The sequence below is a fragment of the Agromyces sp. GQ35 genome, from assembly GCF_059758475.1.
Genome location: NZ_JCAXEO010000002.1, coordinates 338,151 through 395,821, shown reverse-complemented (window position 1 = coordinate 395,821; position 57,671 = coordinate 338,151). Strand labels below are relative to the sequence as shown.

Sequence of the window (57,671 nt, the reverse complement as noted above, 5' to 3'; positions counted from 1 at the left end):
TACACCGGGCGACCCTCGATCATCACCGAGGTGCCGCGCTTCGGCGCGCACGCCGGTGGCGCCAGGGTCATCCTGAAGCGTGAAGACCTGAACCACACGGGCTCGCACAAGATCAACAACGTGCTCGGCCAGGCGCTCCTCACGAAGCGCATCGGCAAGTCGCGGGTGATCGCCGAGACGGGCGCCGGCCAGCACGGCGTCGCGACGGCGACCGCTGCCGCACTCTTCGGGCTCGACTGCGTCATCTACATGGGCGAGGTCGACACCGAGCGGCAGGCCCTGAACGTCGCACGCATGCGGCTGCTCGGCGCAGAGGTCATCGCGGTGACCGCAGGTTCGCGCACGCTGAAAGACGCGATCAACGAGGCGATGCGCGACTGGGTCACCAACGTCGAGTCGACGAACTACATCTTCGGCACCGTCGCCGGACCGCACCCGTTCCCCGAGATGGTGCGCGACTTCCAGAAGATCATCGGCGAAGAGGCGCGCCAGCAGGTCATCGACCTCACGGGTGGGCTGCCGACGGCGGTCGCGGCGTGCGTCGGCGGTGGCTCCAACGCGATCGGCATCTTCCACGCCTTCCTCGACGACGTCGACGTCGCGCTCTACGGCTTCGAGGCGGGCGGCGACGGAGTCGAGACCGAGCGACACGCGGCGACCATCACCAAGGGTCGCCCCGGGGTGCTGCACGGCGCGCGCAGCTTCCTGCTGCAAGACGACGACGGGCAGACCATCGAGTCGCACTCGATCTCGGCCGGCCTCGACTACCCGGGTGTCGGCCCCGAGCACTCGTGGCTCGCCGCACTCGGCCGGGCGAACTACCGACCGGTCACCGACGCCGCGGCAATGGAGGCCCTGCGCCTGCTCACCCGCACCGAGGGCATCATTCCGGCGATCGAGTCCGCCCACGCCCTCGCCGGCACCATCGAGCTCGGTCGCGAGCTCGGGCCGGAGGCCACGATCCTCGTGAACCTCTCGGGTCGCGGCGACAAGGACATGGACACCGCCGCTCGCTACTTCGAGCTCTACGACCAGGAGAACGCCGAATGAACACGGCCGGTCCCGTCATCCGCCGTCGCAACGACGAGGCCGGGGGCGCGCTCATCGGCTACCTGCCGGTGGGCTTCCCGACGTTCGACGAGAGCGTCGAGGCGGCGGTGGCGATCGTCGAGCACGGCGTCGACATCATCGAACTCGGACTGCCGTACTCCGACCCCGTCATGGACGGCCCGGTCATCCAGGCGGCGACGCAGCAGGCGCTCGCGAACGGATTCCGGCTCGCCGACGGCTTCGAGGCACTTCGCCGCATCACCGCACGGGTGGATGCCCCGGTGCTGATCATGACCTACTGGAACCCCGTCGTGCAGTACGGCGTCGATCGCTTCGCCGACGACCTCGTCGCAGCCGGGGGAGCGGGTCTCATCACGCCCGACCTCATTCCCGACGAGGCGGCGGAGTGGATCGCGGCATCCGAGCGCACCGGTCTCGACCGGGTGTTCCTCGCGGCGCCGACCTCGAGCGATGTTCGCATCCAGCAGGCCATCGAAGCGAGCCGCGGGTTCGTCTACGCCGTCTCGACCATGGGCATCACCGGTGCCCGCAGCGACGTCGACCGTGCTGCTCGCAGGCTCGTCGACCGCTTGACCGCTGCCGGTGCGCTCGCGAGCTGCGTCGGCGTCGGCATCTCCACCGCAGCGCAGGTCGCAGAGGTACTCGAGTACGCCGAGGGCGCCATCGTCGGCTCGGCGCTCGTGAACGCGCTCGCGACCGGAGGCGTCGCCGCCGTCGGCGAGCTCGCCGCGGAGCTGGCGCGCGGCACCCGCGCGGAGTGAAGTACGCTCATTGAGGCCGTCAGCGGCCGACGCAACCGAGGAAAGGCATAAGCCGGCGTGATCGTACCGTTCAGCATTCCGAGCCCAGACCCCGCGTGGCGCACCCTCGAGATTCCGGTGCCGTGGGGTGTCCTGTCGATCCAGACCTACGCGCTCTGCATCCTCGTCGGCATCATCCTCGCCGTCATCATCACCTCGCGACGGCTCACGAAGCGTGGCGCCGAGCCCGGCATCGTGCTCGACATCGCGCTCTGGGCGGTGCCGCTCGGCATCATCGGCGCCCGGTTCTACCACGTCTTCACGCACCCGCTCGACTACTTCGCCGGCCAGGAGTGGTGGAAGGTCTTCGCGATCTGGGAAGGCGGCAACGCCATCTACGGCGCGCTCATCGGCGGTGCCGTCGGTGTGCTGATCGGCTGCAAGTTCACCGGCATCCGCTTCTGGTCGTTCGCCGACGCACTCGCTCCCGGCCTGCTCGTCGCGCAAGCGGTCGGCCGGCTCGGCAACTGGTTCAACCACGAGCTCTTCGGCTCGCCGACCGACCTGCCCTGGGGTCTCGAGATCGAGTACGACAACGTCGCGTGGCCGCAGGGCCTTGCGGAAGGCACGCTCTTCCACCCGACGTTCCTCTACGAGCTCCTCTGGAACCTCGCAGGCGCTGCCGTCATCATCCTGCTCGAGCGCAAGGTCAACCTGCGCTGGGGCAAGGCGTTCGGCATCTACCTCATCTGGTACGGCGCCGGCCGCTCGTTCTTCGAGTCGATCCGCGTCGACCCGAGCGAGATGTTCCTCGGCATCCGGGTCAACGTCTGGGCGTCGTTCGCGGCCATCGTGCTCGGCATCGTGCTGATCCTCGTGCAACGCCGTCGGCACACCGGCGACGAGCCGAGTCCGTACGTGGCGGGGCGTGAATGGAGTGCTCCCGATGCTGAGGTAGACTCCGAAGACACCGAGTCCGACTCCGACTCTCTCGACGATGGTGTCGAGGGCGAGAGCGAACCGGGCGTGACGGCGGCCACAAGCCCCAGCCGAACCCCCTCACCGTAGGCACGCCCCACCAACGCGTTCTCCGAAGCGACGCCGCACCACGCGCCGCGACATTCCCTTGATGGGCCGACGACGTCCCCCGCTGCACACTTAGTTGATGAGGACGGTTCACGTGTCGCTCACCCCACCCTTCTCGAGGTTCGGTACCGTTCCGGCTGCCCAGGGCATGTACGACCCTGCCGCCGAGAAAGATGCCTGCGGCCTCGCGATGGTCGCGACCCTGCGCGGCACTGCCGGGCACGACATCATCACCGCGGCGCTCGACGCCCTGCGCAACCTCGAGCACCGTGGAGCGGTCGGCTCCGACGCCGGCACCGGCGACGGCGCCGGCATCGTCACGCAGGTGCCCGACGAGTTCCTCCGCGCGGTGACGACGTTCCCGCTCCCGGCCGCCGGGTCGTACGCGGTCGGCAACGCCTTCCTGCCCGTCGACCCCACGGCGCGCAGTCGGGTCAAGCAGGGCCTGGTCGGGCTCGCGGCATCCGAAGGCCTCTCGGTCATCGGATGGCGCGAGGTGCCGGTGCGACCCGAAGAACTCGGCACGCTGGCGCGCGCGGCGATGCCGGTCGTGCAGCAGCTGTTCGTGCAGGCCGTCGCGAAGTCGTCGAACGGTGCAACGGTGTCGGGCATCGAGCTCGACCGCCTCACGTTCCGTTTGCGCAAGCGCGCCGAACGCGAGCTCGAGTTGTACTTCGCGTCGCTCTCGAGCCGCACGGTCGTCTACAAGGGCATGGTCACGACGCTGCAGCTCGAGCCGTTCTACCCCGATCTCTCCGATGAGCGCTTCGCGTCGAAGCTCGCACTCGTGCACTCGCGGTACTCGACGAACACCTTCCCGTCGTGGCCTCTCGCGCAGCCGTTCCGGATGATCGCCCACAATGGCGAGATCAACACGATCCAGGGCAACCGCAACTGGATGCGTGCGCGCCAGTCGCAGCTCGAGTCCGAGCTGCTCGGCGACCTCGCCCCGATCCTGCCCATCGTCACGCCAGGCGCGAGCGACTCCGCCTCGTTCGACGAGGTCGTCGAGCTGCTGACGCTCGCCGGCCGCAGCCTGCCGCACGCCGTCATGATGATGGTGCCCGAGGCGTGGGAGAACCAGACCGAGATCGACGCCGAGCGTCGCGCGTTCTACGAGTACCACTCGATGCTCATGGAACCGTGGGACGGCCCGGCTGCGATCGTGTTCACCGACGGCACGCTCGTCGGCGCGACACTCGATCGCAACGGACTCCGCCCGGGCCGGTACGTCGTGACCGACGACGGACTCGTCGTGCTCGCGAGCGAGATCGGCGTGCTCGACATCGAGCAGAGCCGCATCGTGCGCAAGGGGAGGCTGCAGCCGGGGCGCATGTTCCTCGTCGACACCGAGGCCGGCCGCCTGATCGAAGACGACGAGATCAAGGCCGAGCTGGCCGCCGCCGAACCGTGGGGCGACTGGCTCGAGCAGGGACGCATCCAGCTCGCCGACCTGCCCGAGCGGGAGCACATCGTGCACCCGCCGGCATCCGTCAATCGGCGCCAGCGCACTTTCGGCTACACCGAGGAAGAGGTGAAGATCCTGCTCGCGCCGATGGCGCGCACCGGACAGGAACCGCTCGGCGCGATGGGCTCGGACACGCCGATCGCCGTGCTCTCCGAGCGCCCGCGCCTGCTCTTCGACTACTTCACCCAGCAGTTCGCCCAGGTGACGAACCCGCCGCTCGACTCGATCCGCGAAGCGGTCGTCACCTCGCTCGGCACCTCCCTCGGCCCCGAGCGCAACCTGCTCGACGCCGGCCCTGAGCACGCGCGCCAGGTGTCGCTCACGTTCCCCGTGATCGACAACGACGAACTCGCGAAGATCGTGCACATCGACCCGACCCCCGGAGGTCGTACGACGGTCACCGTGCGCGGCCTCTACCGCTTCGACGACGGCGCCGACGCCATGCGCAACCGCCTCACGGCGATCTGCGCAGAGGTCGACGAGGCGATCGAGGCCGGCGCGGCGTTCATCGTCCTGAGCGATCGCGATTCCAACAAAGACCTGGCGCCGATCCCGTCGCTCCTGATGCTCTCCGCCGTGCACCACCACCTCATCCGCTCGCAGAATCGTATGAAGGTCGGTCTCGTCGTCGAGGCCGGCGATGTGCGTGAAGTGCATCACGTCGCCCTGCTCATCGGCTACGGGGCATCCGCGGTGAATCCCTACCTCGCGATGGAGACGTGCGAAGACCTCGTGCGCTCCGGCGTCATCACGGGCGTCACGCCCGAAGCTGCCGTGCGCAACGTCATCAAGGCGCTCGGCAAGGGCGTGCTGAAGATCATGTCGAAGATGGGCATCTCGACCATCTCGTCCTATGCCGGCGCGCAGGCGTTCGAGGCGATCGGCCTCGATCAGGAGTTCATCGCCGAGTTCTTCACCGGCACGACGTCGAAGCTCGGTGGTGTCGGCATCGATGCGATCGCGGCCGAGAACCTCGAGCGACACACCCAGGCGTACCCGCAGGATGTCGCGGTCCGCGCCCACGAGCGCCTGACGACCGGCGGCGAGTACCAGTGGCGTCGCGACGGTTCGCCCCACCTCTTCAACCCCGAGACGGTGTTCCGACTGCAGCACTCCACACGGAACCGGCGCTACGACGTGTTCCGCGAATACACCTCGCTGGTCGACTCGCAGGCCGAAGAGCTGATGACGCTGCGCGGCATGTTCGCGCTGCGTACAGGTACCCGCCCGGCCGTGCCGATCGACGAGGTGGAGTCCGTCGAGGCCATCGTCAAGCGCTTCTCGACCGGTGCGATGAGCTACGGCTCCATCTCGAAAGAGGCGCACGAATCGCTCGCGATCGCCATGAACCGGCTGGGCGCGAAGTCCAACACCGGCGAGGGCGGCGAAGACCTCGACCGTCTGCTCGACCCCGAGCGCCGCAGCGCGATCAAGCAGGTCGCCTCGGGCCGATTCGGGGTGACGAGCATGTACCTCACTCACGCCGACGACATCCAGATCAAGCTCGCGCAGGGGGCCAAGCCCGGCGAAGGCGGCCAGCTGCCGCCCACGAAGGTGTACCCGTGGGTCGCGCGCACCAGGCACGCGACCGCCGGTGTCGGCCTCATCTCGCCGCCGCCGCACCACGACATCTACTCGATCGAAGACCTCAAACAGCTGATCTTCGATCTGAAGCGCGCGAACCCGAAGGCTCGCGTGCACGTGAAGCTCGTGAGCCAGTCGGGCATCGGCGCCGTCGCGGCGGGAACCGCCAAGGCCCTCGCCGATGTCATCCTCGTCTCCGGGCACGACGGCGGCACCGGGGCGAGCCCGCTCAACTCGCTCAAGCACGCCGGCACACCGTGGGAGCTCGGCCTCGCCGAGACGCAGCAGACGCTCATGCTCAACGGCATGCGCGACCGAGTCGTCGTGCAGGTCGACGGGCAGCTGAAGACCGGGCGCGACGTCGTGATCGGCGCGCTCCTCGGTGCCGAGGAGTTCGGCTTCGCCACGGCGCCGCTCGTGGTGCAGGGCTGCGTCATGATGCGGGTCTGCCACCTCGACACCTGCCCCGTCGGCGTCGCCACCCAGAACCCCGAACTCCGCAAGCGCTTCACGGGCAAGCCCGAGTTCGTGGTCAACTTCTTCGAGTTCATCGCCCAAGAGGTGCGCGAGTACCTGGCCGAACTCGGCTATCGCTCGATCGACGAGATCATCGGCCGACGCGAACTGCTCGACGTCGACCGCGCGATCGGCCACTGGAAGGCCTCAGGTCTCGACTTGTCGCCTGTGCTCGTCGGGCCCGACTTCTCCGAATCCGAGTCGCGCCGGAACGTGCGCGGGCAGGACCACGAGCTCGACCAGCACTTCGACAACGAGCTCATCCGTCGCAGCAGACTCGTGCTCGAGCAGGGAGGCAGCATCGAGATCGAGCTGCCGATCCGCAACACCGAGCGCGCCGTCGGCACGATGCTCGGACACGAGGTCACGGTGCGTCGCGGCGAGCACGGCTTGCCGGCCGGCTCGATCGACGTCACCCTGACCGGCTCGGCCGGCCAGTCGTTCGGCGCGTTCCTGCCTGCCGGCATCACGTTGCGACTCGAAGGCGACTCGAACGACTACGTCGGCAAGGGCCTCTCGGGCGGGCAGATCGTGGTGCGGCCGTCGCGCGACAGCGGCTTCGTCGCCGAACGCAACGTGATCGCCGGAAACGTGATCGGCTACGGCGCCACGCAGGGCAGCATGTTCATCCGCGGCATCGTCGGCGAGCGGTTCCTCGTGCGCAATTCGGGTGCGACCGCGGTCGTCGAGGGCGTGGGCGACCACGCGCTCGAATACATGACCGGCGGCCTCGCGCTGATCCTCGGCGAGACCGGGCGCAACCTCGGCGCCGGCATGTCGGGCGGTACCGCCTACGTGCTGGGCCTGCACGAGGGGCAGGTCAACCGCGAGTCGCTCGCCAGCGGCGAGCTCGAACTCTCTCCGCTCGGCAGCGCCGACCGGGAGATCGTTCGCGACCTGCTCGAGCAGCATGTCGCCAACACCGACTCCGCGGTCGCGGCAGCACTCCTCGCTGCCGGGGATGTCGCGTTCGACCGATTCACCAAGGTGCTGCCGCGCGACTACGCCGCAGTGCTCCGCACCCGCCAGAGCGCGGTCGACGAGGGGCTCGACCCCGACGGTGACGTCGTCTGGACTCGAATCTTGGAAGTGACCAATGGCTGACCCGAAAGGCTTTCTGAAGGTCACCGAGCGCGAGCTGCCCAAGCGGCGGCCGGTTCCGGTGCGCATCATGGACTTCAAAGAGGTCTACGAGCAGGGCGACCCTGCACAGCTCCGCCGGCAGGCCGGTCGGTGCATGGACTGCGGCATCCCGTTCTGCCACCAGGGCTGCCCGCTCGGCAACCTCATTCCCGAATGGAACGACCTGATGTACCGGGGCGAGGGGCGTGCAGCGGCCGAGCGCCTGCATGCCACGAACAACTTCCCCGAGTTCACCGGCCGGCTCTGCCCGGCCCCGTGCGAGTCATCGTGCGTGCTCGGCATCAACCAGCCCGCCGTGACCATCAAGCAGGTCGAGGTCTCGATCATCGACGAGGCCTTCGGCAACGGTTGGGTGCAGCCGCAGCCGCCCGGGCGGCTCACCGGCAAGACGGTCGCCGTCGTCGGCTCAGGCCCGGCCGGGCTCGCAGCGGCCCAGCAGCTGACGCGTGCCGGTCACACGGTCGCCGTCTTCGAGCGTGACGACCGCATCGGCGGCCTGCTTCGCTACGGCATCCCCGATTTCAAGATGGAGAAGAAGCACCTCGACCAGCGCCTTGCGCAGATGACGGCCGAGGGCACCCGGTTCCGCGCCGGAGTCAACATCGGCGTCGACATCACGTGGTCGCAGCTCCGCGAGCGCTACGACGCCGTCGTGGTCGCCACGGGGGCGATCGTGCCGCGCGACCTTCCCGTCCCCGGGCGCGACCTTCCGGGCGTGCACTTCGCCATGGACTACCTGACGCAGTCGAACCGCCACCTGGCCGGTGACCAGGTCTTCGACCAGATCACAGCCGAGGGCAAGCACGTCGTCGTCCTCGGCGGTGGCGACACCGGTGCCGACTGCATCGGCACCGCCCACCGGCAGGGCGCCCTGTCGGTGACCAACCTCGCGATCGGCAAGGAGCCGAGCGCGAGCCGACCGGAACACCAGCCCTGGCCGCTGCACCCGACGGTGTTCGAGGTGCAGAGCGCGCACGAAGAGGGCGGCAACCGCCAGTTCCTCGCCTCGACGGTCGAGTTCCTCTCCAACGAGGTCGGCGAGGTGCGCGCGATCCGCGTTGCCGAGACCGAGTACCTCGACGGTCGTCGCGTGCCCAAGGCCGGCACGGAACGTGAGATCCCTGCTGATCTCGTGCTTCTCGCGCTCGGCTTCACCGGGCCCGAGACGGCTTCCCTCGATGAGCAGCTGCAGCTGCAGGTCAGCGATCGCGGCAATCTCGTTCGCGAGGCCGACTACGCGACAGCCCAGCCCGGCGTCTTCGTCGCGGGCGACGCCGGCCGCGGCCAATCGCTCATCGTCTGGGCGATCGCCGAGGGGAGGGCTGCGGCATCCGCCGTCGACCGCTACCTTGAAGGCGAGACCTTGCTGCCCGCTCCGATCCCCTCGACGGCGCAGGCGTTCTCCATCTGACCATCAACGTGCCGATCGGCACGCCCCGACCACACGCAAGCGCTGACGCGCGGAATACCAGGAGCACACACCACATGAGACGAGCGAAGATCGTCGCCACCCTCGGGCCGGCGACATCGAGCTATGAGCAGATCCGGGCGATCATCGATGCGGGCGTCGACGTCGCACGGATGAACCTCAGCCACGGCAGCTACGACGTGCACGAGGGCGTCTACCAGAACGTGCGCAAGGCGGCGAACGACTCCGGTCGCGCGATCGCCGTGCTCGTCGACCTCCAGGGGCCGAAGATCCGCCTCGGCAAGTTCGCCGACGGACCCCACGAGCTCGCCGAGGGCGACATCTTCAAGATCACGACCGAAGACGTCATCGGTACGAAGGAGCTCGTCAGCACGACGTTCAAGGGCCTGCCCGGCGACGTGAAGCCCGGCGACTTCCTGCTCATCGATGACGGCAAGGTGCGAGTCGAAGTCGTCGAGACCGACGGCGTGGTCGTCACCACCAAGGTGATCGTCGCCGGCCCCGTGTCGAACAACAAGGGCATCAACCTGCCCGGCGTGGCGGTGAACGTGCCGGCCCTCTCAGGGAAGGACGAAGCCGACCTCCGCTGGGGACTCGAGCTCGGCGCCGACCTCATCGCCCTCTCGTTCGTGCGCAACGCCTCCGACATCACGCGGGTGCACGAGATCATGGACGAGGTGGGCCGCCGAGTGCCCGTGGTCGCGAAGATCGAGAAGCCCCAGGCGGTCGACGCACTCGAGGAGATCACCGAGGCGTTCGACGCGATCATGGTGGCGCGTGGCGACCTCGGCGTCGAATTGCCGCTCGAGGCGGTGCCGATCGTGCAGAAGCGTGCGGTCGAGATCGCCCGTCGTCTGGCCAAGCCCGTCATCGTGGCGACGCAGATGCTCGAGTCGATGATCCACAGCCCGGTGCCGACCCGCGCTGAGACGTCGGATGTCGCGAACGCCGTGCTCGATGGTGCCGACGCCGTCATGCTCTCGGGCGAGACGAGCGTGGGGGAGTACCCCGTCGTCACGGTGCAGACGATGGCGCGAATCGTCGAGTCCACCGAGCAGCACGGACTCGATCGCATCGCGCCGCTCGGCACGAAGCCGCGCACACAGGCCGGTGCCATCACGGCCGCGGCGGTCGAGGTGGCCGACTTCGTCGAGGCGAAGTACCTGTGCGTGTTCACCGAGTCCGGGGAATCCGTTCGCCGCATGACCCGGCTGCGTTCGAAGATCCCCATCCTCGCCTTCACGCCCGACCCTGCGATCCGCCGTCGCATGGCGCTCAACTGGGGCGTCGAGTCCTACGTCGTCGCCCGGGTGACGCACACCGACCAGATGGTCGGGCAGGTCGACGAGGTGCTCGGCTCGACCGGCAAGGCCGTCAAGGGCGAGAAGGTCGTCATCATCTCGGGTTCCCCTCCCGGAATCCCGGGCACCACGAACGACGTGCGCGTGCACGTCGTCGGCGAGGTGCTCTAGCAGTCTTCACGTGAGGAGCCGGTCCCGTCGGGGCCGGCTCCTCACGCATGTCAGACTGCAGGAGTGGTCGTCGAGTTCGAGTGCCGTACCCGGTTGCCGGTGGGCATCGAAGTCGCGTTCGATCGGTCGCGCAGCATCGACGCGCACACCGCATCGATGGAATCATCCCGTGAGCGCGCCGTCGACGGCGTGACGTCCGGCCTGATCGGCCTCGGTGAAGAGGTGACCTGGAGTGCGCGGCACTTCGGTGTGCGGTTGCGCATGACGAGCAGGATCACCGAGATGCAGCGGCCGGAATACTTCGTCGACGAGCAGCTGAGCGGTCCGTTCTCGTGGTTCCGCCATGAGCATCGGTTCGAGTCGATCGGTGACGGCACCCTCATGACCGACCGGGTGGCCTTCGCCGCGCCGCTCGGTCCGCTCGGTCGCCTCGCCGAACTCGTCGTCGGCCCGTATCTCCGGCGCCTGATCGAGCGCCGCGGGGTGTTTCTCGCGTCATCGCCTCACGAGTGATCTCGCGGCATCGTTCGACTGGTGCCGGTGGTGGGGGTCGAACCCACACGCCCTTTCGGGCAAAGCATTTTGAGTGCTCCGCGTCTGCCATTCCGCCACACCGGCCAGAGGCCCTGCTCAGAATACCGTAGGCTTTCCTGCGTGACAGACACCGAATCAACCCAGCCGGCACCGCGCCGCGTCGTCGTTGCAGAAGATGAGTCCCTCATCCGCCTCGACATCGTCGAGATCCTGCGCGACAACGGCTTCGAGGTCGTCGGCGAAGCAGGTGACGGCGAGACCGCAGTGGCGCTCGCGACCGAGCTCCGGCCCGATCTCGTCATCATGGACGTCAAGATGCCACAGCTCGACGGAATCTCCGCGGCTGAACGGCTCTCGAAGGGCCACATCGCCCCGGTCGTGCTCCTGACGGCATTCAGCCAGAAAGAACTCGTCGAGCGTGCCAGCGAAGCGGGCGCCCTGGCGTACGTCGTCAAGCCGTTCACGCCCAACGACCTGCTTCCCGCCATCGAGATCGCCCTCGCCCGGCACGCGCAGATCATCGCGCTCGAGGCCGAGGTCGGCGATCTCGTCGAGCGCTTCGAGACCCGCAAGCTCGTCGACCGTGCCAAGGGCCTGCTCAACGAGAAGATGGGTCTCTCCGAGCCCGAGGCGTTCCGTTGGATCCAGAAGGCATCGATGGACCGGCGTCTCACCATGAAAGACGTCTCGCAGGCCATCATCGAACAACTCGCCGCGAAGAAGTAGGCGACAGCACTCCAAGACAGCGGATGCCGCGGCGACACCTGTCGCCGCGGCATCCGCTGTCTGCATGTCGGGGCGCCTTCGCGTCATCGGTCGACGACGGGCCGTGGTGCAGCGCCGTCGGGCAGTGTCGTCGGCCGCTTGTAGGCTTGCGGGGTGTCGGACGCAGATAAGCCCACCCTCCTCGTCATCGACGGTCACTCGCTGGCCTTCCGAGCCTTCTATGCACTCCCGGTCGACAGTTTCACCACGCGTGACGGCCAGCACACGAATGCGATCCACGGCTTCCTGTCGATGCTGTTGCTGCTCCTGCAGAATGAGAAGCCGACGCACCTCGCGGTCGCGTTCGACATCTCGCGATCCTCATTCCGAACGCGCGAGTACCCCGAGTACAAGGGCACCCGCGGTGAGACCCCCGTCGAGTTCAAGGGGCAGGTGCCGCTGTTGCAAGACGCGCTGAAGGCGATGGGCGTTCGCACCCTCGAGAAAGAGGACTTCGAGGCCGACGACATCCTCGCCACGCTCGCGGCCCGAGGCCGCGCTGAGGGATACCGCGTTCTGCTGGTCTCGGGCGATCGCGACACCATCCAGCTCGTCAACGACGATGTGACGTTGCTCTACCCCAACACGCAGGGCGTCTCGCAGTTGAAGCGCTACGACACCGATGCGGTCATCGAGCGTTACGGCATCCGCCCCGAGCAGTACCCCGATGTGGCGGCGCTCGTCGGCGAGTCGAGCGACAACCTGATCGGCATCACGAAGGTCGGCGAGAAGACCGCCGTCAAGTGGCTCGGGCTCTACGGCGACCTCGACGGCATCCTCGAGCACGCCGACGAGATCAAAGGCGTGGTGGGGCAGAACCTGCGAGACGAGAAAGAGAACGCGATTCGCAACCGGCGGCTCAACAGGCTCGTCGACGACGTGGAGCTCGAAGTGAAGCTCGATGAGCTCGTGACCAGGCCGATCGACATCGATGCGGTGCAGCCGCTCTTCGAACGGCTCGAGTTCCGCACGCTGTTCGAGCGGCTCAAGAAGATCGCCGGCGGCGAGGTGAACGGCGGCGCAGGGGCGAGCGGTGCGCCGGCGTCCGCAGCGGCGCCGGTCGAAGAGGCACAGGCTGCGCCCGCGGCACCGACTCCGCGGCGCCTGCTCGACGAGGAGCTCGCCGTCTGGCTCGAGCGCGCGAAGTCTGCGGAGCCGGCCGGTCTCGGTCTCAGCATCGAGGTGCTCGACGGCCGTGTTATCGGCGCCGGCATCGCGACTGCCGAAGAGACGGTGCAGCTGCCGTGGCAGCCAGGTCGCTCCGACTACGCCTCGTTCGAAGAGTGGCTCGCCAGCGATGCCCCGAAGATCATGACCGATGCGAAGTCGCAGCTGAAGGCGCTCACGCGCTCGGGTCTGGCGCTCGGCGGCCTCGTCGTCGACACGCTCGTCGCGGGTTGGCTCGTGCGACCGATCCTCGCTGAGAAGACCCTCGCCGACCTCGTCGAGCGGTACCTCGGCGAGACCGTGCCGCAAGCCGACCCCGCCCAGCTCATACCCGAAGAGGGGTCGGACGCAGGTGCGCCCGAGTACGCCTGGTACTCGTTGCGAGTCGCGCCGGTCGTGCTCAAGTCGCTTTCCGAGAGCTCCCGACAGCTGCTCGCCGATGTCGAGATGCCGCTCGTGCCGGTGCTCGCCTCGATGGAACTCCGCGGCGTGACCGTCGACCACGACGAACTCGCCGCGCTCTCCTCCGAACTCGGCACGCGCGCCGCAGGCCTTGCGGAGTCCGCATTCGCCGAGATCGGCCGCGAGGTCAACCTCGGATCGCCGAAGCAGCTGCAAGAGGTGCTGTTCGAACAGCTCGGCATGCCGAAGACCCGCGCGACGAAGACCGGCTACACGACCGATGCGAGCGCGCTGGCAGACCTGCAGGAGTCGAATCCGCATCCCTTCCTCGGCTACCTGCTCGAGCATCGCGATGCCACGAAGCTGCGGCAGATCGTCGAGTCGCTCGACAAGTCGATCGCCGATGACGGTCGCATCCACACGAGCTACGGGCAGGTCGGTGCTGCGACCGGTCGCATGTCGTCGAACGACCCGAACCTGCAGAACATCCCCATCCGCACCGAAGACGGCCGCCGCATTCGCAAGGCGTTCCGGCACGGATCCGAGTACACCGAGCTGCTCACGGCCGACTACTCCCAGATCGAGATGCGCATCATGGCGCACCTCTCTGGAGACCCCGGTCTCATCGAGGCGTTCAACGCGGGCGAAGACCTTCACCGATTCGTGGGTGCTCGTGTCTTCGCGGTCGACCCGGCCGACGTCACCCCGGTGATGCGCACGAAGGTGAAGGCCATGTCGTACGGCCTCGCCTACGGGCTCAGCGCGTTCGGCCTGTCGAAGCAGCTTCGCATCGACCGCGCCGAGGCGACCCAGCTGATGAAGGAGTACTTCGAGCGGTTCGGGGCGGTGCGCGACTACCTGCGCACCGTCGTCGAGCAAGCGAAGATCGACGGCTACACCGAGACGATCTTCGGTCGCCGGCGTCCGTTCCCCGACCTCAACAGCCCCAATCGCGTGCACCGCGAGAACGCCGAGCGGGCGGCACTCAATTCGCCGATCCAGGGCTCCGCGGCCGACATCATCAAGATCGCGATGGCGCGGGTCGAGGCCGACCTCCTCGAGCGAGGCCTTGCCAGTCGTATGCTCCTGACCGTGCACGATGAGCTCATCTTCGAGGTCGCCGACGGGGAGTCGGAGGTGCTCGAGACAGTCGTCCGCGATCGTATGGCGCACGCTGCCGAGTTGCTCGTGCCGCTCGATGTGCAGATCGGACGCGGGGCGAACTGGGAGGACGCCGCTCACTGATCGACGCGCGCACGATGTCGTCCGGCTGCCATAGGGTCGGAGCATGGCATCGAGTGAGCGCACCCCGACCGACATCGATCGCATCGCAGAGGGGTGGGTCGACACGCTCGTCGAGCTGAACCCCGGCGTGGGCACCTACATCGGGCGCACGACGCACGACGACCGACTCGCCGACTACTCACCCGCCGGCCACGATCGCAGCATTGCGGCAACCCGTGAGGTGCGTGCGGCGTTGCGTTCGGCCACGCCGGTCGACGAGATCGATCGAATCACGGTCGCCGACCTCGGCAGTGAACTCGACCTCGAGCTCGAGCGGCATGAAGCCGGATTGCACCTGCGCGACCTGAACGTCATCGCGAGCCCGGCGCAAGAGATCCGCGAGGTCTTCGACCTCATGCCGACCGATGCCCCCGAAGAGTGGGAGCGCATCGCTTCTCGGCTCGAGGCGGTCCCCGGCGCGATCGACGGCTACATCGAGACCCTTCGGGCCGGAGCCGAGCGGGGCATCGTCCCTGCCCGACGGCAGGTGCGAGAGGTCGCAGCCCAAGCGCGCCGCATTGCGAAGCCAGACGGGTTCTTCACGACGTTCACGGGTTCCGCCGAGACTGGTGGTGCCGCGCTTCCTGATGCGCTCACACGTCACCTGGGCGCCGGCGCGGGCGACGCGGCCGCCGCCTACGGCAGGCTCGCCGAGTTCCTCGAGACCGAACTCCAGCCGGTCGCCGGTGACCGCGACGCGGTGGGGCGCGAGCTCTACGCGCTGCAGTCGCGTCAATTCCTCGGCGCCGAGATCGACCTCGATGAGACCTACGAGTGGGGCATCGAAGAGCTCGCCCGCATGGTCGCCGAGCAGGAATCGATCGCGAGCGAGATCGTGCCCGGGGCATCCGTCGCCGAGGCCATCGCCTTCCTCGATGGCGACCCGTCGCGCAAGCTGCACGGCACCGATGCGTTGCAGCGGTGGATGCAGGAGACGAGCGACCGGGCCGTTGCCGAGCTCGCCGGCACGCAGTTCGACATCCCGGCCGAGATCCGCACGCTCGAGTGCATGATCGCGCCGACGCAAGAGGGCGGCATCTACTACACGGGTCCGAGCGACGATTTCTCGCGTGCCGGTCGCATGTGGTGGTCGGTGCCCGAGGGCGTGACCGAGTTCGACACGTGGCGCGAGCTGACCACCGTCTATCACGAGGGCGTTCCGGGTCACCACCTGCAGATCGGCCAGGCGGTCGTGAACCGCGGCCAACTCAACACCTGGCGTCGTCAGCTCGCGGGCACTTCGGGTCATGCCGAAGGTTGGGCGCTCTACGCCGAACGACTCATGCAGGGGCTCGGCTACCTCGACGACCCTGCCGATCGGCTCGGCATGCTCGATGGGCAGCGCATGCGTGCAGCTCGCGTCGTGCTCGACATCGGGGTGCACCTTGGCAAGCAGCGGCCCGACGGGGGCGGCATCTGGACCGGCGAGTACGCGTTCGAGTTCCTCGGCGAGAACGTCAACATGAACGACGGCTTCGTGCGGTTCGAGGTGAATCGATACCTCGGGTGGCCGGGCCAGGCACCCTCCTACAAGGTGGGCCAGCGCATCTGGGAGCAATTGCGCGACGAAGTGGCACGCCGCGAGGGTGCCGCGTTCGACATCCGTGAGTTCCATCGCCGAGCGCTCGGCCTCGGCGGCGTCGGACTCGACACCCTCCGCTCGGCGCTGCTCGCTTGAGCGCGCCCACCGAGTGGCCTGTGCAGGCGGCGGAATGAGTCGCATCGTCGTCGCCGGCGCATCGGGGTTCATCGGGCAGCACCTCGTGCGGCACTTCGGCGCACAGGGTGCGGAGGTCGCGACGATCGGGCGCGGTACGGAAGCGGATGTCGCGTGGGGCGACTCGGCCGCCATTCGACAGGTTCTCGACGGCGCCGACGTGCTCGTGAACCTCGCCGGCAAGAGCGTGAACTGCCGATACACGCCCGCCAATCGTGCCGAGATCCTCCGCTCCAGAGTCGAGACCACCGCGGCGCTGCGCGAGGCCGTGGCATCCGTCGCCGCGCCGCCGAGCATCTGGTTCAACGCCTCGACGGCCACGATCTACCGACACGCCGACGACCGGCCGATGACGGAACTCGGCGGTGAACTCGGCGCGGGATTCTCGGTCGACATCGCGCGAGCGTGGGAGCACGAGTTCTTCGAGGGCAGCTTGCCCGCGACCCGTCGGATCGCGCTTCGTCTCGCGATCGTGCTCGGCGACGGCAGTGTCATGCGCCCGCTGACGATGCTCGCCCGGCTCGGACTCGGAGGCCCGCAACTCGACGGGCGTTGGCCGGCCACGCGAGCGCGTCGGGCGTCGGGTACGCAGCACGAGTTCCAGACCCGAGGCGGTCGCCAACGGTTCAGCTGGGTGCACATCGACGACGTCGTCGACGTGATCGAGTTCCTCAGCGGCAGGCCCGAACTCGACGGTGTCATCAACGTGAGCGCGCCGGAGCCGACCGACAATCGCACGCTCATGCGCACCATTCGGCGAGTTCTGGGCGTCCCGATCGGTGTGCCGGCGTGGCGTTGGATGCTCGAACTCGGCTCGGCGGTGATCCGAACCGAGACCGAACTCGTACTGAAGAGTCGTTGGGTCGTGCCCGAGCGCCTCCTCGAGGCGGGATACTCGTTCGAGTACTCCGAGCTCGAGCCCGCACTCCGCAGCATCCTCGGGCCTGATTCCGGCCTCGAGCCGGCCGCGCGACCCGGTGCCTGACCGGGGTGGATGGCGCGGTTGCCGCTGAGGGATTCGTTCCGTTAGGATGGACTGTCACTCGTGTGACATCCCTGTCCGCATGCCCATCGCGGAACCAACATCACGCTCTCCCGCGCGATGGGCTCGATTTTGTCCTTTACGGAGCATTCACTACATGACAACCGCAACGACCAAGGCACCCAAGCAGGTCGCGATCAACGACATCGGATCTGCTGACGATTTCCTCGCCGCGGTCGAGAAGACTCTGAAGTTCTTCAACGACGGCGACCTCATCGAGGGCACCGTTGTGAAGATCGACCGCGACGAGGTTCTCCTCGACGTCGGCTACAAGACCGAGGGTGTCATCCCCTCGCGTGAGCTTTCGATCAAGCACGACGTCGACCCCAGCGAGGTCGTCGGCGTCGGCGACACCGTCGAGGCACTCGTCCTCCAGAAGGAAGACAAAGAAGGCCGCCTCATCCTGTCCAAGAAGCGCGCTCAGTACGAGCGTGCATGGGGCGACGTGGAGAAGATCAAGGAAGCCGATGGCGTCGTGACCGGTTCGGTCATCGAGGTCGTCAAGGGCGGCCTGATCGTCGACATCGGCCTTCGCGGCTTCCTTCCGGCGTCGCTCATCGAGCTTCGCCGCGTGCGCGACCTCACGCCGTACCTCGGCCAGGAGATCGAAGCGAAGATCCTCGAGCTCGACAAGAACCGCAACAACGTCGTGCTCTCGCGCCGCGCGCTGCTCGAGCAGACGCAGTCCGAGTCGCGTTCGACGTTCCTCGCGAACCTTCACCCGGGCCAGATCCGCAAGGGCGTCATCTCGTCGATCGTCAACTTCGGTGCGTTCGTCGACCTGGGTGGCGTCGACGGTCTCGTCCACGTCTCCGAGCTCTCGTGGAAGCACATCGAGCACGCCTCCGAGGTCGTCGAGGTCGGCCAGGAGGTCACCGTCGAGGTGCTCTCCGTCGAGCTCGACCGCGAGCGCGTCTCGCTGTCGCTCAAGGCGACGCAGGAGGACCCGTGGCAGGTCTTCGCCCGTACCCACGCGATCGGCCAGGTCGCCCCGGGTAAGGTCACGAAGCTCGTTCCGTTCGGTGCGTTCGTTCGCGTCGCAGACGGCATCGAGGGCCTCGTCCACATCTCCGAGCTGTCGGGCAAGCACGTCGAGCTCGCCGAGCAGGTCGTGTCGGTCGGCGAAGAGGTCTTCGTCAAGGTCATCGACATCGACCTCGAGCGTCGCCGCATCTCGCTCTCGCTGAAGCAGGCGAACGAGGGCGTCGACCCCGAGGGCACCGAGTTCGACCCGGCGCTCTACGGCATGCTCACCGAGTACGACGAAGCGGGCAACTACAAGTACCCCGAAGGCTTCGACTCGGAGACCAACGAGTGGCGTGAGGGCTTCGAATCCCAGCGCGAGAAGTGGGAGCAGGACTACGCTGCCGCCCAGGCTCGTTGGGAAGCGCACAAGAAGCAGGTCGCCGCGGCGAACGCTGCTGCTGTCGCCGACGACTCGTTCACCTCGAGCGCGGCAACGTTCTCGAGCGACTCGGCCGGCGCGGGCACCCTCGCCGACGACGCGTCGCTCGCGGCGCTGCGCGAGAAGCTCTCGAGCAACAACTAGTCGCGATTCGCGAGACGGAAGGCCGGTCCCCTCGGGGGCCGGCCTTCCGGCGTTTCACGATGACGTCGAGGTCGATGGGTGTCGCGTGCGCCGCGCACGGCGTCGGCGCACGACGATGATCACGAGCACCACGATCACGATGATGCCGAGCACCACCAGCACCGGCGCGAGGATGGCGGCGAATGCGAGGGCGAATGAGCCGGCGTCCTCGGCCACGCTGGCGACCGGCGCGCCGACGCCCGCGGTCATGCCGTTGATCACCGGACGCGCCATCGATTTCGCGAGATGCACGAGGAGCGCGAGCACCACGCCGACGGCGATCGGCACCCATTGCTGCGAGCTGAAGAAGGACTCGGGGTCGGTGACCGCCGCGGTCGTGGCGCCGACGCCCGAACCGAACGCGAGGCCGCCCGCGGTCGGACGCACGAAGGTCTGCACGACGTCGTTCATGGAATCGAGTCCCGGCACTTTGTCGGCGATGAACTCGACGATGAGCAGCACCACGAGGATCAGCAGCACCCATTCGTTCGAGAGCCATGCCCACTGGGGTGGCAACTCGATGAGCCCGGTGAAGCGATCGAGTGCGCCGATCACCATGAGCGGGATCCAGGCGTTCAATCCTGCAGCAAGGGCGAGTCCGGTTCCCGTCAGCAACTCGAGCATGGCGCCTCCTCAGCCGTCGCGTCGAGTGTCGCACGGTTAGAGTGGGTGGCGTGTATCTGATCGGCCTCACGGGCGGCATCGCCTCAGGAAAGTCCACCGTCGCTCGTCGGCTCTACGAACACGGCGCCGTGCATATCGACGCCGACCAGCTCGCGCGCCGGGTGGTGGAACCCGGAACCCCGGCACTGGCGGCGATCGTCGAAGCATTCGGCTCCGACGTACTGGGGCGAGACGGTTCGCTCGACCGGGCGAAGCTCGGCGAACACGTCTTCGGTGATGCGGAGGCGCTCGAGAAGCTGAATGCGATCGTGCACCCCGCCGTCCGAGAGCTCTCGGGTCGGCTGATCGCGAAGGCGGAGCAGGACGACCCCGACGCCGTCGTGGTCTACGACGTCCCGTTGCTCGTCGAAGCATCCGTCGACCACCCGTTCGACCTGATCGTGGTGACCAATGCGCCGAGACGCACGCAGGTCGAGCGTCTCGTCGAGCAGCGTGGGCTCGACCCGCTCCAGGCCGAGGCACGCGTCGACGCACAGGTCGACAACACCGCACGGCTCGCGATCGCCGATGTCGTCATCGACACCGATGGCACGCTCGGACACACGATGAGCCAGACCGATGCGCTCTGGCACCGCATCGTCGACGAACGCCGCACTCGGGCGTAGCGCACGGGCCAGGAGTCCGCTTCCGGGCGTGGTGTCGGTGGGCGCTCCTAGACTGGAGATCATGCAGGCCACCCGTTCCGTTCGCCCCTTCGAGGTCATCAGCGAGTACACGCCGAGCGGCGATCAGCCCGCGGCGATCGCCGAACTCGCGGGGCGCATCAACGCCGGTGAGACCGATGTCGTGCTGCTCGGTGCGACGGGCACCGGCAAGTCGGCGACCACCGCGTGGCTCATCGAGCAGGTGCAGCGGCCCACACTGGTGCTCGCGCACAACAAGACGCTCGCCGCACAGCTCGCCAACGAGTTCCGCGAACTCATGCCCAACAACGCGGTCGAGTATTTCGTCTCGTACTACGACTACTACCAGCCCGAGGCGTACGTCCCGCAGACCGACACCTTCATCGAGAAGGACTCCTCGGTCAACGCAGAGGTCGAGCGCTTGCGGCACTCGACCACCAATTCGCTGCTCAGCCGCCGCGACGTCGTGGTCGTCTCGTCCGTGTCGTGCATCTACGGTCTCGGCACCCCCGAAGAGTACTTGGGCGCGATGATGCCGCTGCAGGTCGGCCAGCGAGTCGACCGCGACTGGCTCATCCGCAAGTTCGTCTCGATGCAGTACCAGCGCAACGACGTCGACTTCTCGCGGGGCAACTTCCGGGTTCGCGGCGACACGATCGAGATCATTCCGATCTACGAAGAACTGGCGATCCGCATCGAGATGTTCGGTGATGAGATCGAGGCGCTCTACAGCCTGCATCCGCTCACGGGGCAGGTCGTCGCCAAGCTCGACTCGGTGCCGGTCTTCCCGGGGTCGCACTACGTCGCGAGCACCGATGTGATGCAACGCGCCATCGGTACGATCCGCATCGAGCTCGAAGAACGACTCGCCGAGCTCGAGCGCGAGGGCAAGCTCCTCGAGGCGCAGCGCCTGCGCATGCGCACCACGTTCGACCTCGAGATGATGGAGCAGATCGGCTTCTGCTCGGGCATCGAGAACTACTCGCGGCACATCGACGGTCGGCAGCCCGGCGAGGCGCCGCACTGCCTCCTCGACTACTTCGCCGACGACTTCCTCGTGGTGATCGACGAGTCGCATGTCACCGTGCCCCAGATCGGCGCGATGTACGAGGGCGACTCCGCACGCAAGCGCACCCTCGTCGAACACGGCTTCCGGCTCCCGAGCGCGCTCGATAACCGGCCGCTGAAGTGGAACGAGTTCAAAGAGCGTGTCGGGCAGACCGTCTATCTCTCGGCGACTCCCGGTCGATATGAGATGGGCATCGCCGACGGCGTGGTCGAGCAGATCATCCGTCCGACTGGTCTCGTCGATCCGCAGATCGTGGTGAAACCCTCCAAGGGGCAGATCGACGACCTGCTCGAAGAGATTCGCGCCCGGGCGCAGCGCGACGAACGGGTGCTCGTCACCACGCTCACGAAGAAGATGGCTGAAGAGCTGACCGACTTCCTCACCGAGGCGGGCGTGCGCGTGCGCTATCTCCACTCAGACGTCGACACGCTTCGACGTGTCGAACTGCTGACCGAACTCAGGGCGGGCGTCTACGACGTGCTCGTCGGCATCAACCTCCTCCGTGAGGGGCTCGACCTGCCCGAGGTGTCGCTCGTCGCAATCCTCGACGCCGATAAAGAGGGCTTCCTCCGCTCATCGACCTCGCTCATCCAGACCATCGGTCGCGCCGCTCGAAACGTCTCGGGCGAGGTGCACATGTACGCCGACGTGCTGACGGACTCGATGAAGTCGGCGATCGACGAGACGACGAGGCGTCGCGATCGTCAGATCGAGTACAACCGCGTGAACGGCATCGACCCGCAACCGCTCCGCAAGCGCATCGCCGACATCACCGACGTGCTCGCACGCGAAGAGGCCGACACGGCAGCCCTGCTCGCCGGTCGCGACGCCAAGAAGAAGGCGCCGGTGCCGAACCTCCGTCGAGAGGGCATCGCGGCGGCCGGCGCCAACGATCTCGAAGACCTCATCCGCGATCTCAACGACCAGATGCTCGTGGCGGCAGGGGAGCTGAAGTTCGAGCTCGCTGCCCGTTTGCGCGACGAGGTCTCAGACCTGAAGCGCGAGCTCCGCCAGATGGAGAAGGCCGGCCACCTGGGCTGAGATCCGGGGCTGTGCGCCCCGCCGGACGCTGCGTTCGAACATATGTTCGCTCAGAGCGTGTGCTCTCGAGGCATCCGTGTCAGTGGTGCTCTCTACACTCGAAGGGTGCCAGTTTCACGTCTCGATGCCCATTCGCACCTGAGCGTCCGGGGTGCCCGCGTTCACAACCTGAAGAACGTCGACGTCGAGATTCCGCGCGACGCGATGGTGGTGTTCACCGGCCTCTCGGGCTCGGGCAAGTCCTCACTCGCCTTCGACACGATCTTCGCCGAAGGCCAGCGACGATACGTCGAATCGCTGTCGGCGTATGCGCGGCAGTTCCTGGGCCAGGTCGATCGTCCCGACGTCGACTTCATCGAGGGCCTCAGCCCTGCGGTCTCGATCGACCAGAAGTCGACGAATCGCAACCCCCGCTCCACGGTCGGTACGATCACCGAGATCTACGACTACATGCGTCTGCTCTGGGCCCGCATCGGCGTGCCGCACTGTCCGGTGTGCGGCGAGCGCATCCAGCGACAGACCGTGCAGCAGATCGCCGATCAGCTCATGGAGCTGGCGGAAGGCACTCGGTACCAGGTGGTGAGCCCCGTGATCTCGAAGAAGAAGGGCGAGTTCGTCGACCTCTTCCGAGATCTGGCTGCGCAGGGCTATACGCGCGCAGTCGTCGATGGCGACGTCATCCGTCTCGACGACCCGCCCCTGCTCAAGAAGCAGGTCAAGCACGACATCTCGGTCGTCATCGACCGGCTCGTAGCCGGTCCCGACCTCCTTGGCCGACTCACCGACTCTCTCGAGACGGCATTGCGTCTGACCGACGGCCTCGTGCAGATCAACTACATCGACGAGACCGGCCCTGTCGCGTGGGCGACGTTCTCCGAGAAGCTCTCGTGCCCGAACCAGCACCCGATCCAGCTCACCGAGATCGAGCCGCGCACCTTCTCGTTCAACGCGCCGTTCGGTGCCTGCCTCGAGTGCTCAGGCCTCGGCACCCGCATGTCGGTCGACGACGCGCTGCTGCTCGGCGACCAGAGCCTGAGCATCACCGACGGCGTCATCCTGCCGTGGACCTCGCAGGGCAAGAGTCTCTACAACTACTACGAGAAGCTGCTCGGCGGTCTCGCTCGCGATCTCGGCTTCTCGCTCGACACCCCGTGGGAGGAGCTCGACGACATCGCGCGCCAAGCGGTGCTGCGCGGCGACAACTTCGAGGTCAAGGTGAAGTGGCGCAATCGCTACGGCCGTGAGATGAGCTATACCTCGGGGTTCGAGGGAGTGGTGCCCTACATCGAGCGGCAGTACCTGCAGGCCGAGACCGATGTGCAGCGCGCGCGCTGGGCCGAGTACCTGCGTGAAGTGCCGTGTCCTGTTTGCGACGGCAAGCGGCTGAAGCCCGAGGTGCTCTCGGTGCTCATCCACGACGCGAGCATCGCCGATGTGGGATTGCTCAGCCTCACCGACGCGCGGTCGTTCATGGACCGCCTCGAACTCACCGGCCGTGAGCAGGCGATCGCCGCCCAGGTGCTGCGCGAGATCAAGCTGCGTCTCGACTTCCTCATCCGCGTCGGCCTCAGTTACCTCGACCTCTCACGGGCGGCGGCGACGCTGTCCGGAGGCGAAGCCCAGCGCATCAGGCTCGCGACGCAGATCGGCTCTGGTCTCACGGGTGTGCTCTACGTGCTCGACGAGCCGAGCATCGGTCTCCATCAACGCGACAACCGGCGACTCATCGACACGCTCATCGCGCTTCGCGACCTCGGCAACACGCTGATCGTCGTCGAGCACGACGAAGACACCATTCGCACTGCCGACTGGATCGTCGACATCGGGCCCGGCGCCGGCGTGAACGGCGGCACGGTCGTGCACTCCGGGAGCTACGCCGACCTCGTCAAGAACACGCGGTCCCTGACCGGCGACTACCTCTCGGGGCGGAAAGAGATCGCGGTTCCCGAGCAGCGGCGCGCGATCGATGCGGAGCGGATGATCGGTGTGCAGGGCGCCGAAGCCAACAATCTCCGCGGGGTCGATGTCGAATTCCCGCTGGGGGTGCTCACTGCGGTCACCGGGGTGAGCGGTTCCGGCAAGTCCTCGCTGGTCAACGACATCCTCTACCGGGTGCTCGCGAACCGGCTCAACGGAGCCCGCAAGGTTCCCGGCAAGCATCGCCGAGTCATCGGGCTCGACCAGCTCGACAAGGTCGTGCATGTCGACCAGGCACCGATCGGTCGCACGCCGCGATCGAATCCCGCCACCTACACCGGCGTCTTCGATCGTATTCGCACGCTCTTCTCCGAGACGAACGAGTCGAAGGCCCGCGGCTACCTGCCGGGTCGCTTCAGCTTCAACGTCAAGGGCGGGCGCTGCGAGGCGTGCTCAGGCGACGGCACGATCAAGATCGAGATGAACTTCCTGCCCGACGTCTACGTCGCGTGCGAGGTCTGCGGCGGCAAGCGGTACAACCGCGAAACCCTGCAGGTGCACTACAAGGGCAAGAACATCGCCGAAGTGCTCGAGATGCCGATCAGCGAGGCCGCCGACTTCTTCGAGCCGATCTCGGCGATCCACCGGTACCTGAAGACACTCGTCGACGTCGGCCTCGGCTACGTGCATCTCGGCCAGAGTGCGACCACCCTCTCGGGCGGTGAGGCGCAACGCGTCAAGCTCGCGACGGAGCTGCAGCGTCGCTCCAACGGACGAAGCGTCTACGTGCTCGACGAGCCCACCACGGGACTGCACTTCGAAGACGTGCAGAAGCTGCTCAAGGTACTCGGCAAGCTCGTCGACAAGGGCAACACCGTCATCGTCATCGAGCACAGCCTCGACGTCATCAAGTCGGCCGACTGGATCATCGACCTGGGGCCGGAGGGCGGATCCGGTGGTGGGCAGATCGTGGCGGTCGGCACGCCCGAGCACGTCGCCGCCGTTCCCGAGAGTCACACGGGCTACTTCCTGCGTGAGATCCTCGACTCGGCATCGGTGCGAGCAGCGGTCGCCAGCTGAGGCGATGAACACCGCACCGTCGAGTACCCAGGGCGTTCCCTATCGCCCGAAGAAGGGCGAGATTCCCACGAGCCCCGGCGTCTATCGGTTCCGAGACGCGGACCGCCGCGTGCTCTACGTCGGCAAGGCGAAGAACCTGCGTGCGCGACTGTCGAACTACTTCGCGCCGCTCCGCACGCTGCATGAGCGCACTCGCCGCATGGTGACGACGGCCGCCTCCGTCGAGTGGACCGTCGTCGCGAACGAGGTCGAGGCGCTCCAGCTCGAGTTCACATTGATCAACGAGTTCGATCCGCCGTTCAACGTGCAGTTCAAAGACGACAAGTCCTACCCCTATCTCGCCGTGACTCTGGCCGACGAGGCTCCTCGTGCCGTCGTCACCCGCAACCGGAACATCCGCGGCGCGCGGTACTTCGGGCCGTATCCGAAGGTGTGGGCGGTCAATGAGACGCTCGAGATCCTGCTCAAGCTGTTTCCGATCCGCACCTGCAAAGACTCCGACTACCGGCGTGCGATCGCCAGTGGCAAGCCGTGCTTCGCCGGGCAGATCGGGCGCTGCTTCGGCCCGTGCTCCGGGTTGGTGAGCATCGAAGAGCATCGCGAGAACGTCGATCGATTCGTCTCGTTCATGCAGAACCAAGACCGCCGCATCATCGGCGAACTGAACCAGCGCATGCGTGCGGCCGCGGCAGTGCAGGACTACGAGTCGGCAGCGCGATTGCGCGACCGGCTCCAGGCGGCGACCTCGTTCTTCGAGAAGAGCGCGGTCGTGCTGAGTGAGAACGTCGACATCGATGTGTTCGGCATCGATGACGACGAGCTCGCCGCGGCCGTGCAGCTCTTCATCGTGCGAGGCGGCCGCATCCGCGGCGTTCGTTCGTGGACCGTCGACAAAGAGCTCGACGTACCGCTCGGCGAGCTCGTGGACTCGGTCGTGCAGAACGCGTACGGAGACGGCGCCGTGCCGCCCGCCGAGGTCGTCGTGCCCGAACTGCCGGAAGATGCCGCAGCGCTCGAGACCTGGCTCGGCACGATCGCGGCTCGCAAGGTTCGCCTCCGTGCGGCCCAGCGCGGCGACAAGGCGGCGCTGCTGGCGACCGCGACGCAGAACGCGAAGCAGACGTTGATGCTCTACAAGACTCGGCGCAGCGCCGACTTCACGACCCGCTCACGCGCACTCGAAGACATCCAAGAGGCGCTCGGCATGGCCGACGCGCCGCTGCGCATCGAATGCTATGACGTCTCGCACCTCAGCGGCACCAACATCGTCGCGTCGATGGTGGTCTTCGAAGACGGACTTCCTCGCAAAGACGAGTACCGACGCTTCACGATCCCGAGCTCCACCGATGACACCGACTCGATCCATCAGGTGCTGTCCCGCCGGCTCGCGTATCTGAAGGCGCCCGAATCGGCGGGTTCGCCACTCGCACCCGACAACGTCCCTCCCGGCGCAGGTCAGGCGGAGGAGCTGGCGCCGGCTGACGCGTCTGCAGACGCGCAAGCCGATGCCGCGGCATCCGAGCGTCGCAAGAAGTTCGCGTACCGGCCGAACCTGCTCGTGGTCGACGGCGGGCAGCCGCAGGTCGCCGCGGCGGCGCGCGCCCTCGAGGAATCGGGCGTCGAGGGCATCTTCCTCTGCGGCATCGCGAAGCGACTCGAAGAGATCTGGACTCCCGAGGGCGACTTCCCGGTGATCCTGCCCCGAAACAGCGATGCCCTCTTCCTCTTCCAACGCGTGCGCGACGAAGCTCACCGGTTCGCGATCACGCATCAGCGGCAGCGTCGGAAGCGCGATATCAGCAGTGTGCTGTCCGAGATTCCGGGGCTCGGGCCATCGCGGGTCAAGGAGCTGTTGCGGCATTTCGGTTCCGTGAAGCAACTGCGTGCGGCATCCGAGACGTCGATCTCCGAGGTGAAGGGCATCGGACCCGCTCTCGCGGCGACCGTGCATCGCACGCTGCACGCCGACGGCGCCCCCGCGCCCCGGTAGGCTGGGGTGTCGACACGCGGAAGGGGGCCTCGACGCGATGACCGCTGATTCCGAGCAACAGGAGATGCTGATCGTCACGGGCATGTCCGGGGCGGGGCGCTCCACCGTGGGCAATGCCCTCGAAGACCTCGGCTGGTACGTCGTCGACAATCTTCCCCCGCAGATGCTGCGTCCCCTCGTGGAGCTCGTCGAGCGCGCCGGCACCTCCTTGCCGCGGATCGCGGCGATCGTCGATATCCGCGGTGGCGACTTCTTCTCCGAGCTGCGCGAGATCATCCAGGCGTTGCGCGCCGGCGTCAATGTGCGCGTGGTCTTCCTCGACGCCACAGACGCCGTTCTCGTGCGGCGTTTCGAGGCGGTTCGACGCCCCCACCCGCTGCAGGGCAACGGCACCCTCCTCGATGGCATCGGTGCCGAGCGCACACGGCTCGCCGAACTCCGCGAGGCGAGTGACATCGTCGTCGACACCTCCGATCTCAACATCCACCAGCTCGCGACCCTCGTCACCGAGACGTTCGCCGAGGCCGGGCACGCCGGTCTTCGTGTCACGATGCAGAGCTTCGGGTTCAAGTACGGCGTACCCTCCGACGCCGATCTCGTCGCCGACGCGAGATTCCTGCCGAACCCGTTCTGGATTCCCGAGCTTCGTCATCTCACCGGCAACGACGCCGCTGTTGCGGAGTACGTGCTGAGCCAGCCGGGTGCGACCGAGTTCCTCGATGCGTACGCCAAGGCTCTCGCACCCGTTCTCGCCGGCTACCAGCGCGAGAACAAGCGCCACGCGACGATCGCGATCGGATGCACCGGCGGCAAGCACCGCTCGGTCGCACTGGTTCGTGAACTGAGCACGCGCATCGCCGCGATGCCGGGAGTCGTCGTGAGTGTGAAAGACCGGGATCTCGGCCGCGAGTGATCGACGGCCTGGGAGACATGATGAGAGATGGGACGACGAGGTGGCGTTGACCGCGGACGTGAAAGAAGAACTGGCCCGCGTCGAGGTGTCCAAGACGGGGGTCAGGGTCGCTGAGCTCGCGTCGATCCTCCGGTTCGCCGGGGGACTGCATATCATCTCGAATCGCATCGCGATCGAGGCCGAGCTCGACTCGCCGACCCTCGCGCGACGCGTGACCCGGGATCTCGGCGAGATCTACGGGGTCCGCCCCGATGTGTCGGTGATCTCGCCGACGGGAATGCGACGCACGAACCAGTATCTCGTTCGAGTGCTCGACGGGGGAGAGACCCTCGCGCGCCAGACGGGGCTGCTCGACGCCCGGCGTCGCCCGGTGCGGGGGCTCCCGAACAAGCTGACGACCGGGTCTCGCGACGAGGTCGCCGCGATATGGCGCGGTGCATTCCTCGCGAAGGGGAGCCTGACGGATCCCGGTCGCTCGGCCGCGCTCGAGGTCACGTGTCCAGGCAACGAGACCGCGATGGCACTCGTGGGGGCCGCCGGGCGACTCGGCATCTCGGCGAAGGCTCGAGAGGTGCGCGGCGTGCACCGCGTCGTCATCCGCGACGGTGAAGCCATCAGTGCGATGCTCGCGGTGATGGGGGCCACCGATACCGTCCGCAATTGGGAAGAGCTGCGCCAGCGCCGCGAGGTACGCGCGACCGCCAATCGTCTCGTGAACTTCGATGACGCCAACCTGCGCCGATCGGCACAGGCCGCGGTTGCTGCCTGCGCTCGCGTCGAGCGGGCCATGGAACTGTTGGGCGAAGGCATCCCCGACCACCTCAAGTACGCCGGAGAGCTTCGGCTCTCGCACCGTGAGGCGAGCCTCGACGAGCTCGGTCACTACGCCGACCCGCCGATGACCAAAGACGCGGTCGCAGGGCGAATTCGCCGCCTCCTCGCCATGGCAGACAAGCGCGCCGCCGATCTGGGTGTGCCGGGAACCGAAGCGAGCCTGCCGGCGGATCTCGACGAGGTCTGAACAGCCGTTGCGCGTGTCCGGCGCACGACCGAACACAGAACTCCGGTGTGCCCGCCCCGCGTGTTGCGGCATTCGGCCTGCGCGCCCGCGCGCCGTCGTGCGATCTCCGTCATACAGCGTCAACGCCGCACCGCGAGCTCGACTCCATGGCTGCCGGCGGGCATAGACTCGGATGGCAGCCGCGGAACCCCGGGGATACGCCCGGGTGACCCGGCGCATCTGACAAGGAGAAGCAATGGCCGACTACACCCTCCCCGATCTGCCCTACGACTACTCGGCCCTCGAGCCGGCGATCAGCGGCGCGATCATGGAGCTGCACCACTCGAAGCACCACCAGGCGTACGTGACGGGCGCGAACACCGCGCTCGCCCAGCTCGCGGAAGCTCGTGACTCGGGCAACCTCGCGAATGTCAACAAGCTCGAGAAGGACCTCGCCTTCAATCTCGGCGGCCACGTCAATCACTCCGTCTTCTGGACGAACCTCTCGCCCGACGGCGGCGACAAGCCGACCGGCGAGCTCGCCGCGGCGATCGATGAGCACTTCGGTTCCTTCGACAAGTTCCAGGCGCACTTCACGGCCACCGCGCTGGGCGTCCAGGGCTCGGGCTGGGCAGTGCTCGCCTGGGATTCAATCGGAGAACGCCTGATCATCGTGCAATTCTTCGACCAGCAGGGCAATCTGCCTGCGGGCATCGTGCCGTTGCTCATGCTCGACGTCTGGGAGCACGCGTACTACCTCGACTACAAGAATGTGCGCGCCGACTACGTCAAGGCCTTCTGGACCATCACGAACTGGGAGAACGTCCAGAAGCGGTTCCAGACCGCTGGTGAGAAGACCTCAGGGCTGCTGCTACTGTCGTAAACGGATGGTGTCCCCGGACCTGTCCGGGGACACCGCCGTCCGACCAGTTCACCAGTGAAAGTGCGCGTTCGCGCCATCATCAATCAGGAGACATCTGTGTCTGTAAAGATCGGCATCAACGGCTTCGGCCGTATCGGCCGCAACTACTTCCGCGCCGCCCTGGCCCAGGGCGCCGACCTCGAGATCGTCGCCGTGAACGACCTCACCGACAACAAGACGCTGGCCCACCTCCTGAAGTACGACTCCATCACGGGTCGCCTGGACGCGACGGTCGATTACGACGACGACAACATCATCGTCAACGGCACCGCGATCAAGGCATTCTCCGAGCGCGACCCGGCGAACCTGCCCTGGGGCGAGCTCGGCGTCGACATCGTCATCGAATCGACCGGCTTCTTCACGAAGGCGGGCGACGCTCGCAAGCACATCGAGGCCGGCGCGAAGAAGGTGCTCATCTCGGCACCCGCGACCGACGAAGACGCCACGTTCGTGATCGGCGTCAACGAGCACGAGTACGACCCCGAGAAGCACCACATCATCTCGAACGCCTCGTGCACGACCAACTGCCTCGCGCCGCTCGCCAAGGTCTTCAACGACGCATTCGGCATCGAGCGCGGCCTGATGACCACGGTGCACGCCTACACGGCTGACCAGAACCTGCAGGACGGCCCCCACAAGGACCTGCGCCGCGCCCGTGCCGCCGCAGTCAACATCGTTCCGACCTCGACCGGTGCGGCGAAGGCCATCGGCCTGGTGCTGCCCGAGCTCGTCGGCAAGCTCGACGGCTTCGCGCTTCGCGTGCCCGTGCCCACCGGCTCGATCACCGACCTCACGGTCACCTCCTCGCGCCCGGTGACGGTCGACGAGGTGAAGGCCGCGTACAAGGCCGCTGCCGAGGGCCCCATGAAGGGCATCCTCAAGTACACCGAAGACGAGATCGTCTCGAGCGACATCGTCTCCGACCCGCACTCCTCGATCTTCGACGCCGGTCTCCTCCGCGTGCTCGGCGACCAGGTGAAGCTCTCGAGCTGGTACGACAACGAGTGGGGCTACTCCAACCGTCTCGTCGACCTCACCGAGTACGTCGCCGATCGTCTCTGAATCGAGTCCTCGTGACCCTGCGAACGATCGATTCCCTCGGTCCGCTCGCCGGCAAGCGCGTCGTCGTCCGTTGTGACCTGAACGTCCCCCTGCGGGACGGGGCCATCACGGACGACGGCCGCGTGCGGGCCTCGGTCCCCACCCTTGCGGCACTCGTCGCCCAAGGAGCCCGCGTCATCGTGATCTCCCACCTCGGGCGACCCGACGGTGCACCCGACGCGCAGTACAGCCTCGCGCCGGTCGCCGCACGCCTCGGAGAACTGCTCGACGCCCCAGTCGCCTTCGCGACCGACACCGTCGGTGATGATGCTGCGGCGAAGGTCGCCGGTCTCGGCGATGGCGAGGTGCTCGTCCTCGAGAACCTGCGGTTCAATCCGGGGGAGACCTCGAAGAACGAAGCAGAGCGCTCGGCGTTCGCCGGCTCGCTCGCCGAGTTCGCCGACGCGGTCGTCTCCGATGGTTTCGGCGTCGTGCACCGCAAGCAGGCGAGCGTCTTCGAGCTCGAGCACCTGCGCCCGAGCGCTGCCGGTCTCCTGATCGCAGCTGAACTCGACGTGCTCGATCGGCTCACCGAAACCCCCGAGCGCCCCTACACGGTGGTGCTCGGCGGCTCCAAGGTCTCCGACAAGCTCGGCGTCATCGCGCACCTGCTCCCTCGAGTCGATGCGCTGCTGATCGGCGGCGGCATGCTCTTCACGTTCCTCGCCGCTCAAGGGCAGAAGGTCGGATCGAGCCTGCTCGAGTCCGACCAGATCGAGACGGTGCGTGGATACCTCGCCGAGGCAGCCGAACGCGGTGTCGACATCGTGCTGCCCACCGACGTCGTCGTGGCCGCTTCGTTCTCTGCAGATGCAGAGCATGTCGTGACAGCCGCCGACGCGATCGAGCAGACGCCGTTCGCGGCATCCGGACTCGGCCTCGACATCGGTCCCGACACGGCAGCTGCCTTCGCCGAGCGCATCCGCACGTCGAAGACGGTGTTCTGGAACGGCCCGATGGGCGTGTTCGAACTCGCGCCGTTCGCTGCGGGTACACGCGTGGTCGCTGAAGCGCTCACGCAGGTCGACGGACTCAGCGTCGTCGGCGGCGGCGATTCGGCAGCCGCCGTTCGCCAACTCGGCTTCGATGACGGCCAGTTCGGTCACATCTCCACGGGGGGCGGCGCAAGCCTCGAGTTCCTCGAAGGGAAGAAGCTCCCCGGACTGGAGGTCCTCGGATGGCAGTGAAGCGCACCCCGTTCATCGCAGGCAACTGGAAGATGAACCTCGACCATCTGCAGGCGATCGCATTCGTGCAGAAGCTGGCATGGGCTCTCGCCGACGCGAAGCACGACTTCGCCGATGCCGAGGTGGCCGTGTTCCCGCCGTTCACCGACCTGCGTTCGGTGCAGACGCTCGTCGCGGCCGACTCCCTGCCCATCGGCTACGGCGCGCAGGATGTCTCTGCGCACGACTCCGGCGCGTACACCGGTGAGATCTCGGGCGCGTTCCTGGCGCAACTCGACTGCCGCTACGTGATCATCGGCCACTCGGAACGACGCACGCTGCACGCCGAGTCCGACGCCGAGGTCAACGCCAAGATCGCAGCAGCTCACCGGCACGGTCTCGTGCCCGTCGTGTGCGTCGGCGAGACGGCTGAAGACCTCGAGCAGCACGGCCCGAGTGCCGTGCCGGTGGCGCAGCTGCGTGCCGCGCTCGAGGGTATCGACGGCTCCAAGGGGCTCGTCGTCGCCTACGAGCCGGTCTGGGCGATCGGATCCGGCCAGGCGGCGACGCCGGCGCAGGCCGAGCAGGTCGCGGCTGCACTGCGCGCACTGCTCGTCGAGCTCCTGGGCGACGAGGTCGCCCAGTCGACCCGCGTGCTCTACGGCGGTTCGGTGAAGGCGGCGAACATCGCGTCGTTCCTGCGTGAACCGAACGTCGACGGCGCGCTCGTCGGCGGTGCGAGCCTCGACATCGACGAGTTCTCGAGCATCGTGCGGTTCAAGAAGCACGTCGGCGCCTGAATCACGTGTGCCCGGGAGCGCGATGCGTTCCCGGGCACAGTGGCGCTTCCGGCTATACTCGATTGTCGGCACCGACCCATCTGTCGTGCCCGGAAAGGTTCACCCGTGGAGATTCTCCAGGTCGTCCTGCAGGTGCTGCTCGGTCTCACGAGCCTGCTGCTGACGTTGCTCATCCTGCTGCACAAGGGGCGCGGCGGCGGTCTGTCGGACATGTTCGGTGGCGGTGTCACGTCGAGCCTCGGCGCATCCGGTGTCGCTGAGCGCAACCTGAACCGCATCACGGTCATCCTCGGGCTCGTGTGGGTCACCTGCATCGTCGTGCTGGGTCTCATCACCAAGTTCGACGCCGGAATCTGACGAAGGGCTCATCGTGGCATCAGGAAACAGCGCCATCCGCGGCTCACGCGTCGGAGCCGGCCCCATGGGGGAACAAGACCGTGGCTTCCACGCAGACCGCGTCGCGGTCAGCTACTGGGACGCGCACGGCAACGAGACCGTGCGGTACTTCTCGGCGACCCTTCCCGAGGAAGAGATCCCCGAGACGATCGACAGTCCCTCCAGCGGACTTCCCGCGGGCCGCGATCGCGAGAACCCGCCGTCGGTCTCGAAACTCGAGCCCTACAAGACGCACCTCGCGTACGTGAAAGAGCGCCGTACCGACGAAGAGGCGGCAGCGCTGCTCGACGACGCACTCACACAGCTGCGCACGCGTCGCGGTCAGGCGCCGAAGGCCTGACCTCGACGAGCGCGAATGCGAGAGGGGGTCGGCCACCAGGCCGACCCCCTCTCGCGTTTCCGTTCGCTGGCAGGCGAGTTCAGTACTCGCGCGCGATCAGCGACTCCGGCACTTCGGATGCGGCATCGGCATCGACGAAGAAGACCGTACGACGTCGACCCTTGATGCCGGCGACCGGCACCTCATCGCGGCTGGCGCCCGCAAGGGCGAGCCCGAGCGCCGATGCCTTGTCAGCGCCCGCAAGTACCAGCCAGATGCGCTGTGACGCGTTGATGACCGGCCGAGTGAGGCTCAGCCGCTCGGGCGGTGGCTTCGGCGAGTTGCGAACGGGAATCACCGTGCGATCGGTCACCTGAATGCCGGAGCGGTGCGGGAAGAGCGATGCGATGTGACCGTCGGGCCCGACACCGAGGAAGGTGATGTCGAAGATCGGGTGCGTCAGCCCGTCGACGCCGTGCGAGGCGAGTTCGGCTGCGTAGGCCTCCGCTGCGGCATCGAGGTCGAGGCCGGAGTCCGCCGCCGGAAACGGATGCAGGTTCGTCGACGGAACGTCGAGCTCCCCGAGGAACGCGCCGCGGGCCTGCTCGTCGTTTCGCTCGGCGTCGCCCGCCGGCAGCCACCGTTCGTCGCCCCACCAGAAGTGCACTCGCGACCAGTCGATCGAGGTGTGCGCCGGCGACGAGCCGACTGCGGCGAGTACCGCCGCCCCCATCGAGCCGCCGGTGAGCACGATGTGCGCAACCGCCTGGGTGTCGAGGATGTCGAGGAGCTTCGTGACGAAGCGGGCAGCGACGGAGCCGGCGAGCGATGCCTTGTCGGGGTGCACGAGCACGCGTCGTTCGTTGGTCATGACCTGCCACCTTCGTCGTCGGCACCGAGCAGCGCGAGTCCGCTCGTGATCACATCACCGTACAACTCATCGGGGTCGAGCCGGCGCAGTTCGTCGGCCAGGCAGTCCCGCAGGTTGCGCCGTGGCAGCGCCAGGTCGTGCAGGGGCTGGCCGGGCTGACGAAGCGTCGCGATTCCGGGCACGTCGCGAATCAACTCGATGGCACCACCTTCGCGGGACAGCCGCACGCCGTGGATGCCGTGCGACACCGCGTCGGGACCCGTGAGCTCGTACTCGGTGGGCGCATCGAGCTCGAGACGCAGCCATGCCGCGAGCAGGGTGGTCGACGGAGAGTCGATCGCACCCGTGACCTGCACCGCGGTGACGGGCTCGTAGGGCGGCTGGTCGAGCACCGCGGCGAGCTGCGCCCGCCACAGGGTCAAACGCGTCCACGCGAAGTCGGCGTCGCCCGGCGTGTAGTTCGTGGCGAGCGCGCGCAGGGCCGCCTGGGGGTCGGGCTGCGCCGATGCATCCGTGATTCTGCGGTGCGCGATGCGCCCGAGCGCCGAACGACCGGGCACTGCCGGGGCGGCGCTCGGCCACCACGTGACCACCGGCGCATCGGGAAGCAGGAGCGCCATGACGAGGCTCTCCTCGTCGCGTGCCGCATCGCCGCATGCGCGCAACACGATGACCTCGCTTGCTCCGGCGTCACCGCCGACGCGGATCTCGGCGTCGAGCCTCGGCGCAACCGCCGAGGACTCCGTTCCGGGCTCGGTCGAGACGACGATGACGCGCATGGGGTGTTCGCGCGAGGCATCGTTGGCCGCCTCGATCGCTTCTTCCTCGGCCCCGGGGGAGGTGGCGATGACGAGGGTGAGCACGCGGCCGAGGGCGACGACACCGCCCTCTTCGCGGATCTTCACGAGGGTCTTGGAGACCTGGCTCGTCGTCGTGTCGGGCAGATCGACGATCATGGGCGTCTCCAGCTTCGTCCGTCGCGTTCGAGGAGTTCATCGGCGGAATCCGGACCCCAGGTGCCCGGCCGGTATTGCTCCGGCTGGCCCTGCGTGGCCCAGAACTCCTCGATCGGGTCGAGGATCTTCCAGGAGAGTTCCACTTCCTCCTGACGGGGGAAGAGCGGCGGGTCGCCGAGCAGCACGTCGAGGATGAGCCGTTCGTAGGCCTCGGGGCTCGCCTCGGTGAACGCGTGGCCGTAGCCGAAGTCCATCGTGACGTCGCGCACCTGCATGCCAGCGCCCGGCACCTTCGAACCGAAGCGGATCGTGACGCCTTCGTCGGGCTGGACTCGGATGACGAGCGCGTTCTGGCCGAGCTGCGAGGTCTGGCTGTCGGCGAACACCTGTTGCGGCGCTCGCTTGAACACGACCGCGATCTCGGTGACGCGACGCCCGAGACGCTTGCCGGCGCGAAGGTAGAACGGTACACCCGCCCATCGTCGAGTGCCGATGGTGAGTTTCATGGCCGCATAGGTCTCGGTGGTCGACTCGGGGTTCATGCCGTCTTCGTCGAGGAAGCCGATGACCTTCTCGCCGCCCTGCCAACCGCCGGCGTACTGCCCCCGGGCGGTGCCGGTCGCGAGGTCTTCCGGCAGCCGTACTGCCGCGAGGATCTTCTCCTTCTCTGCCCGCAGATCGCCGGCCTCGAACGAGATCGGCTCCTCCATCGCGGTGAGCGCGAGCAGTTGCAGCAGGTGGTTCTGGATCACGTCTCGCGCCGCGCCGATGCCGTCGTAGTACCCGGCGCGGCCGCCCACGCCGATGTCTTCCGCCATCGTGATCTGCACGTGGTCGACGTAGTTGGCGTTCCAGATCGGTTCGTAGAGCTGGTTCGCGAAACGGAGCGCCAGGATGTTCTGAACGGTCTCCTTGCCGAGGTAGTGGTCGATGCGGAACACCGAGTCGGGCGGGAACACCGACGCGACGACGTCGTTGAGCTCGCGTGCCGTCTGGAGGTCGGAGCCGAACGGCTTCTCGATCACGACGCGGCGCCACTGGTTGTCGCTCTGCTCGGTGAGTCCGGAACGTTTGAGCTGCTCCGTGACGAGCGGGAACGACTTCGGTGGGATCGACAGGTAGAAGGCGTGGTTGCCCATCGTGCCGCGCTTCTCGTCGAGCTCGCCGACGACTTCACGCAGGCGGTCGAATGCCGCGTCGTCGTCGAAGTCGCCCTGCACGAAGCGGATGCCGCGCGCGAGTTGCTTCCAGACGTCTTCGCGGAACTCGGTTCGTGCGTACTCCTTCACCGAGTCGTGGACGACCTTCTCGAAGTCCTGATGCGCCCAATCACGCCGGGCGAAGCCGACGAGCGCGAACCCGGGTGGCAACAGCCCGCGATTGGCGAGGTCGTAGACCGCCGGCATGAGCTTCTTGCGTGACAGGTCGCCGGTCACACCGAAGATGATGAGGCTCGACGGACCCGCGATGCGGTTCAGGCGATAGTCCTTCGGGGATCGGAGCGGGTTGTGCTGCGCGGTGATCGCGGCCGGTTGCATCGTTTCTCCGGAAGATCAGCCGACGACGTCGAACAGTGTCGTCGTATTGGCTGCGGGGTCGGTGAGCGTGAGGGTGAGGACCGGGCGGCCGTGGTCTGCCAGCACGCTGGCGTCGCCGGAGGCCTGAGCGGCGATCAGCTGTCCGAAGGTGAACGGACGCTCGGGGATGGCCAGGTCTTCAGCGGGCGCCTGAGTGATCTGGAGGAACGCTCCGACCGCTGGGCCGCCCTTGTGGAACTGCCCGGTCGAGTGCAGGAATCGAGGACCCCAGCCGAAGGTGACGGGACGACCGGCACGCGCCGCGAGCAGGTCGCGAAGGCGCTCGAGCTCGGGGTGCGCGACACGATCGACGTAGGCCTGGATCGAGAGGTACCCGTTCGCGGGAAGTTCTTCGAGCAGCACATCGATGGCCGAGGCGAGATCGCTGGAAGCGCCGATCACCTCGGGGGTGCCGCGCACCTCGATGCCCTGCTCGACGAATGCCGCCGGTGCGGGCTCGGGGCGTGCGTCGAGCAGTCCGCGAGCGGCGATCTTGGCAGACTCCACGTCGGGCTGGTCGAACGGGTTGATGCCGAGCAGGCGGCCCGCGATCGCCGTTGCGTACTCCCAGACCAGCAACTGTGCGCCGAGCGTGCCGGAGACCCGGATCTCGTCGGTGCCGTCGTCGCGGAAGATCTCGTCGCCGGCCTCGTCGACGACGCGCACGATCTGCAGGTCGGGAACGTTCTCGCTGAGCTCGGGTGCGTCGACACGGAGCACGACGGGCAGCACGCCGGTGCCGTCCTTGCCGGTGGACTCGGCGATGAGCTGTTCGGCCCAGTCGGCGAATCCGACGATGTGCGTGCCGTCGGCGATGATGCCGAGCTTGTCGCGCAGGGGCGAGGTTGCGGCGATCGCGGCACCCAGCACGAGTCCGGGGTTCTCGGGGCTGTCGATCGCGAGCGAGAGCTCGATCGTCTCGGCCTCGTCGAGGATCTCGGCGATGTCGACGCCGGCGAGACCCGAGGGCACGAGTCCGAATGCCGTCAAGGCGGAATAGCGCCCACCGACGTTCGGGTCGGCGTTGAAGACCCGGTACCCGGCCGCGCGGGCGGACTCGTCGAGCGGCGAGCCCGGGTCGGTCACCACGATGATGCGAGTGGTCGGGTCGATGCCGGCGTCGCGGAACGCCTGCTCGTAGATGCGACGCTGGCTGTCGGTCTCGACGGTCGATCCCGACTTCGAGGAGACGACGAGGGCCGAGCTCGCGAGCCGATCGGCGAGCGCCGCGCGAACCTGGCCGGGCTCGGTCGAGTCGAGCACCGTGAGCTGCACGTTGGTGGTGCGCGTGATGACCTCGGGCGCGAGCGACGAACCGCCCATGCCGGCGAGCACGATGTGGTCGACGCCGGCGGCGTGGAGCTCAGCACGCAGCGCCACGATCTCGGGTACGAGGGGACGCGACACCGCGACCGCCTCGGTCCAGCCGAGGCGCTTCGCGGATTCCGCTTCGGCCTGCGGACCCCAGAGGGCCGGGTCCTGACCCGTGATGCCGCTCGCGACGAGGTCGGCGACGAGCGTGGGCACGGTGCCGCGCACGGCATCGGCCGCGGCGCCGCTCACCGAGATGTGGAAGCTCATCGGGATGACTCCAGCGCGCCGCGAACCGTGTCGAGCAGTTCGTTCCACGAGACGATGAACTTGTCGACGCCCTCGTTCTCGAGCACGAGCGTGACGTCGTCGTAGTCGACCCCGACCCGGGCGAGCGCGTCGAGTACCGCTCCGGCGTCGCCGTACGCACCGGTGACGGTGTCACCCGTGATGACGCCGTGGTCGAACGTGGCTTCGAGGGTCTTCTCGGGCATCGTGTTGACGACGCCGGGTGCGACGAGCTCGGTCACGTAGAGCGTGTCGGGCAGGGCGGGATCCTTGACACCCGTCGATGCCCAGAGCGGACGCTGACGATTGGCGCCGGCTGCCAGGAGCGAGGACGCACGCTCACCGCTGAACTCCTGTTCGAAGAGCTCGTATGCGAGGCGGGCGTTCGCGATGCCTGCCTTGCTCTTCAGTGCGAGCGCTTCGTCGGTGCCGATCGCGATGAGTCGCTTGTCGATCTCGGTGTCGACGCGCGAGACGAAGAAGGAGGCGACCGAATGGATGGTCGAGAGGTCGATGCCGGCGGCCTTCGCCTGCTCGAGGCCGGCGAGGTAGGCCTCGATGACCTGGCGGTACCGGTCGAGGCTGAAGATCAGGGTGACGTTCACGCTGATGCCGGAGCCGATGGCCTCCGTGATCGCGCCGAGGCCCTCGACGGTCGCCGGGATCTTGATCATCGCGTTCGGGCGGTCGACCTTGGCCCAGAGCGACTTCGCCTCGGCGATCGTTCCCGCCGTGTCGCGGGCGAGGCCCGGAGCGACCTCGATCGAGACGCGGCCGTCGAAGCCGTTCGACCGGTCGTAGACCGGGCGGAAGACGTCGGAGGCGTCGCGCACGTCGTCGGTGGTGATCTCGAACACCGCGGTGTCGATGTCGGCACCGGCCGCGGCGAGCGCGCGCACCTGCTCGGCGTAGCGCTCGCCCTTCGCCAGCGCACCGGCGAAGATCGTGGGGTTGGTGGTCACGCCGACGACGTTCCGTTCGCCGATGAGTCGTGCGAGGTCGCCGGAGGCGATGCGTTCACGTGAGAGGTCGTCGAGCCAGATGCTGACGCCGGCCTCTGAGAGGACTGCGGTGGGGGAGCTGGTCATGGGAGTTTCTCCTCTTCTGGCGCGCGTCAGGCCGACGCGAGCGATTCCTTCGCGGCGGCGACGACGGCTTCCGCCGTGATGCCGAACTCGCGGAACAGGGTCTTGTAGTCGGCGGATGCGCCGAAGTGCTCGATCGACACGGCGCGGCCGCGGTTGCCGAGGTAGCGCTGCCAGGTGAGCGCGAGGCCGGCCTCGACCGAGACCCGGGCGGTCACGCCCGCGGGCAGCACCTGCTCGCGGTACTCGACCGGCTGCTCCTCGAACCACTCGAGCGACGGCGCCGAGACGACGCGTGCGCCGATGCCCTCGGCGGCGAGCGTCTCGCGAGCGGCGATTGCGAGCTGCACCTCGGAGCCGGTGGCGATGAGGATCACGTCAGGGGTGCCCGAAGCGGCCTCGGCGAGGATGTAGGCGCCCTTCGAGACGTTCGATGCGGCCGCGAGGGTGTCGCCGGATGCCGCGCCGTCGCCGCGCTCGAACACGGGGATGTTCTGCCGGGTGAGCGCGATGCCCGCAGGGGCATCGGTGCGCTTGAGGATCTCGAGCCAGGCGTACGCGACCTCGTTCGCATCGGCGGGACGCACGACGGCGAGGCCCGGGATGGCCCGCAGAGTGGCGAGCTGCTCGACCGGCTGGTGGGTCGGGCCGTCTTCGCCGAGCGCGACGGAGTCGTGGGTCCAGACGAAGATCGAGGGCACCTTCATGAGCGCCGCGAGTCGTACGGCGGGTCGCATGTAGTCGCTGAAGATGAGGAAGGTGCCGCCGAAGGCGCGCGTCTTGCCGTGCAGCACGATGCCGTTGAGGATGGCGCCCATGGCGTGCTCGCGAATACCGAAGTGCAGCACCCGTCCGTAGGGATTGCCGGAGAACTCGTGCGTCGACCATTCGGTCGGGATGAACGACGGGGCGCCGTTGATCGTGGTCAGGTTCGACTCGGCGAGGTCGGCCGAGCCGCCCCAGAGTTCGGGCATCACGCCGGCGAGGGCGTTGATGACCTTGCCCGACGCCGCGCGTGTGGACACGTCGGTGCCGCCGTCGAAGACCGGCAGCGCCGATTCGATGTCGTCGGGCAGCACGCCGGACTCGAGCCGGTCGAGCAGTGCCTTGCGCTCGGGGTTCGCCGCCGCCCAGGCGTCGAACGCGAGCTGCCATTCGGCGTGGGCCTCGGCGCCGCGCTGGACCGCACCGCGGGTGTGCGCGAGAACATCGTCGGCGACCACGAAGCTCTGCCCGGGGTCGAAGCCGAGCACCTCCTTCGTCGCGGCGAGCTCGGCCGCGCCGAGTGCCGAGCCGTGGATCTTGCCCGAGTTCTGCTTGCCCGGCGAGGGCCAGCCGATGATCGTCTTCAGGATGATGATCGACGGCTTGTCGGACTCGCCCTTCGCCGCTTCGATCGCTGCGTTCAGCTCGGCGACGTCTTCGACGTATTCGCCGCTCTTCTTCCAGTCGACGGTCTGCACGTGCCAGCCGTAGGCCTCGTACCGCTCGGCGACGTTCTCGGTGAAGGCGATGTTCGTGTCGTCTTCGATGGAGATCTGGTTGGAGTCGTAGATCACGACGAGGTTGCCGAGCTGCTGGTGGCCCGCGAGCGAGGACGCCTCGCTCGTGATGCCCTCCTGCAGGTCGCCGTCGCCCGCGACGACATAGACGAAGTGGTCGAACGGGCTCGTGCCCGCTGCGGCATCCGGATCGAAGAGACCGCGCTCGAACCGCGCTGCGTAGGCGAAGCCGACCGCGGAGGCGAGGCCCTGGCCGAGCGGGCCAGTGGTGATCTCGACGCCCGCAGTGTGGCCGTACTCGGGGTGGCCGGGGGTCTTCGAGCCCCAGGTGCGCAGCGATTCGAGGTCGTCGAGCTCGAGGCCGTCGCCCGCGAGGAAGAGCTGCACGTACTGCGTGAGCGAGGAGTGGCCGGCGGAGAGGATGAAGCGGTCGCGGCCGAGCCAGGCGTGGTCGGCGGGGTCGCGACGCATGACCTTCTGGAAGAGGAGGTATGCGGCGGGCGCGAGGCTCATCGCGGTGCCGGGATGTCCGTTTCCGACCTTCTCGACGGCGTCGGCCGCGAGTACGCGTGCCGTGTCGACGGCCTGGTCGTCAATGGGTTCCCACTGCAGAGTTGCCACGATGTGCTGTTCCTTCCGGTCATGAACGGCGCCGGGAACCGATGTTCCCCGTCACCGCGGGAGTCGCTACGGCGCGAAGTGCCCGGCGGATGACCCGTTGGTCGTCGGCACCGGACGGCAATTCGAATCCGCGCCGTCGGGCGCGCATTGCCAGTATATGGACTCCTCAGGTTTCAGGACCGTGACGAGAAGATCACGGGCGCCGCGATGCGAAGTGAGGCCCCGTCAATGCCGGGAATGCGCTTACCCAACCGGCCGACACATGTTGTCATAGAATCGAACGCGGGCGTGGCGGCACATGCGCGCCCGCGCGCCGGAAGAGGAACGATGCAGGCAGCCGTAGACACCCGAGTCACCCGACCGGCGATGACCGTTCGGCGCAAGTTCGCCGCGTACGTGGCACTCACGAAGCCACGCGTGATCGAGCTCCTTCTGGTGGTCACCGCCCCGACGATGATCCTCGCCGAGCAGGGACTGCCGAACCTCTGGCTCCTCGTGGCCACACTCATCGGCGGCGCCATGAGTGCCGGGTCGGCCGGAGCGTTCAACTGCTACATCGACCGCGACATCGACCGTGTGATGAAGCGCACGCAGGGCCGACCGCTCGTCACCGGTGAGCTGACCGACCGTGAGGCACTCGTCTTCGCGTACGGCCTCGGTCTGGCGTCGATCGCCTGGCTCTGGATCTTCACCAATTGGCTCGCCGCGGCGCTCTCGCTCGGCGCGATCCTGCTCTACGTGGTGTTCTACAGCCTGATCCTGAAGCGTCGCACCGCGCAGAACATCGTCTGGGGCGGCGTGGCCGGATGCATGCCCGTGCTGATCGGCTGGGCGGCCGTGACCGAGAGCCTCGGCTGGGCGCCGTTCATCCTCTTCCTCATCATCTTCCTCTGGACGCCGCCGCACTACTGGCCGCTCTCGATGAAGTACAAAGACGACTATGCCGCCGCCGGTGTGCCGATGCTCGCGGTGGTTCGCGGCCGCGCCCAGGTCGGACTGCAGGTCATCCTTTACGCATGGGCGACGGTGGCATGCTCGCTGCTGCTCATCCCGATCGCCGATATGGGGCTCGTCTACTCGACGGTCGCCGTGGTCACGGGGGTCTGGTTCATCTACGAGACGCACCGTCTCTACAACCTCGCGATCCGCCACGAGCAGGTCTCGCCGATGCGCGTGTTCCACGGGTCGATCGCGTACCTCTCCCTGCTGTTCCTCGCCGTCGGCGTCGACCCGCTGCTCCCGTTCTAGACGACTCGGCGGGAGCGGATGCGATCGCGGGAATGACGGCGCTCAGGCGTCGGATGCCGCGGCGCCGTCGATCAACCGGTCGTCGGCGTGCGCGGCGAAGAACGCCGACTGCCTCGTCATGATCTCGCGCATGTCCGCTGCCCGCGGACTCCCGTAGACCGTGCCGACGAAGTCGAGGTCACGCTGGATCGCCCAGATCTCCTCATGCCGCTCCGGAGGCAGCACTTCGGCAGGGGTGCCGACCGCGACCCACGAGATCGGCACCACGACCCCTGCGCCGAGTGCCGTGTTCACCTGCACCACCGCATTGATTCGCACTTCGGCACCACGGCCGATCGACGCGCCGGGGAACACGGACGCGCCGGTGGCGATGAACGCCTCGTCATCGACGGTGGCGCCGTTGATGTGCGAGTGCGGTCCGATCATCACGTGATCGCCGATGGCGACCTCGTGATCGGCACGCCCGCGAATCACGGCGTGCTCCATGACCACGCACTCGGCGCCCACCTCGATGGCACCGTCTTCGGCGCTGAGCACTGCGCCGTGCAGGATGCGGCTGCCCGCCCCGATGGTGACGGCGCCGGAGAGCACCGCGGTCTCCGCGACGGTGGCGGTGGGGTGCACGACGGGTCGGCGGCCCCGGTGTTGGATCAGCATGCCGTCGCGGTCAGCGGGCCGGCGCTGCGGCGGTGTCATCGAGCGCGTGACCGGCGGTGATGCTCACCGCCGGTCGCTTCAACCGCAGGATGACGATGGTCATGGCCGCTGCGGAGAGCGCCGCCAGCACCATGTGCACGCCGACCGCGAACGGCGGCAGCCCGTTGCGGGCCTGGTAGAGGCCCACTGCGACCTGGACGAGCTCGACTGCGAGCAGTGCGATGGACCAGCGGAGCGTCGGCAACCGCAGTCGCCATGCGGTGATGACGAGCACGAGCGTCAGCGCGAGTAGTGCGTAGCCGGGCCAGGCGTGGATGTGCTCGAGGATCTCCGAGTCGAAACCGGAACGTCCGGCCGCGGCATCGCCCGAGTGCGGCCCTGACCCCGTCGTGAGCACGCCGAACACGATCGTGATCAGCAGCACGGCGCTCGTGCCGTGCGTGAGTGCGGCGAACCACGTCGGCACGGCTCGTTCGCGAGGTCCGGCGGGGGAGTCCATGCGATCGAGGAACGCCGCGGTGACGCACACGAGCGCCAGCGACGAGAGGTAGTGGAACCCGACGATGAACGGGTTGAGGCCGGTCCAGACCGTGATGCCGCCGACGACCGCCTGTGCCACGATGCCAACGCCGACGATGAAGGAGAGCACGTAGAGGTCGTGGCGCTCACGACGCACACGCCAGACCAGCACGAACACGATGAGCGCGATGATGCCGACGACGCCGGTCATCATGCGGTTCCCGAACTCGATGAGCGAGTGGTAGCTCAACTCGTCGGTGGGCACGAGGGAATCGGCGGTGCAGGTCGGCCAGGTGGGGCATCCGAGCCCCGACCCCGTCAGCCGCACCGCGCCACCCGTCGCGATGATCGTGACCTGGGCGATGAACGATGCCCAGGCGAAGCTGCGGAGTGTGCGGGTCACGCGGGTTCGTTCCTGATCCGGATCGCGCTGTGACGGCGCTGGGAGTCCTGCCCGGCGCCCCCGCGACCCTATAGACTTGATGGGTTGGCACGCCCGTCGACTGCGCGAAACCGCGCGCTTCGGGCCGTAAGCCATCTTAGGTTGGCAACAGCGCCACCGGGCACATCATCACCCACTCAACGAGCGCCTCGACTCACGAGGGGAATGAGCCGGCCTGATAGCCGGTTGTACCGGAGGAGAAGAGGGAGAGCATGACGGACGTACTGATCGACCGACCGGAACTCGAAGGACTCGGTACCTACGAGTTCGGCTGGGCCGACTCCGACGCTGCTGGGGCATCCGCCCGACGCGGCATCTCGCCGGAGGTGGTCGCCGACATCTCAGGGCTGAAGAACGAGCCCGAGTGGATGCTCCAACGTCGCCAGCGCGCACTGCAGCTCTTCGAGCGCAAGCCGATGCCCACGTGGGGCGCCGACCTGTCGGAGATCGACTTCGACAACATCAAGTACTTCGTGCGTTCCACCGAGAAGCAGGCCCAGACCTGGGAAGACCTGCCCGACGACATCAAGAACACGTACGAGCGGCTCGGCATCCCCGAGGCCGAGCGCCAGCGTCTCGTCTCGGGCGTGGCCGCCCAGTACGAGTCCGAGGTCGTCTACCACCAGATCAATGAAGACCTCGAGCGCCAGGGCGTCATCTTCATGGACACCGACACCGCACTGCGTGAGCACCCCGAGTTCTTCGAGGAGTACTTCGGCACCGTGATCCCGGCCGGCGACAACAAGTTCGCCGCGCTCAACACGGCGGTGTGGTCGGGCGGTTCGTTCGTCTACGTGCCGAAGGGCGTGCACGTCGAGATCCCGCTGCAGGCCTACTTCCGCATCAACACCGAGAACATGGGCCAGTTCGAGCGCACGCTGATCATCGCCGACGAGGGCAGCTACGTGCACTACATCGAAGGCTGCACGGCGCCGATCTACAAGAGCGACTCGCTGCACTCCGCGGTCGTCGAGATCATCGTGAAGAAGGACGCACGCGTGCGCTACACGACGATCCAGAACTGGTCGAACAACGTCTACAACCTCGTCACGAAGCGGGCGACTGCTGCCGAAGGCGCCACCATGGAGTGGGTCGACGGCAACATCGGCTCCAAGGTCACCATGAAGTACCCGTCGATCTTCCTCATGGGCGAGCACGCGAAGGGCGAGACGCTCTCGGTCGCGTTCGCCGGGCCCGGCCAGCACCAGGACGCGGGCGCCAAGATGATCCACATGGCCCCGTACACGCAGTCGTCGATCGTCTCGAAGTCGATCGCGCGCGGCGGTGGCCGAGCCGGCTACCGCGGCGAGGTCCGCATCGACGCGAATGCGCACCACTCGGCGAACAGCGTCGTCTGCGATGCACTGCTCGTCGACACGATCTCGCGCTCCGACACGTACCCGGCGATCGACATCCGCGTCGACGACGTGAAGCTCGGTCACGAGGCGACGGTCTCGAAGGTCAGCGAGGAACAGCTGTTCTATCTCATGAGCCGTGGCATCGACGAGACCGAGGCCATGTCGATGATCGTGCGCGGCTTCATCGAGCCGATCGCCCGCGAGCTGCCGATGGAATACGCGATGGAACTCAACAAGCTCATCGAAATGGGCATGGAAGGCAGCGTCGGCTAGGAATGACCGATCAGATGACCAGCACAGCACCGCGTTCATCCGCTTTGGCCACTCCCGGGCAACACGGCCTCGTCGCGCACACCGACGGCGCCTTCGTGCCCGTGCAGACCCGGTCCGAACGGTTCCGTTCGGTCGACGTCGAGGACTTCGCACCCGTCAACGGCCGCGAGCACGAGTGGAAGCTCTCCCCGATCGCCGTCTTCGCCGACCTCACCGGTGGCGAACTCGACGGTTCACGCCTTCCGATCGAGACGACGGATGTCACGGGCGTTTCCTTCTCTTACATCGCACGCGACGACGCCCGCATCGGCACCGCCGGCACGCCCGAAGAGCGCGCGAGCGCCAACGCGTGGTCGACCTTCGGCGAGGCGCTGCTGGTCTCCGTCGAAGGCGAAGACGAGAAGATCGCATTCGTGACCCGAACCGCACTCGGCGACAGCCCGCGCGCCGCGCACACCGTCATCGAGGCAGCGCCGAACAGCCGCGCGCTCGTCGTGCTCGCCGGCACGGGCACCGCCCGGCTCAGCGAGAACGTCGAGATCCTCGTCGGCGACGGGGCATCCCTCACCGTCGTCTCGCTCCAGGAGTGGGACGACGACGCCGTGCATCTCTCGAGCCAGTTCGCGCGTCTCGGCCGCGACTCGTTCCTCAAGCACATCGTCGTTTCGCTCGGCGGCAAGGTCGTGCGGGTGAACCCGTCGACCCACCTCGCCGAGCAGGGCGCCGACATCGAAGCGCTCGGCCTCTACTTCGCCGATGCGGGCCAGCACCTCGAGCAGCAGGTGTTCGTGCATCACGATGCACCGCACACCAAGAGCCGGGTCACCTACAAGGGCGCCCTGCAGGGCACGGGCGCCCGCACCGTGTGGGTCGGCGACGTGCTGATCGGCAATGCCGCGACCGGCACCGACAGCTACGAGCAGAATCGAAACCTCGTGCTCACCGACGGCACCCGCGCCGACTCCGTGCCGAACCTCGAGATCGAGACCGGCGACATCGCGGGCGCAGGTCACGCGAGCGCGACCGGCCGATTCGACGACGAGCAGTTGTTCTACCTCATGGCACGCGGCATTCGTGAAGACGAGGCGCGGCGTCTCGTCGTGCGCGGCTTCCTCACCGAGATCGTGCAGAAGATCGGCTCCGCCGACCTCGAGGCCCGCCTCACGGCGGCGATCGAAGCCGAACTGGAAGGTCGCTGACATGGCCGCCACTCGCGTTTGCTCGATCGATGAGCTCGCCGTCAACGAGGCGTCGCGCTTCGTGCTCGAGGGCGTGCCGATCGCCGTGGTGAAAGATGCCGCAGGCGAGGTCTTCGCCATCGGCGACACCTGCACGCACGGCGACATCTCCCTCGCAGAGGGGTTCGTCGAAGACGACACCCTCGAGTGCTGGGCTCACGGCTCCATGTTCTCCCTCAAGACGGGCAAGCCATTGACGTTGCCCGCGTACGAGCCCGTCCCGGTCTACCAGGTCGAGCTCAAGGACGGCGACGTCCACATCGATCCCACGGTCACACTGACCGTCTGACCTCCCTTCTCCGGCCCGGAACGGCCGGCAACCGAAAGAGACCACTACGAACATGTCCGTTCTCGAGATCAAGAACCTCCACGTCAACGTCGAGACCGACCAGGGCACTCGCGAGATCCTCCGCGGTGTCGACCTCGTCATCAACGAGGGCGAGATCCACGCGATCATGGGCCCGAACGGCTCGGGCAAGTCGACCCTCGCGTACACGATCGCCGGTCACCCGAAGTACCAGGTCGTCCAGGGCGAGATCCTGCTCGACGGCGAGAACGTGCTCGAGATGTCGGTCGACGAGCGCGCACGCGCCGGCGTCTTCCTCGCGATGCAGTACCCGGTCGAGATTCCCGGCGTGACGGTCACGAACTTCCTCCGCACCGCCAAGACGGCGATCGATGGCGAGGCGCCCCCGATCCGCGGCTGGATCAAAGACGTGCGGGCGTCGATGTCGAACCTCAAGATGGACTCGGCCTTCGCCGAACGCAACGTCAACGAGGGGTTCTCGGGCGGCGAGAAGAAGCGCAACGAGATCCTGCAGCTCGAACTCCTGAAGCCCAAGTTCGCCGTGCTCGACGAGACCGACTCCGGTCTCGACGTGGACGCGCTCAAGATCGTCTCCGAGGGCGTCAACCGTGCGCACTCCACCACGGGGCTCGGCGTGCTGCTCATCACGCACTACACGCGTATCCTCCGTTACATCAAGCCCGACTTCGTGCACGTCTTCGTCGCCGGCAAGATCGCCGAGCAGGGCGGCCCCGAGCTCGCCGACCGCCTCGAAGACGAGGGCTACGACCGCTACCAGGTCGCCGAGTCGGCCGCGGCCGAACCGGTGTCCGCCGAATAGGGCGAGGGTAGAATCGCACCATGGTCACCTCCCTCGCACCAGAGCGCTACGACCAGGTCGAAGAAGCGCTGAAAGACGTCATGGACCCCGAGCTCGGGGTCAACATCGTCGACCTCGGTCTCATCTACGATCTCGGCTGGGACGATGAGAACGATGCCCTCGTCATCCACATGACGCTCACGAGCGCCGGATGCCCCCTCACCGACGTGATCGAAGAGCAGACCGCCGAGGCGCTCGACGGCACGGTCGACGCGTTCCGCATCAATTGGGTGTGGATGCCGCCGTGGGGTCCCGAGCGCATCACCGATGACGGCCGTGACATGATGCGGGCACTCGGGTTCGCGATCTGAGCCGACGCGATACGAACCGACTCGATTCGAGCCGTGCTCCTTTCGATGGATGCCTCGTGCAGCACGCTGCACGAGGCATCCGTCGTCTCAGGCGAGACCGCGCCGGGCGAGCAGGGCAGCGATGTCCGGCTCTCGACCGAGCAGGCGCCGGATCGACTCTCGCGGATCACGCGACCCGCCCGGGGCGAGCACCTCGCGGCGGAATCGTTCGCCGTTCGCCCGGGTCGCCCCACCGTTGTCCTCGAACCAGGCCATGATGTCGGCTCCGGGCACCTCGCTCCAGATGTAGAAGTAGTAGCCGGCGTCGTAACCGCCCGCGAAGATGTGAGCGAAGTACGTGCTGGAGTACCGCGGCGGAACGAGCGGGTCGTCGAGGCCGGCTGCGGACAGTGCCGTCCGTTCGAACTCGCCGACGTCGCCGACGGCCGCCGCCTCTTCGGGGGAGAGCCGGTGCCACGCCTGGTCGAGTGCGGCCGCCGCGAGGTACTCGGTCGTCGCGAAGCCCTCGTTGAAGGTGCGTGAGGCGAGGAGCCGCTCGACCAGGTGCGTCGGTAAGGTCTCGCCGGTCTCATGGTGCACGGCGTAGTTGTTGAGAATCTCGGGGCGGAGGACCCAGAGTTCGTTCACCTGGCTCGGCAACTCGACGAAGTCGCCCTCGACATTCGTGCCGGCCGCAGAAGGATGCACGACCTGCGACAGCAGACCGTGCAGCGCATGCCCGAACTCGTGGAACAGCGTCTCGGTCTCGTCGAGTGTGAGGAGGGTCGGCTCGCCTTCGGCCGGCTTCGTCACGTTGAGGTTGTTCACGACCACGGGGAGGGTGCCCTCGAGCGTCGATTGCTCGACGAGAGAGCTCATCCACGCGCCGCCGCGCTTGGAATCTCGCGTGTAGAGGTCGAGCAGGTAGAGACCGACCGGCGCACCGCTCTCTTCGAAGACCTCGAAGACCCGCGTCTCCGGGTGGTAGCCGACGAGGTCGGTGCGCTCGGTGAACCGCAGTCCGTAGAGCAGGTTCGCGGCGTGGAAGACACCTTGCTCGAGCACGCGCTCGAACTCGAGGTACGGGCGCATCGCCTGCAGGTCGACGTCGAACCGATCGCGACGCACCGCTTCGCTGAGCCTCGCCCAGTCGGAAGCTTCGAGGCTTCGCCGGTCGAGGGCCGCCGCCTGCGCCTCGAGCGTCTCCGCCTCGCTGCGGGCGTTCGCGGTCGCAGAGGGCACGAGGCGCTCGAGCAGGTGGGCGACCGCCTCCGGCGAACCCGCCGTCTCATCGACGGTCACCGCGGCGGCATGGCTCCGGAATCCCAGCATGCGCGCGCGATCGGCGCGGAGCCGCACGAGTTCGAGGAGAATCTCGCGTGTGTCGTACTCGCCGCCGCGGCATCCGCGCGACCGCGACGCAGCGAACAGCCGGTCGCGCACCTCGTCGCGCTCCAGCTCGCTGAGCGCCGGTTGCGAGGTCGGGAGCACGAGCGTGATGAGCCAGCCGGGGACACCACGCTGGATCGCGGCCTCGCGGGCCGCTGAACGTCGCCCGTCGTCGAGCCCCTCGAGCTCTGCCGCATCGACGAGGTGCAGCGCGAGCTGGTTCGTCTCGGCGAGCAGACGTTGCTGGAACGCGGTCGTGAGCTCCGAGATGCGGGTGTTCACGGCCGTGAGTGCGGCTCGCGCGTCGGCGTCGAGGGCTGCGCCGGCGAGCGTCGCCTTGCGATGGTGGCGCTCGAGCAGGTGCACCGACGCGGCATCGAGCCCGAGCTCGTCACGCGACGAATGGAGTTCGACGAGACGGGCGTAGAGGCGTGGGTCGAGCCGGATGGCATCGCGGTGCGCGGCGAGCCGGGGAGCGAAGTCGACCTCGAGCGCGTCGATCGCGGGGCTGCTGTCGGCCGAGCTCGCGTTCTCGAACACCGGCAGCACGCGGCGCAGCGTGGCGCTCGAGCGTTCGAGGGCGACGATCGTGTTGTCGAACGTGGGTGCGGCCGCGTCGGTGGCGATCGACTCGACCGCGTCACGCTGCTCGCGCATGCCGAGCTCGATCGCCTGCCGGTAGTGTTCGGGTCGAATGAGTGCGAAGAGCGGGAGGTGGTACGGCAGCGGGCTCGGCTGGATCAAGGGGTTGGACGGATCGATCATCCGTCCACCGTACTTCGACGTCGCGCGACACTCGTGTCGCGCCGGCCGGGCAGAAGCATATGCTCGAACCATGAGCACCGACCGGCCCGGAACGACTGCACGCGACGAGTACACTCACGGCCATCACGCGAGTGTGCTTCGTGTGCACGCCTGGCGCACGGTGGAGAACTCGGCGGCGTATCTGGTCCCGCACCTGCGTGAGGGCGTTCGGGTGCTCGACGTCGGCAGCGGCCCCGGCACGATCACCCTCGATCTCGCGCGACGTGTGCGCCCCGGCACGGTCATCGGCGTCGACGCCTCGGCCGATGTGGTGGCCCACGCAACGGGTCTCGCTGAAAGCGAGGGCGTCGCGAACGCCCGGTTCGCGGTCGGTGACGCGTATGCGCTCGACTTCGACGACGACACCTTCGACATCGTGCACGCGCATCAGGTGCTGCAACACCTCGGCCGCCCCGTCGACGCGCTCCGGGAGTTCCGGCGCGTCACCAAACCGGGTGGCGTCGTGGCGGTCCGTGACGTCGACTACGGCGGTGTGATCTGGAATCCCGCCTCGCCGGGGCTCACCCGCTGGCTGGAGCTCTACCACGCAGTGCACGCATGGAACGGCGGGGAGGCGGATGCGGGGCGTCGGCTGAAGAGCTGGGCCCGCGAGGCCGGACTCACCGACATCGCGGCGACCGCGACCAACTGGGTCTTCGCCACCGAGCTCGAACGCGAGTGGTGGGGCGGCGCGTGGGCCGAGCGCGCGACCGAGTCGCAGTTCGCCGCGCACGCGATCGAATCAGGTCACTCGAACCCCGCAGAACTGCAGCGCATCGCCGACGCGTGGCGCGCGTGGGCCGCCGACGCCGACGGCTGGCTGCTGATGCCGCACGGCGAGATCATCGCGCGCGCGTGAAGATCGCCCCCGAGTGAAGGCTGTGGCGAAGCCGTGACACCGCGATGCGGCCGAGACGGCTACCAGTCTTCGTCGGCGTCGTGCGCATCGACGATCGTCTCGCGCACGACCGTGCCGTCGTCGAGTTCGGCGATCGGCCGACCCTCGAGCCACGTCAGGGTCCAGTGGCGGTTCGTGCCGTCGCCCGCGAACGTCGTTTCGGCGGCCGCGATGCGCTCGTGGAGCGCAGTGGGTACGGATGGCGGCGGCGCTGCGCCGAACGCCCAGCGGGTGCCGAGTCGCATCACGCGTCCATCTCGTAGGTCACCCAGCTGGTGCGCCTGGCGAGCTGGTCGTAGACGCGCTGCGCGTCTGCGTTGTCGTCGGCCGTGATCCAGCTGACCCCGCCGCTGCCGATCTCGGCGGCGCGGGCGTGCACGAACTCGACGAGCGCGCGCCCGATGCCGGATCCGCGGGCGGCGTCATCGACGTAGAGGTCGTCGAGGTACATGCCGCGCGTCGCGCTGAGCGAGTGCGGCACCGCCCGGAAGTGGGCGAGCCCGACCGGTCGGCCCTCGTCATCGACGGCGAGCGCTGCCTGCAGCGGCTCCGCCTCGTCGCGGATCCAGTTCCACACGATCAGCGCCTTGGCGTCGTCGAGCTCCGTCTCGTAGAAGCTGCAATATGCCGCGAAGAGCGGCAGCCACCCGAAGAAGTCGTCGTCACCGGCCGATCGAATCTCGTAGTTCATGGTTCCCCCTATTCCGACGGCGCCTCGAAGACGACGTCGCGGACTTCGAACGACTCGGCTTCGACGAAGCCGAGCTCGGCGATGCGCCCCACCGCACGCAGATCGGATGCGACCGACTCGAGCAGCGCGATCGTCACGGCCGGGGCCGCGATGACGGCGCTCGTGACGGGCGTCTTCTGCGACGCCTTCGCGTCGGTCTTGGCGCGCCGGATGCCGGTCAGTGCGAGTCCGGCGAGTTCGAGCAGTTCGACACCGGCTTCGCCGCGCGCGGCGAGATCGTCGACGGTCGGCCAGGAGGCGAGATGCACGGAGCCGTCGTGCGACCAGCGCCACGCCTCTTCGGTCGCGAACGGGATGACGGGTGCGAAGAGGCGCAGCAGCACGTCGAGCGCCGTCTTGAGGGCGGCGACGGCCGACTCCTGTTCGTCGCTCGGTGCACCGTAGGCACGCTCTTTCACGAGCTCGAGGTAGTCGTCGCAGAAGGTCCAGAAGAACGTCTCGGCGAGCTCGAGCGCACGAGCGTGATCGTAACCGTCGAGTGCGCGGGTGGCGCGATCGACGACGACGGCGAGTTCGGCGAGCATGCTGCGGTCCACCGGCACGGTCACCGCGGCATCCGCCCGACCCTCGAAGCCGAGGATGAACTTCGCCGCGTTCAGCACCTTGATCGCGAGACGACGGCCGATCTTCACCTGCGTCGGGTTCTGCGGGTCGAAGGCGGCGTCGGTGCCGAGTCGGGACGAGGCCGCCCAGTACCGCACCGCGTCGGAGCCGTGCTGTTCGAGCAGGCCGGCCGGGGTGACGACGTTGCCCTTCGACTTCGACATCTTCTTGCGGTCGGGGTCGACGATGAAGCCCGAGATCGAGGCGTTCGCCCACGGCGAAACTCCGTGCTCGAGCTCGGCGCGAAGCGTCGTCGAGAACAGCCAGGTGCGGATGATGTCCTGCCCCTGAGGACGCAGCGAATACGGGAAGACGAGCTCGAACAGTTCGGGGTCGCGTTCCCAGCCGCCCGCGAGCTGCGGAGTGAGCGAGGATGTCGCCCAGGTGTCCATGACGTCGTGCTCGCCGATGAAGCCACCGGCGGTGCCGCGCTGGGCTTCGTCGAAGCCCGGTGCCGCTGCCGACGAGGGGTCGACGGGCAGCATCTCGCGAGTCGCGACGATCGGCTCGTCGAACTTCGGGTCGCCCGCCGCGTCGAGCGGGTACCAGACGGGGATCGGTACTCCGAAGAAGCGCTGGCGCGAGACGAGCCAGTCGCCCGAGAGGCCGCCGACCCAGTTCTCGTAGCGAACGCGCATGAAGTCGGGGTGCCAGTCGATTTCGCGACCGTGCGTCAGGAGGCGCTCACGCAGTGCCTCGTCACGAGCGCCGTTGCGGATGTACCACTGACGCGTCGACACGATCTCGAGCGGCTTGTCGCCTTTCTCGAAGAACTTCACGGGGTGCGTGATCGACTTCGGGTCGGCGAGCAGGTCGCCTGAGTCGCGGAGCTGCTGCACGACGGCCTGCTTCGCCGAGAACGTGGTCTTGCCGGCGAGCTCGGCGAACGCTGCCCGGCCGGCCTCGGAGGTGATCGCCTCAGGGGCTTCAGCGATGACGCGACCGTCGAAGCCGATGATCGCGCGGTTCGGCAGGTCGAGTTCGCGCCACCACACCACGTCGGTGATGTCACCGAAGGTGCAGATCATCGCGATGCCGGTGCCCTTGTCTTTCTGGGCGAGGTGGTGGGCGAGCACCGGCACCTCGACGCCGTAGACGGGGGTCGTGACGGTGGTGCCGAACAGCGGTTGGTAGCGCTCGTCATCGGGGTGCGCCACGAGTGCGACGCACGCGGGAATCAGCTCGGGACGGCTGGTCTCGATCTCGACGACGCCGCCGTCGGGCGTGTGGAACGCGACCCGGTGATAGTGGCCGGGCTGTTCGCGGTCTTCGAGTTCCGCCTGCGCGACCGCGGTACGGAACGTGACGTCCCACAGGGTCGGGGCGAGCGCCTGGTACGCCTCGCCGCGTTCCACGTTGCGCACGAAGGCGAGCTGCGATGCGAAGAGCGACTCCTCACCGATCGTGCGGTACGTCTGGGTCCAGTCGACCGAGAGTCCGAGCTGGCGCCAGAGCGCCTCGAACTGCTGCTCGTCTTCGACGGTCAGGCGCTCGCAGAGCTCGATGAAGTTGCGACGGCTGATGGGCACCTGATCGGCGGCCTTCGTCGACTTGCCGTCACCGCCCTCGAACGGCGGCACGAATCCCTCGGAATAGGGCAGGGTCGGGTCGCAGCGAACGCCGTAGTAGTTCTGCACGCGGCGCTCGGTGGGCAGGCCGTTGTCGTCCCAGCCCATCGGGTAGAAGACGCTCTTGCCGCGCATGCGCTGGAATCGTGCCACGACGTCGGTGTGCGTGTACGAGAACACGTGCCCGATGTGCAGCGAGCCCGACGCAGTGGGCGGGGGAGTGTCGATCGAGTAGATGCACTCGCGAGTGGCCGATGCGCGATCGAACCGGTACGTGCCCTCACGCTCCCATGCGCCTCCCCAGACCGATTCGAGACCCTCGAGGGCGGGCTTGTCGGGAATGCGGGCCGTGTCGGTCATGATGCTCCGGTTCGATATCGGCGGCACCGTGTCTGTAATGAGGTGCCTGAATGTGCGACTCTCCAGCCTACCCGAGAGCGAACTGCGAGCCGGCTGGGCGAGGGCGCCGAGTCTTCGCCCGCGCGGTTCAGTACGCGAGTCGCGGCGAATCGGCCACGAGCTGGGCGGAGTACGGATGCTCCGGCTCGGCGAAGACCCGTTCCGCGTCGCCGGTCTCGACGATCCGACCCGCCCGCATGACCGCGACCCGGTCGGCCATATGACGCACGACGCCGAGATCGTGGGAGATGAACAGGAGCGCGAGGCCGCGCTCCCGCTGGAGCTCGTCGAGCAGGTCGAGGATCTGCGCCTGGATCGTCACGTCGAGCGCCGAGACCGGTTCATCGCAGATCAGCACTTCGGGTGATGCTGCGAGCGCCCGGGCGATCGCCACCCGCTGCCGCTGCCCGCCTGAGAGCGTGAGCGGCTTTCGGCCGGCGACGGATGCTGCGAGCCCGACCTGGTCGAGCAGCGCGGTGGCCTCGGGGCCGGGTGCAGCGCCGCGAGCGCCGCGTGCGGCATCGCTGAGGATACGGCCGACACTCCACCTGGGATCGAAGGAGCTGAGGGCGTCCTGGTAGATCGCGCCGATGCGGTGGCGCGAGGCCCGACGGTGTCGCTCGTCGAGTGTCGACCACTCCTCGCCGTCGAGATGCACGTCGCCGCTGTCGGGGGCCGTGAGCGCGAGCGCGAGTCGAGCGACCGTCGTCTTTCCCGAGCCGGATTCGCCGACGAGGCCGAGGGTCTCGCCACGGTGCAGCGACAGCGACACGTCGTCGACGGCGGCGAACCGGCCACCCGGGATCACGAAGGTCTTGGTGACGTGCTCGAGTGAGAGCAGTGAGGGTGCCGCGGAGGGCTGAGTCGCGTGCGTCGCCGGCGCTGCAGCCGGTGCAACACACGCCGGTGCGACGTGGTCGAACCCCGAGGGCGGCATCGACAATCGATCTCCGCGCGGGATGCCGGACGGTACCGCGGCGATGAGTGCCTTCGTGTACGCCTCCCGGGGGGATTCCAGTACCTCGCGAGCGGTTCCCTCCTCGATGATCTCGCCCTCGCGCATGACGAGGATGCGGTCGGCGAGTCGCCCGACGACGGCGAGATCATGGCTGATGAGGAGCACACCCGTGCCGCGGGAGCGGATGCCGGCGATCAGCGCGAGGATGCGCGCCTGCACGGTGACGTCGAGGGCGGTCGTCGGCTCGTCGGCGATGAGGAGCGGTGGGTCGAGCGCGATGGCGGCCGCGATGAGGCCGCGCTGGCGGAGGCCGCCGGACAGTTCGCCGGAACGCCGGGTCGCGGCGAGGGCAGGATCGGGCATGCCGACGTCGGCGAGGAGCTCGAGCACCCGAGCGCGGCGCTCGGCGGGCGGCAGCCGCTCGTGGATGCGGAGCGGATCTTCGATCTCGCGACCGACGGGGCGGAGCGGGTCGAGCGAGACGAGTGCGTCCTGCAGGATCAGTCCGGCGAGCCGGCCCCGCACACGGCGCCATTCGCGCTCGGTTGCCGCGCCGAGCTCCCGGCCGGCGACGTGAAGCCGCTGCGACGAGACGCGTGATCCGGGGCCGGCGAGCCCGAGCAGCGCCCGAGCCGTCACTGATTTGCCGGAGCCCGATTCGCCGACGATCGCGACGCATTCGCCCGGCGAGATCGTGAGGTTCACTCCATGCACGACCTCGGCCGTGCCGAAGCCGACCCGGAGGTCTGCGACATCGAGCACGGGATCGGGTGCATTCGTCATCATTCGCCTCTCCCGCGTCGGGTGAGTGCCCGGCCGAGCACGGTCGTCGCGATCGTCGTGGCGACGATCATGAGCCCGGGGAAGACC

At 67.6% G+C, this 57,671-nt stretch carries 46 protein-coding genes and 1 tRNA gene (2 of these 47 cut by a window edge); 31 read left to right on the top strand and 16 right to left on the bottom strand.

Features of this window, described 5'->3' with window-relative positions; all coding sequences use genetic code 11:
• From trpB to AC6CH0_RS13795, 7 genes are all read left to right on the top strand, one after another.
• Positions 1–1,050: the 3' portion of a tryptophan synthase subunit beta gene (gene trpB / locus AC6CH0_RS13825; protein ID WP_498101814.1), read on the top strand. The gene continues 159 nt to the left of window position 1, outside the view; the window shows 1,050 of its 1,209 coding nt (coding positions 160–1,209); its start codon lies beyond the left edge, outside the window; it ends in the stop codon at positions 1,048–1,050.
• Entirely contained in the window at positions 1,047–1,832 is a 786-nt protein-coding gene (trpA, locus tag AC6CH0_RS13820; RefSeq protein WP_498101812.1) for a tryptophan synthase subunit alpha, read from the top strand. Before trpB ends, trpA begins: the two co-directional genes overlap by 4 nt.
• Before the next feature lie 57 nt (positions 1,833–1,889).
• Positions 1,890–2,879, top strand: coding sequence for a prolipoprotein diacylglyceryl transferase (gene lgt, locus AC6CH0_RS13815; protein ID WP_498101810.1), 990 nt, complete (start codon positions 1,890–1,892; stop codon positions 2,877–2,879).
• Positions 2,880–2,976: 97 nt separating this feature from the next.
• Positions 2,977–7,569, top strand: a complete 4,593-nt coding sequence (gene gltB / locus AC6CH0_RS13810) for a glutamate synthase large subunit (RefSeq protein ID WP_498101808.1) — start codon at positions 2,977–2,979, stop codon at positions 7,567–7,569.
• Positions 7,562–9,019 (top strand): glutamate synthase subunit beta, encoded by a 1,458-nt coding sequence (locus AC6CH0_RS13805; protein ID WP_498101806.1) that lies wholly within the window; start codon positions 7,562–7,564, stop codon positions 9,017–9,019. The genes gltB and AC6CH0_RS13805 overlap by 8 nt, the downstream gene beginning before the upstream one ends.
• Before the next feature lie 74 nt (positions 9,020–9,093).
• Positions 9,094–10,509, top strand: coding sequence for a pyruvate kinase (pyk, locus tag AC6CH0_RS13800; protein WP_498101804.1), 1,416 nt, complete (start codon positions 9,094–9,096; stop codon positions 10,507–10,509).
• 63 nt (positions 10,510–10,572) lie between these two features.
• Positions 10,573–11,022, top strand: a complete 450-nt coding sequence (locus AC6CH0_RS13795) for an SRPBCC family protein (RefSeq protein ID WP_498101802.1) — start codon at positions 10,573–10,575, stop codon at positions 11,020–11,022.
• 19 nt (positions 11,023–11,041) lie between these two features.
• Here the strand turns inward: AC6CH0_RS13795 and AC6CH0_RS13790 are convergent.
• Positions 11,042–11,127: transfer RNA gene (locus tag AC6CH0_RS13790), tRNA-Leu, on the bottom strand.
• A gap of 36 nt (positions 11,128–11,163) precedes the next feature.
• On the opposite strand from AC6CH0_RS13790, the gene AC6CH0_RS13785 reads away from it, so the two are divergent.
• The 5 genes from AC6CH0_RS13785 to rpsA all read left to right on the top strand — a co-directional run bounded on the left by AC6CH0_RS13785 (position 11,164) and on the right by rpsA (position 18,969).
• Positions 11,164–11,769 (top strand): ANTAR domain-containing response regulator, encoded by a 606-nt coding sequence (locus AC6CH0_RS13785; protein WP_022892009.1) that lies wholly within the window; start codon positions 11,164–11,166, stop codon positions 11,767–11,769.
• Between the two features lie 153 nt (positions 11,770–11,922).
• Positions 11,923–14,622 carry a DNA polymerase I gene (polA, locus tag AC6CH0_RS13780; protein WP_498101800.1) on the top strand — a complete coding sequence of 900 codons (2,700 nt, stop codon included), beginning with the start codon at positions 11,923–11,925 and terminating at the stop codon, positions 14,620–14,622.
• A gap of 43 nt (positions 14,623–14,665) precedes the next feature.
• Entirely contained in the window at positions 14,666–16,339 is a 1,674-nt protein-coding gene (locus AC6CH0_RS13775; RefSeq protein ID WP_498101798.1) for a DUF885 domain-containing protein, read from the top strand.
• 34 nt (positions 16,340–16,373) lie between these two features.
• Positions 16,374–17,363 (top strand): epimerase, encoded by a 990-nt coding sequence (locus AC6CH0_RS13770; RefSeq protein WP_498101796.1) that lies wholly within the window; start codon positions 16,374–16,376, stop codon positions 17,361–17,363.
• A gap of 154 nt (positions 17,364–17,517) precedes the next feature.
• Entirely contained in the window at positions 17,518–18,969 is a 1,452-nt protein-coding gene (gene rpsA, locus AC6CH0_RS13765) for a 30S ribosomal protein S1 (protein ID WP_498101794.1), read from the top strand.
• A gap of 54 nt (positions 18,970–19,023) precedes the next feature.
• Here the strand turns inward: rpsA and AC6CH0_RS13760 are convergent, their stop codons facing one another.
• Positions 19,024–19,632, bottom strand: a complete 609-nt coding sequence (locus AC6CH0_RS13760) for a DUF4126 domain-containing protein (RefSeq protein WP_498101792.1) — start codon at positions 19,630–19,632, stop codon at positions 19,024–19,026.
• 50 nt (positions 19,633–19,682) lie between these two features.
• Between AC6CH0_RS13760 and coaE the strand changes: the two genes are divergently transcribed.
• The 12 genes from coaE (at position 19,683) to AC6CH0_RS13700 (ending at position 34,050) form a co-directional block, all read left to right on the top strand.
• Positions 19,683–20,297: a dephospho-CoA kinase gene (gene coaE, locus AC6CH0_RS13755; RefSeq protein WP_498101790.1), complete on the top strand. Its 615-nt coding sequence runs from the start codon at positions 19,683–19,685 to the stop codon at positions 20,295–20,297.
• A 61-nt stretch (positions 20,298–20,358) separates the two neighbouring features.
• Positions 20,359–22,425, top strand: coding sequence for an excinuclease ABC subunit UvrB (gene uvrB / locus AC6CH0_RS13750; RefSeq protein WP_498101788.1), 2,067 nt, complete (start codon positions 20,359–20,361; stop codon positions 22,423–22,425).
• Positions 22,426–22,530: 105 nt separating this feature from the next.
• Entirely contained in the window at positions 22,531–25,422 is a 2,892-nt protein-coding gene (gene uvrA, locus AC6CH0_RS13745) for an excinuclease ABC subunit UvrA (protein ID WP_498101786.1), read from the top strand.
• A gap of 4 nt (positions 25,423–25,426) precedes the next feature.
• Positions 25,427–27,412, top strand: coding sequence for an excinuclease ABC subunit UvrC (uvrC, locus tag AC6CH0_RS13740; protein ID WP_498101784.1), 1,986 nt, complete (start codon positions 25,427–25,429; stop codon positions 27,410–27,412).
• A 37-nt stretch (positions 27,413–27,449) separates the two neighbouring features.
• Positions 27,450–28,325 carry an RNase adapter RapZ gene (rapZ, locus tag AC6CH0_RS13735; protein WP_498101782.1) on the top strand — a complete coding sequence of 292 codons (876 nt, stop codon included), beginning with the start codon at positions 27,450–27,452 and terminating at the stop codon, positions 28,323–28,325.
• A gap of 40 nt (positions 28,326–28,365) precedes the next feature.
• On the top strand, positions 28,366–29,346 hold the full coding sequence (whiA, locus tag AC6CH0_RS13730) for a DNA-binding protein WhiA (RefSeq protein ID WP_498101780.1): 981 nt from the start codon (positions 28,366–28,368) through the stop codon (positions 29,344–29,346).
• Positions 29,347–29,581: 235 nt separating this feature from the next.
• On the top strand, positions 29,582–30,208 hold the full coding sequence (locus AC6CH0_RS13725; protein ID WP_498101778.1) for a superoxide dismutase: 627 nt from the start codon (positions 29,582–29,584) through the stop codon (positions 30,206–30,208).
• Between the two features lie 96 nt (positions 30,209–30,304).
• Entirely contained in the window at positions 30,305–31,309 is a 1,005-nt protein-coding gene (gene gap / locus AC6CH0_RS13720) for a type I glyceraldehyde-3-phosphate dehydrogenase (protein ID WP_498101776.1), read from the top strand.
• An 11-nt stretch (positions 31,310–31,320) separates the two neighbouring features.
• Positions 31,321–32,535 (top strand): phosphoglycerate kinase, encoded by a 1,215-nt coding sequence (locus tag AC6CH0_RS13715; RefSeq protein ID WP_498101774.1) that lies wholly within the window; start codon positions 31,321–31,323, stop codon positions 32,533–32,535.
• Complete coding sequence (gene tpiA / locus AC6CH0_RS13710; RefSeq protein ID WP_498101772.1) at positions 32,526–33,314, top strand: triose-phosphate isomerase; 789 nt, start codon at positions 32,526–32,528, stop codon at positions 33,312–33,314. The genes AC6CH0_RS13715 and tpiA overlap by 10 nt, the downstream gene beginning before the upstream one ends.
• Before the next feature lie 105 nt (positions 33,315–33,419).
• On the top strand, positions 33,420–33,671 hold the full coding sequence (secG, locus tag AC6CH0_RS13705) for a preprotein translocase subunit SecG (protein ID WP_108595410.1): 252 nt from the start codon (positions 33,420–33,422) through the stop codon (positions 33,669–33,671).
• A gap of 13 nt (positions 33,672–33,684) precedes the next feature.
• Positions 33,685–34,050, top strand: a complete 366-nt coding sequence (locus tag AC6CH0_RS13700) for an RNA polymerase-binding protein RbpA (RefSeq protein WP_498101770.1) — start codon at positions 33,685–33,687, stop codon at positions 34,048–34,050.
• A gap of 79 nt (positions 34,051–34,129) precedes the next feature.
• On the opposite strand, the gene pgl is transcribed toward AC6CH0_RS13700, so the two are convergent.
• From pgl to tkt, 6 genes are read right to left on the bottom strand one after another with little or no spacing between them, the layout of a single operon-like run.
• Complete coding sequence (gene pgl / locus AC6CH0_RS13695) at positions 34,130–34,900, bottom strand: 6-phosphogluconolactonase (protein ID WP_498101768.1); 771 nt, start codon at positions 34,898–34,900, stop codon at positions 34,130–34,132.
• A complete protein-coding gene (locus AC6CH0_RS13690; RefSeq protein ID WP_498101766.1) occupies positions 34,897–35,856 on the bottom strand; it encodes a glucose-6-phosphate dehydrogenase assembly protein OpcA in 960 nt (319 codons plus the stop codon). The genes pgl and AC6CH0_RS13690 overlap by 4 nt, the downstream gene beginning before the upstream one ends.
• On the bottom strand, positions 35,853–37,394 hold the full coding sequence (gene zwf / locus AC6CH0_RS13685; RefSeq protein WP_498101764.1) for a glucose-6-phosphate dehydrogenase: 1,542 nt from the start codon (positions 37,392–37,394) through the stop codon (positions 35,853–35,855). Before zwf ends, AC6CH0_RS13690 begins: the two co-directional genes overlap by 4 nt.
• 15 nt (positions 37,395–37,409) lie before the next feature.
• The gene (locus AC6CH0_RS13680; protein ID WP_498101762.1) at positions 37,410–39,014 is read right to left on the bottom strand and encodes a glucose-6-phosphate isomerase; all 1,605 of its coding nucleotides are present in this window, start codon (positions 39,012–39,014) and stop codon (positions 37,410–37,412) included.
• Positions 39,011–40,120, bottom strand: coding sequence for a transaldolase (gene tal, locus AC6CH0_RS13675; protein WP_498101760.1), 1,110 nt, complete (start codon positions 40,118–40,120; stop codon positions 39,011–39,013). Before tal ends, AC6CH0_RS13680 begins: the two co-directional genes overlap by 4 nt.
• A 26-nt stretch (positions 40,121–40,146) precedes the next feature.
• Positions 40,147–42,240 carry a transketolase gene (gene tkt / locus AC6CH0_RS13670; RefSeq protein WP_498101758.1) on the bottom strand — a complete coding sequence of 698 codons (2,094 nt, stop codon included), beginning with the start codon at positions 42,238–42,240 and terminating at the stop codon, positions 40,147–40,149.
• 327 nt (positions 42,241–42,567) lie between these two features.
• On the opposite strand from tkt, the gene AC6CH0_RS13665 reads away from it, so the two are divergent.
• Positions 42,568–43,488, top strand: coding sequence for a heme o synthase (locus tag AC6CH0_RS13665; protein ID WP_498101756.1), 921 nt, complete (start codon positions 42,568–42,570; stop codon positions 43,486–43,488).
• Between the two features lie 42 nt (positions 43,489–43,530).
• Here the strand turns inward: AC6CH0_RS13665 and AC6CH0_RS13660 are convergent, their stop codons facing one another.
• Together AC6CH0_RS13660 and AC6CH0_RS13655 are read right to left on the bottom strand one after the other, a co-directional pair.
• Positions 43,531–44,145: a gamma carbonic anhydrase family protein gene (locus AC6CH0_RS13660; protein ID WP_498101754.1), complete on the bottom strand. Its 615-nt coding sequence runs from the start codon at positions 44,143–44,145 to the stop codon at positions 43,531–43,533.
• A gap of 10 nt (positions 44,146–44,155) precedes the next feature.
• On the bottom strand, positions 44,156–45,067 hold the full coding sequence (locus AC6CH0_RS13655; protein ID WP_498101752.1) for a COX15/CtaA family protein: 912 nt from the start codon (positions 45,065–45,067) through the stop codon (positions 44,156–44,158).
• 251 nt (positions 45,068–45,318) lie between these two features.
• Here AC6CH0_RS13655 and sufB point away from each other — a divergent pair, with 251 nt between their 5' ends.
• The 5 genes from sufB to AC6CH0_RS13630 are packed head-to-tail and all read left to right on the top strand — an operon-like array spanning position 45,319 to position 49,452.
• Positions 45,319–46,737 (top strand): Fe-S cluster assembly protein SufB, encoded by a 1,419-nt coding sequence (sufB, locus tag AC6CH0_RS13650; RefSeq protein WP_498101750.1) that lies wholly within the window; start codon positions 45,319–45,321, stop codon positions 46,735–46,737.
• Between the two features lie 14 nt (positions 46,738–46,751).
• On the top strand, positions 46,752–47,936 hold the full coding sequence (gene sufD / locus AC6CH0_RS13645) for a Fe-S cluster assembly protein SufD (RefSeq protein WP_498101748.1): 1,185 nt from the start codon (positions 46,752–46,754) through the stop codon (positions 47,934–47,936).
• 1 nt (position 47,937) lies between these two features.
• The gene (locus AC6CH0_RS13640; RefSeq protein ID WP_498101746.1) at positions 47,938–48,264 is read left to right on the top strand and encodes a non-heme iron oxygenase ferredoxin subunit; all 327 of its coding nucleotides are present in this window, start codon (positions 47,938–47,940) and stop codon (positions 48,262–48,264) included.
• Between the two features lie 52 nt (positions 48,265–48,316).
• Positions 48,317–49,102: a Fe-S cluster assembly ATPase SufC gene (sufC, locus tag AC6CH0_RS13635; RefSeq protein WP_498101744.1), complete on the top strand. Its 786-nt coding sequence runs from the start codon at positions 48,317–48,319 to the stop codon at positions 49,100–49,102.
• Between the two features lie 20 nt (positions 49,103–49,122).
• Positions 49,123–49,452 (top strand): metal-sulfur cluster assembly factor, encoded by a 330-nt coding sequence (locus tag AC6CH0_RS13630; RefSeq protein ID WP_074258975.1) that lies wholly within the window; start codon positions 49,123–49,125, stop codon positions 49,450–49,452.
• An 87-nt stretch (positions 49,453–49,539) separates the two neighbouring features.
• Here AC6CH0_RS13630 and AC6CH0_RS13625 read toward each other — a convergent pair whose 3' ends face one another.
• Positions 49,540–51,585, bottom strand: coding sequence for a M3 family metallopeptidase (locus AC6CH0_RS13625; protein WP_498101742.1), 2,046 nt, complete (start codon positions 51,583–51,585; stop codon positions 49,540–49,542).
• Between the two features lie 70 nt (positions 51,586–51,655).
• Here AC6CH0_RS13625 and AC6CH0_RS13620 point away from each other — a divergent pair, with 70 nt between their 5' ends.
• Positions 51,656–52,483: a methyltransferase domain-containing protein gene (locus AC6CH0_RS13620; RefSeq protein ID WP_498101740.1), complete on the top strand. Its 828-nt coding sequence runs from the start codon at positions 51,656–51,658 to the stop codon at positions 52,481–52,483.
• Positions 52,484–52,542: 59 nt separating this feature from the next.
• Here AC6CH0_RS13620 and AC6CH0_RS13615 read toward each other — a convergent pair whose 3' ends face one another.
• The 5 genes from AC6CH0_RS13615 to AC6CH0_RS13595 form a co-directional block, all read right to left on the bottom strand.
• The gene (locus tag AC6CH0_RS13615) at positions 52,543–52,767 is read right to left on the bottom strand and encodes a hypothetical protein (RefSeq protein WP_498101738.1); all 225 of its coding nucleotides are present in this window, start codon (positions 52,765–52,767) and stop codon (positions 52,543–52,545) included.
• On the bottom strand, positions 52,767–53,213 hold the full coding sequence (locus AC6CH0_RS13610; protein ID WP_498101736.1) for a GNAT family N-acetyltransferase: 447 nt from the start codon (positions 53,211–53,213) through the stop codon (positions 52,767–52,769). The genes AC6CH0_RS13615 and AC6CH0_RS13610 overlap by 1 nt, the downstream gene beginning before the upstream one ends.
• Before the next feature lie 8 nt (positions 53,214–53,221).
• Positions 53,222–55,804, bottom strand: a complete 2,583-nt coding sequence (gene valS, locus AC6CH0_RS13605; protein WP_498101734.1) for a valine--tRNA ligase — start codon at positions 55,802–55,804, stop codon at positions 53,222–53,224.
• 127 nt (positions 55,805–55,931) lie between these two features.
• Positions 55,932–57,584: a dipeptide ABC transporter ATP-binding protein gene (locus tag AC6CH0_RS13600; protein ID WP_498101732.1), complete on the bottom strand. Its 1,653-nt coding sequence runs from the start codon at positions 57,582–57,584 to the stop codon at positions 55,932–55,934.
• Positions 57,584–57,671: the end of an ABC transporter permease gene (locus AC6CH0_RS13595; protein ID WP_498101730.1), read on the bottom strand. The gene runs 785 nt beyond the window's last position; only the last 88 of its 873 coding nucleotides appear in the window; its start codon lies off the right edge, out of view; the stop codon is at positions 57,584–57,586. Before AC6CH0_RS13595 ends, AC6CH0_RS13600 begins: the two co-directional genes overlap by 1 nt.

What these genes read in the sequence shown, in the direction of transcription:
- trpA (WP_498101812.1), top strand. Translation starts at nt 1,047, where the DNA reads ATGAACACGGCCGGTCCCGTCATCCGCCGTCGCAACGACGAGGCCGGG.
- gltB (WP_498101808.1), top strand. Translation starts at nt 2,977, where the DNA reads ATGAGGACGGTTCACGTGTCGCTCACCCCACCCTTCTCGAGGTTCGGT.
- AC6CH0_RS13805 (WP_498101806.1), top strand. Translation starts at nt 7,562, where the DNA reads ATGGCTGACCCGAAAGGCTTTCTGAAGGTCACCGAGCGCGAGCTGCCC.
- pyk (WP_498101804.1), top strand. Translation starts at nt 9,094, where the DNA reads ATGAGACGAGCGAAGATCGTCGCCACCCTCGGGCCGGCGACATCGAGC.
- AC6CH0_RS13775 (WP_498101798.1), top strand. Translation starts at nt 14,666, where the DNA reads ATGGCATCGAGTGAGCGCACCCCGACCGACATCGATCGCATCGCAGAG.
- AC6CH0_RS13770 (WP_498101796.1), top strand. Translation starts at nt 16,374, where the DNA reads ATGAGTCGCATCGTCGTCGCCGGCGCATCGGGGTTCATCGGGCAGCAC.
- rpsA (WP_498101794.1), top strand. Translation starts at nt 17,518, where the DNA reads ATGACAACCGCAACGACCAAGGCACCCAAGCAGGTCGCGATCAACGAC.
- AC6CH0_RS13760 (WP_498101792.1), bottom strand. Translation starts at nt 19,632, where the DNA reads ATGCTCGAGTTGCTGACGGGAACCGGACTCGCCCTTGCTGCAGGATTG.
- uvrB (WP_498101788.1), top strand. Translation starts at nt 20,359, where the DNA reads ATGCAGGCCACCCGTTCCGTTCGCCCCTTCGAGGTCATCAGCGAGTAC.
- uvrC (WP_498101784.1), top strand. Translation starts at nt 25,427, where the DNA reads ATGAACACCGCACCGTCGAGTACCCAGGGCGTTCCCTATCGCCCGAAG.
- rapZ (WP_498101782.1), top strand. Translation starts at nt 27,450, where the DNA reads ATGACCGCTGATTCCGAGCAACAGGAGATGCTGATCGTCACGGGCATG.
- AC6CH0_RS13725 (WP_498101778.1), top strand. Translation starts at nt 29,582, where the DNA reads ATGGCCGACTACACCCTCCCCGATCTGCCCTACGACTACTCGGCCCTC.
- tpiA (WP_498101772.1), top strand. Translation starts at nt 32,526, where the DNA reads ATGGCAGTGAAGCGCACCCCGTTCATCGCAGGCAACTGGAAGATGAAC.
- pgl (WP_498101768.1), bottom strand. Translation starts at nt 34,900, where the DNA reads ATGACCAACGAACGACGCGTGCTCGTGCACCCCGACAAGGCATCGCTC.
- AC6CH0_RS13690 (WP_498101766.1), bottom strand. Translation starts at nt 35,856, where the DNA reads ATGATCGTCGATCTGCCCGACACGACGACGAGCCAGGTCTCCAAGACC.
- zwf (WP_498101764.1), bottom strand. Translation starts at nt 37,394, where the DNA reads ATGCAACCGGCCGCGATCACCGCGCAGCACAACCCGCTCCGATCCCCG.
- AC6CH0_RS13680 (WP_498101762.1), bottom strand. Translation starts at nt 39,014, where the DNA reads ATGAGCTTCCACATCTCGGTGAGCGGCGCCGCGGCCGATGCCGTGCGC.
- tal (WP_498101760.1), bottom strand. Translation starts at nt 40,120, where the DNA reads ATGACCAGCTCCCCCACCGCAGTCCTCTCAGAGGCCGGCGTCAGCATC.
- AC6CH0_RS13665 (WP_498101756.1), top strand. Translation starts at nt 42,568, where the DNA reads ATGCAGGCAGCCGTAGACACCCGAGTCACCCGACCGGCGATGACCGTT.
- AC6CH0_RS13660 (WP_498101754.1), bottom strand. Translation starts at nt 44,145, where the DNA reads ATGCTGATCCAACACCGGGGCCGCCGACCCGTCGTGCACCCCACCGCC.
- sufB (WP_498101750.1), top strand. Translation starts at nt 45,319, where the DNA reads ATGACGGACGTACTGATCGACCGACCGGAACTCGAAGGACTCGGTACC.
- sufD (WP_498101748.1), top strand. Translation starts at nt 46,752, where the DNA reads ATGACCAGCACAGCACCGCGTTCATCCGCTTTGGCCACTCCCGGGCAA.
- AC6CH0_RS13640 (WP_498101746.1), top strand. Translation starts at nt 47,938, where the DNA reads ATGGCCGCCACTCGCGTTTGCTCGATCGATGAGCTCGCCGTCAACGAG.
- sufC (WP_498101744.1), top strand. Translation starts at nt 48,317, where the DNA reads ATGTCCGTTCTCGAGATCAAGAACCTCCACGTCAACGTCGAGACCGAC.
- AC6CH0_RS13630 (WP_074258975.1), top strand. Translation starts at nt 49,123, where the DNA reads ATGGTCACCTCCCTCGCACCAGAGCGCTACGACCAGGTCGAAGAAGCG.
- AC6CH0_RS13625 (WP_498101742.1), bottom strand. Translation starts at nt 51,585, where the DNA reads ATGATCGATCCGTCCAACCCCTTGATCCAGCCGAGCCCGCTGCCGTAC.
- AC6CH0_RS13620 (WP_498101740.1), top strand. Translation starts at nt 51,656, where the DNA reads ATGAGCACCGACCGGCCCGGAACGACTGCACGCGACGAGTACACTCAC.
- AC6CH0_RS13615 (WP_498101738.1), bottom strand. Translation starts at nt 52,767, where the DNA reads ATGCGACTCGGCACCCGCTGGGCGTTCGGCGCAGCGCCGCCGCCATCC.
- AC6CH0_RS13610 (WP_498101736.1), bottom strand. Translation starts at nt 53,213, where the DNA reads ATGAACTACGAGATTCGATCGGCCGGTGACGACGACTTCTTCGGGTGG.
- valS (WP_498101734.1), bottom strand. Translation starts at nt 55,804, where the DNA reads ATGACCGACACGGCCCGCATTCCCGACAAGCCCGCCCTCGAGGGTCTC.
- AC6CH0_RS13600 (WP_498101732.1), bottom strand. Translation starts at nt 57,584, where the DNA reads ATGACGAATGCACCCGATCCCGTGCTCGATGTCGCAGACCTCCGGGTC.